The organism is Streptomyces sp. NPDC007872, from assembly GCF_042868165.1.
Lineage (GTDB): Bacteria > Actinomycetota > Actinomycetes > Streptomycetales > Streptomycetaceae > Streptomyces.
This window is the reverse complement of sequence record NZ_JBIAEA010000001.1, coordinates 1-53,950: the sequence shown is the minus strand read 5'-3', so window position 1 is coordinate 53,950 and position 53,950 is coordinate 1. Positions and strand designations below refer to the sequence as shown.

Annotated in this window: 60 protein-coding genes (1 of these 60 cut by a window edge); 38 read left to right on the top strand and 22 right to left on the bottom strand. The window is 74.6% G+C overall.

Features of this window, described 5'->3' with window-relative positions; genetic code table 11:
- Positions 1-92 carry the end of an amino acid adenylation domain-containing protein gene (locus tag ACFYNX_RS00300; RefSeq protein ID WP_388655945.1) on the top strand. Its footprint begins 7,456 nt before the window's first position, so 92 of the gene's 7,548 nt are visible here — the last part of the coding sequence; the start codon falls outside the window, past its left edge; it ends in the stop codon at positions 90-92.
- Here ACFYNX_RS00300 and ACFYNX_RS00295 read toward each other — a convergent pair.
- A complete protein-coding gene (locus ACFYNX_RS00295) occupies positions 89-631 on the bottom strand; it encodes a 2'-5' RNA ligase family protein (RefSeq protein WP_388655942.1) in 543 nt (180 codons plus the stop codon). The two genes, ACFYNX_RS00300 and ACFYNX_RS00295, sit on opposite strands and share 4 nt — an antisense overlap.
- Before the next feature lie 135 nt (positions 632-766).
- Between ACFYNX_RS00295 and ACFYNX_RS00290 the strand changes: the two genes are divergently transcribed.
- Genes ACFYNX_RS00290 through ACFYNX_RS00280 form a run of 3 tightly spaced genes read left to right on the top strand, consistent with a single transcriptional unit; the run spans position 767 to position 2,679 of the window.
- Complete coding sequence (locus ACFYNX_RS00290) at positions 767-1,021, top strand: DNA-binding protein (RefSeq protein ID WP_365550775.1); 255 nt, start codon at positions 767-769, stop codon at positions 1,019-1,021.
- A gap of 15 nt (positions 1,022-1,036) precedes the next feature.
- Entirely contained in the window at positions 1,037-1,447 is a 411-nt protein-coding gene (locus ACFYNX_RS00285; protein WP_365550772.1) for an SRPBCC family protein, read from the top strand.
- 14 nt (positions 1,448-1,461) lie between these two features.
- Positions 1,462-2,679: an ABC transporter permease gene (locus ACFYNX_RS00280; protein ID WP_388655938.1), complete on the top strand. Its 1,218-nt coding sequence runs from the start codon at positions 1,462-1,464 to the stop codon at positions 2,677-2,679.
- A gap of 116 nt (positions 2,680-2,795) precedes the next feature.
- Here ACFYNX_RS00280 and ACFYNX_RS00275 read toward each other — a convergent pair whose 3' ends face one another.
- From ACFYNX_RS00275 to ACFYNX_RS00265, 3 genes are all read right to left on the bottom strand, one after another.
- A complete protein-coding gene (locus ACFYNX_RS00275) occupies positions 2,796-3,566 on the bottom strand; it encodes a hypothetical protein (RefSeq protein ID WP_388655935.1) in 771 nt (256 codons plus the stop codon).
- Positions 3,567-3,582: 16 nt separating this feature from the next.
- Positions 3,583-4,140, bottom strand: coding sequence for a hypothetical protein (locus ACFYNX_RS00270; RefSeq protein WP_365550364.1), 558 nt, complete (start codon positions 4,138-4,140; stop codon positions 3,583-3,585).
- Positions 4,141-4,216: 76 nt separating this feature from the next.
- Entirely contained in the window at positions 4,217-5,272 is a 1,056-nt protein-coding gene (locus ACFYNX_RS00265; protein ID WP_388655932.1) for a GlxA family transcriptional regulator, read from the bottom strand.
- A gap of 125 nt (positions 5,273-5,397) precedes the next feature.
- Between ACFYNX_RS00265 and ACFYNX_RS00260 the strand changes: the two genes are divergently transcribed.
- The 3 genes from ACFYNX_RS00260 to ACFYNX_RS00250 all read left to right on the top strand — a co-directional run bounded on the left by ACFYNX_RS00260 (position 5,398) and on the right by ACFYNX_RS00250 (position 8,361).
- Positions 5,398-6,321 (top strand): NADP-dependent oxidoreductase, encoded by a 924-nt coding sequence (locus tag ACFYNX_RS00260; protein WP_388655929.1) that lies wholly within the window; start codon positions 5,398-5,400, stop codon positions 6,319-6,321.
- 200 nt (positions 6,322-6,521) lie between these two features.
- Complete coding sequence (locus ACFYNX_RS00255) at positions 6,522-7,289, top strand: SDR family NAD(P)-dependent oxidoreductase (RefSeq protein WP_388655926.1); 768 nt, start codon at positions 6,522-6,524, stop codon at positions 7,287-7,289.
- Positions 7,290-7,464: 175 nt separating this feature from the next.
- Positions 7,465-8,361, top strand: a complete 897-nt coding sequence (locus ACFYNX_RS00250; RefSeq protein ID WP_388655923.1) for a DMT family transporter — start codon at positions 7,465-7,467, stop codon at positions 8,359-8,361.
- Between the two features lie 15 nt (positions 8,362-8,376).
- On the opposite strand, the gene ACFYNX_RS00245 is transcribed toward ACFYNX_RS00250, so the two are convergent.
- Complete coding sequence (locus ACFYNX_RS00245) at positions 8,377-9,762, bottom strand: STM4012 family radical SAM protein (RefSeq protein ID WP_388657766.1); 1,386 nt, start codon at positions 9,760-9,762, stop codon at positions 8,377-8,379.
- Positions 9,763-10,026: 264 nt separating this feature from the next.
- On the opposite strand from ACFYNX_RS00245, the gene ACFYNX_RS00240 reads away from it, so the two are divergent.
- The 4 genes from ACFYNX_RS00240 (at position 10,027) to ACFYNX_RS00225 (ending at position 12,967) form a co-directional block, all read left to right on the top strand.
- Complete coding sequence (locus ACFYNX_RS00240; RefSeq protein ID WP_388655920.1) at positions 10,027-11,124, top strand: DUF1152 domain-containing protein; 1,098 nt, start codon at positions 10,027-10,029, stop codon at positions 11,122-11,124.
- Positions 11,125-11,207: 83 nt separating this feature from the next.
- The gene (locus ACFYNX_RS00235) at positions 11,208-12,056 is read left to right on the top strand and encodes an alpha/beta fold hydrolase (RefSeq protein WP_388655917.1); all 849 of its coding nucleotides are present in this window, start codon (positions 11,208-11,210) and stop codon (positions 12,054-12,056) included.
- Entirely contained in the window at positions 12,053-12,562 is a 510-nt protein-coding gene (locus ACFYNX_RS00230) for a hypothetical protein (RefSeq protein ID WP_388655914.1), read from the top strand. Before ACFYNX_RS00235 ends, ACFYNX_RS00230 begins: the two co-directional genes overlap by 4 nt.
- A gap of 168 nt (positions 12,563-12,730) precedes the next feature.
- Positions 12,731-12,967 carry a hypothetical protein gene (locus tag ACFYNX_RS00225; protein WP_388655911.1) on the top strand — a complete coding sequence of 79 codons (237 nt, stop codon included), beginning with the start codon at positions 12,731-12,733 and terminating at the stop codon, positions 12,965-12,967.
- A gap of 15 nt (positions 12,968-12,982) precedes the next feature.
- On the opposite strand, the gene ACFYNX_RS00220 is transcribed toward ACFYNX_RS00225, so the two are convergent.
- The 5 genes from ACFYNX_RS00220 to ACFYNX_RS00200 form a co-directional block, all read right to left on the bottom strand.
- Entirely contained in the window at positions 12,983-13,786 is an 804-nt protein-coding gene (locus ACFYNX_RS00220) for a phosphatase PAP2 family protein (RefSeq protein ID WP_388655908.1), read from the bottom strand.
- Positions 13,787-13,836: 50 nt separating this feature from the next.
- Positions 13,837-14,814, bottom strand: coding sequence for a YihY/virulence factor BrkB family protein (locus ACFYNX_RS00215; protein WP_388655905.1), 978 nt, complete (start codon positions 14,812-14,814; stop codon positions 13,837-13,839).
- A complete protein-coding gene (locus tag ACFYNX_RS00210) occupies positions 14,780-16,546 on the bottom strand; it encodes a phosphatase PAP2 family protein (protein WP_388655901.1) in 1,767 nt (588 codons plus the stop codon). Before ACFYNX_RS00210 ends, ACFYNX_RS00215 begins: the two co-directional genes overlap by 35 nt.
- Before the next feature lie 116 nt (positions 16,547-16,662).
- Positions 16,663-17,415, bottom strand: a complete 753-nt coding sequence (locus ACFYNX_RS00205) for a D-Ala-D-Ala carboxypeptidase family metallohydrolase (RefSeq protein WP_388655898.1) — start codon at positions 17,413-17,415, stop codon at positions 16,663-16,665.
- A gap of 201 nt (positions 17,416-17,616) precedes the next feature.
- Positions 17,617-18,720, bottom strand: coding sequence for an AI-2E family transporter (locus tag ACFYNX_RS00200; RefSeq protein ID WP_388655895.1), 1,104 nt, complete (start codon positions 18,718-18,720; stop codon positions 17,617-17,619).
- A gap of 167 nt (positions 18,721-18,887) precedes the next feature.
- Between ACFYNX_RS00200 and ACFYNX_RS00195 the strand changes: the two genes are divergently transcribed.
- The 4 genes from ACFYNX_RS00195 to ACFYNX_RS00180 all read left to right on the top strand — a co-directional run bounded on the left by ACFYNX_RS00195 (position 18,888) and on the right by ACFYNX_RS00180 (position 22,179).
- A complete protein-coding gene (locus ACFYNX_RS00195; protein WP_365550330.1) occupies positions 18,888-19,742 on the top strand; it encodes a DMT family transporter in 855 nt (284 codons plus the stop codon).
- Positions 19,743-19,839: 97 nt separating this feature from the next.
- Entirely contained in the window at positions 19,840-20,835 is a 996-nt protein-coding gene (ppk2, locus tag ACFYNX_RS00190; RefSeq protein ID WP_365550328.1) for a polyphosphate kinase 2, read from the top strand.
- A 250-nt stretch (positions 20,836-21,085) separates the two neighbouring features.
- Positions 21,086-21,499 carry an STAS domain-containing protein gene (locus ACFYNX_RS00185; RefSeq protein WP_388655891.1) on the top strand — a complete coding sequence of 138 codons (414 nt, stop codon included), beginning with the start codon at positions 21,086-21,088 and terminating at the stop codon, positions 21,497-21,499.
- Between the two features lie 212 nt (positions 21,500-21,711).
- Positions 21,712-22,179: an ATP-binding protein gene (locus tag ACFYNX_RS00180; protein ID WP_388655888.1), complete on the top strand. Its 468-nt coding sequence runs from the start codon at positions 21,712-21,714 to the stop codon at positions 22,177-22,179.
- 69 nt (positions 22,180-22,248) lie between these two features.
- Here ACFYNX_RS00180 and ACFYNX_RS00175 read toward each other — a convergent pair whose 3' ends face one another.
- Together ACFYNX_RS00175 and ACFYNX_RS00170 are read right to left on the bottom strand one after the other, a co-directional pair.
- The gene (locus tag ACFYNX_RS00175; protein ID WP_388655886.1) at positions 22,249-23,436 is read right to left on the bottom strand and encodes a phosphatidylserine/phosphatidylglycerophosphate/cardiolipin synthase family protein; all 1,188 of its coding nucleotides are present in this window, start codon (positions 23,434-23,436) and stop codon (positions 22,249-22,251) included.
- 195 nt (positions 23,437-23,631) lie between these two features.
- Positions 23,632-23,943: a hypothetical protein gene (locus tag ACFYNX_RS00170; RefSeq protein WP_388655883.1), complete on the bottom strand. Its 312-nt coding sequence runs from the start codon at positions 23,941-23,943 to the stop codon at positions 23,632-23,634.
- Between the two features lie 202 nt (positions 23,944-24,145).
- Here ACFYNX_RS00170 and ACFYNX_RS00165 point away from each other — a divergent pair, with 202 nt between their 5' ends.
- A complete protein-coding gene (locus ACFYNX_RS00165) occupies positions 24,146-24,439 on the top strand; it encodes a hypothetical protein (protein WP_388655880.1) in 294 nt (97 codons plus the stop codon).
- 118 nt (positions 24,440-24,557) lie between these two features.
- Positions 24,558-24,866, top strand: a complete 309-nt coding sequence (locus ACFYNX_RS00160) for a hypothetical protein (protein ID WP_125657364.1) — start codon at positions 24,558-24,560, stop codon at positions 24,864-24,866.
- Between the two features lie 59 nt (positions 24,867-24,925).
- On the opposite strand, the gene ACFYNX_RS00155 is transcribed toward ACFYNX_RS00160, so the two are convergent.
- Positions 24,926-25,150: an EF-hand domain-containing protein gene (locus tag ACFYNX_RS00155; RefSeq protein WP_365550314.1), complete on the bottom strand. Its 225-nt coding sequence runs from the start codon at positions 25,148-25,150 to the stop codon at positions 24,926-24,928.
- Between the two features lie 291 nt (positions 25,151-25,441).
- Here ACFYNX_RS00155 and ACFYNX_RS00150 point away from each other — a divergent pair, with 291 nt between their 5' ends.
- Positions 25,442-26,266, top strand: coding sequence for a class I SAM-dependent methyltransferase (locus ACFYNX_RS00150; RefSeq protein ID WP_388657764.1), 825 nt, complete (start codon positions 25,442-25,444; stop codon positions 26,264-26,266).
- Here the strand turns inward: ACFYNX_RS00150 and ACFYNX_RS00145 are convergent.
- The gene (locus tag ACFYNX_RS00145) at positions 26,226-26,819 is read right to left on the bottom strand and encodes a TspO/MBR family protein (RefSeq protein ID WP_388655876.1); all 594 of its coding nucleotides are present in this window, start codon (positions 26,817-26,819) and stop codon (positions 26,226-26,228) included. The genes ACFYNX_RS00150 and ACFYNX_RS00145 overlap by 41 nt on opposite strands.
- 191 nt (positions 26,820-27,010) lie before the next feature.
- Here ACFYNX_RS00145 and ACFYNX_RS00140 point away from each other — a divergent pair, with 191 nt between their 5' ends.
- From ACFYNX_RS00140 to ACFYNX_RS00110, 7 genes are all read left to right on the top strand, one after another.
- Positions 27,011-27,610 (top strand): lytic transglycosylase domain-containing protein, encoded by a 600-nt coding sequence (locus ACFYNX_RS00140; RefSeq protein WP_388655873.1) that lies wholly within the window; start codon positions 27,011-27,013, stop codon positions 27,608-27,610.
- Positions 27,611-27,739: 129 nt separating this feature from the next.
- Positions 27,740-28,192 (top strand): SRPBCC family protein, encoded by a 453-nt coding sequence (locus tag ACFYNX_RS00135; RefSeq protein WP_388655870.1) that lies wholly within the window; start codon positions 27,740-27,742, stop codon positions 28,190-28,192.
- Between the two features lie 214 nt (positions 28,193-28,406).
- Entirely contained in the window at positions 28,407-28,634 is a 228-nt protein-coding gene (locus ACFYNX_RS00130) for a DUF2945 domain-containing protein (protein ID WP_388655867.1), read from the top strand.
- Positions 28,634-28,975, top strand: coding sequence for a DUF3140 domain-containing protein (locus ACFYNX_RS00125; RefSeq protein WP_365550302.1), 342 nt, complete (start codon positions 28,634-28,636; stop codon positions 28,973-28,975). Before ACFYNX_RS00130 ends, ACFYNX_RS00125 begins: the two co-directional genes overlap by 1 nt.
- Positions 28,976-29,033: 58 nt before the next feature.
- Positions 29,034-29,432, top strand: coding sequence for a WhiB family transcriptional regulator (locus ACFYNX_RS00120; RefSeq protein WP_388655864.1), 399 nt, complete (start codon positions 29,034-29,036; stop codon positions 29,430-29,432).
- Between the two features lie 284 nt (positions 29,433-29,716).
- Positions 29,717-30,511 (top strand): response regulator transcription factor, encoded by a 795-nt coding sequence (locus ACFYNX_RS00115; protein WP_388655861.1) that lies wholly within the window; start codon positions 29,717-29,719, stop codon positions 30,509-30,511.
- Between the two features lie 238 nt (positions 30,512-30,749).
- Positions 30,750-32,618 (top strand): glycosyl hydrolase family 18 protein, encoded by a 1,869-nt coding sequence (locus tag ACFYNX_RS00110; protein WP_388655858.1) that lies wholly within the window; start codon positions 30,750-30,752, stop codon positions 32,616-32,618.
- Positions 32,619-32,724: 106 nt separating this feature from the next.
- Here the strand turns inward: ACFYNX_RS00110 and ACFYNX_RS00105 are convergent, their stop codons facing one another.
- A complete protein-coding gene (locus ACFYNX_RS00105) occupies positions 32,725-33,384 on the bottom strand; it encodes a DedA family protein (protein WP_388655855.1) in 660 nt (219 codons plus the stop codon).
- 379 nt (positions 33,385-33,763) lie between these two features.
- Here ACFYNX_RS00105 and ACFYNX_RS00100 point away from each other — a divergent pair, with 379 nt between their 5' ends.
- Positions 33,764-34,021 carry a DUF5133 domain-containing protein gene (locus tag ACFYNX_RS00100; protein ID WP_365550287.1) on the top strand — a complete coding sequence of 86 codons (258 nt, stop codon included), beginning with the start codon at positions 33,764-33,766 and terminating at the stop codon, positions 34,019-34,021.
- Positions 34,022-34,090: 69 nt separating this feature from the next.
- Here the strand turns inward: ACFYNX_RS00100 and ACFYNX_RS00095 are convergent, their stop codons facing one another.
- Together ACFYNX_RS00095 and ACFYNX_RS00090 are read right to left on the bottom strand one after the other, a co-directional pair.
- Positions 34,091-35,284, bottom strand: a complete 1,194-nt coding sequence (locus ACFYNX_RS00095; protein ID WP_388655851.1) for a PP2C family protein-serine/threonine phosphatase — start codon at positions 35,282-35,284, stop codon at positions 34,091-34,093.
- Between the two features lie 395 nt (positions 35,285-35,679).
- On the bottom strand, positions 35,680-36,108 hold the full coding sequence (locus tag ACFYNX_RS00090) for an SRPBCC family protein (RefSeq protein WP_365550282.1): 429 nt from the start codon (positions 36,106-36,108) through the stop codon (positions 35,680-35,682).
- Positions 36,109-36,339: 231 nt separating this feature from the next.
- On the opposite strand from ACFYNX_RS00090, the gene ACFYNX_RS00085 reads away from it, so the two are divergent.
- The 10 genes from ACFYNX_RS00085 to ACFYNX_RS00040 all read left to right on the top strand — a co-directional run bounded on the left by ACFYNX_RS00085 (position 36,340) and on the right by ACFYNX_RS00040 (position 45,988).
- Entirely contained in the window at positions 36,340-36,525 is a 186-nt protein-coding gene (locus ACFYNX_RS00085) for a hypothetical protein (RefSeq protein ID WP_030207610.1), read from the top strand.
- Positions 36,525-37,340, top strand: a complete 816-nt coding sequence (locus ACFYNX_RS00080) for a hypothetical protein (RefSeq protein ID WP_388655847.1) — start codon at positions 36,525-36,527, stop codon at positions 37,338-37,340. The genes ACFYNX_RS00085 and ACFYNX_RS00080 overlap by 1 nt, the downstream gene beginning before the upstream one ends.
- Positions 37,337-38,479 carry a DUF6895 family protein gene (locus ACFYNX_RS00075; RefSeq protein WP_388655844.1) on the top strand — a complete coding sequence of 381 codons (1,143 nt, stop codon included), beginning with the start codon at positions 37,337-37,339 and terminating at the stop codon, positions 38,477-38,479. The genes ACFYNX_RS00080 and ACFYNX_RS00075 overlap by 4 nt, the downstream gene beginning before the upstream one ends.
- Positions 38,480-38,574: 95 nt before the next feature.
- Positions 38,575-39,474, top strand: a complete 900-nt coding sequence (locus tag ACFYNX_RS00070) for a DUF6895 family protein (RefSeq protein ID WP_388657762.1) — start codon at positions 38,575-38,577, stop codon at positions 39,472-39,474.
- On the top strand, positions 39,471-40,610 hold the full coding sequence (locus tag ACFYNX_RS00065; protein WP_388655841.1) for a serine hydrolase domain-containing protein: 1,140 nt from the start codon (positions 39,471-39,473) through the stop codon (positions 40,608-40,610). The genes ACFYNX_RS00070 and ACFYNX_RS00065 overlap by 4 nt, the downstream gene beginning before the upstream one ends.
- Positions 40,611-41,351: 741 nt before the next feature.
- Complete coding sequence (locus ACFYNX_RS00060; protein WP_388655838.1) at positions 41,352-41,783, top strand: subtilase-type protease inhibitor; 432 nt, start codon at positions 41,352-41,354, stop codon at positions 41,781-41,783.
- A gap of 152 nt (positions 41,784-41,935) precedes the next feature.
- Positions 41,936-43,168, top strand: coding sequence for a serine hydrolase domain-containing protein (locus ACFYNX_RS00055; RefSeq protein ID WP_388655836.1), 1,233 nt, complete (start codon positions 41,936-41,938; stop codon positions 43,166-43,168).
- A 330-nt stretch (positions 43,169-43,498) separates the two neighbouring features.
- The gene (locus ACFYNX_RS00050; protein ID WP_388655833.1) at positions 43,499-44,311 is read left to right on the top strand and encodes a universal stress protein; all 813 of its coding nucleotides are present in this window, start codon (positions 43,499-43,501) and stop codon (positions 44,309-44,311) included.
- A gap of 202 nt (positions 44,312-44,513) precedes the next feature.
- Positions 44,514-45,158, top strand: a complete 645-nt coding sequence (locus tag ACFYNX_RS00045; protein ID WP_388655830.1) for a hypothetical protein — start codon at positions 44,514-44,516, stop codon at positions 45,156-45,158.
- Between the two features lie 68 nt (positions 45,159-45,226).
- Complete coding sequence (locus ACFYNX_RS00040) at positions 45,227-45,988, top strand: hypothetical protein (protein WP_388655828.1); 762 nt, start codon at positions 45,227-45,229, stop codon at positions 45,986-45,988.
- Positions 45,989-46,125: 137 nt separating this feature from the next.
- Here ACFYNX_RS00040 and ACFYNX_RS00035 read toward each other — a convergent pair whose 3' ends face one another.
- The 3 genes from ACFYNX_RS00035 to ACFYNX_RS00025 form a co-directional block, all read right to left on the bottom strand.
- Positions 46,126-47,331, bottom strand: a complete 1,206-nt coding sequence (locus tag ACFYNX_RS00035; RefSeq protein ID WP_388655825.1) for a VWA-like domain-containing protein — start codon at positions 47,329-47,331, stop codon at positions 46,126-46,128.
- A gap of 194 nt (positions 47,332-47,525) precedes the next feature.
- A complete protein-coding gene (locus ACFYNX_RS00030) occupies positions 47,526-48,761 on the bottom strand; it encodes an AAA family ATPase (RefSeq protein ID WP_388655822.1) in 1,236 nt (411 codons plus the stop codon).
- 224 nt (positions 48,762-48,985) lie between these two features.
- The gene (locus ACFYNX_RS00025; RefSeq protein ID WP_388655819.1) at positions 48,986-50,518 is read right to left on the bottom strand and encodes a hypothetical protein; all 1,533 of its coding nucleotides are present in this window, start codon (positions 50,516-50,518) and stop codon (positions 48,986-48,988) included.
- A 268-nt stretch (positions 50,519-50,786) separates the two neighbouring features.
- Here ACFYNX_RS00025 and ACFYNX_RS00020 point away from each other — a divergent pair, with 268 nt between their 5' ends.
- A complete protein-coding gene (locus ACFYNX_RS00020; RefSeq protein ID WP_365550250.1) occupies positions 50,787-51,332 on the top strand; it encodes an EF-hand domain-containing protein in 546 nt (181 codons plus the stop codon).
- 27 nt (positions 51,333-51,359) lie between these two features.
- On the opposite strand, the gene ACFYNX_RS00015 is transcribed toward ACFYNX_RS00020, so the two are convergent.
- On the bottom strand, positions 51,360-52,439 hold the full coding sequence (locus ACFYNX_RS00015; protein ID WP_388655816.1) for a MerR family transcriptional regulator: 1,080 nt from the start codon (positions 52,437-52,439) through the stop codon (positions 51,360-51,362).
- Positions 52,440-52,997: 558 nt separating this feature from the next.
- Between ACFYNX_RS00015 and ACFYNX_RS00010 the strand changes: the two genes are divergently transcribed.
- Positions 52,998-53,246, top strand: a complete 249-nt coding sequence (locus ACFYNX_RS00010) for a hypothetical protein (protein ID WP_365550244.1) — start codon at positions 52,998-53,000, stop codon at positions 53,244-53,246.
- A 93-nt stretch (positions 53,247-53,339) separates the two neighbouring features.
- Here the strand turns inward: ACFYNX_RS00010 and ACFYNX_RS00005 are convergent.
- Positions 53,340-53,950 (bottom strand): ferrochelatase (locus tag ACFYNX_RS00005; RefSeq protein ID WP_388655814.1); only part of this gene is annotated, 611 nt, incomplete at its 5' end.

The following is a 53,950-nucleotide window of genomic DNA, read 5'->3' as shown; positions in this document are numbered from 1 at the left end:
TACGGCCACCGGCCCTGACGGAGGAGGTCCTCGTGCGCTACCTGGCCTACTTCCGGGGCACGGGCTTCCTGCCGGCCCCGGACGCCCCCTAGGGGACGAGGCGTTCCACCGTACGGGTGACCGAGTCGTAGCTCCGGGCGGAGGTCCACGCCCCGGCCGGGACACCTGCCGACGGGCCGGCGGACGGGGAGAGCACCTCGTCCGCCGGCCCGTCCCAGGAGGCCTCGCGCCCGCGGCCGAGCGTGATGTGGGGGACCCAGCGGGCCGGATCGAGGAGGGGGTTCGCCCTCTCGCTCTCCGGCGCTTCGCGCAGGGTCCGCCACACCGCCTCGTGCAACCGGAGCAGGGCGTCGTCGGGCCGCACGGCCCACGCCAGGACGTGGACCCGGCCGGAGAACCGTACGAGCCCGTCGAGGCGCAGCGGGACGGGCAGCGCCTCCGCCAGCAGGCGGAGCAACCGGGCGCGCACCTCCGGCGGGAGGCCGTCGGCCGAGGCGAGGGTGAGGTGGGGCCGGTTCGTCGGATGGCGGTGCCCGGCCTGGCTGGGCAGGCCGGCGTCCGCCAGACGCCGCCACGCGTCCCGGACGGCCCGCTCGGTCGCCGGGTCGGGCAGCAGTTCCACGCTGTGCACACGGGCAGCCTACGGCCGCGCGCCGCGTGCGGGAGAGCGGCGGCGGTGTGACGATGGTGGCCCCGGACGGCGGCGACCGGCAGGTGAGGTGGCCGCCGCTCCACCGGTCTTCCCGTCGAGGAGTGGATGCGTCGCATGGACAGGTCCGGACTGATCGAGGCGGTCACGCGCAAGGTGGCGGACGGGGACGCCCCGTCCTCCGAGCAGATCGGACGGGTCGTCGACGCCGTGTTCGGCACGGTCGAGGACGCGGGGGCGATCGCCGAGGCGCTCAGGGAGGGCGCGACGGTCACCCTCCTGGGCTTCGGCAGTTTCCACGACGAGGACGGCGAGGTGGGCCTGCGGCCGGGCAAGGCCCTCGACGAGTTCGTCCACGGCCGGGTCGGCTGAGGGCCGGGCGGGCCGATGGCGGCCGTGACACTGCGGGCCGCCGGTCCGTCCCCCGCGGGGGACGCCTGGGAACGCTACGCCCTGCCCGCCCTCTGGCCGACGTGGTCGCCCCAGATCAGGGCGGTGCGGGTGGACGGCGGGCGGATCGCGCCCGGCATGCGCGGCGAGGTCGTCTCGTTCTTCGGTGTCCGCGCGCTGTTCGTCGTGGAGTCCGTCGACGAGGAACGGCGGCGGTGGACGTGGCGGGTCCGCCTCGGGCCGGTGCGCCTGCGGCTGCACCACGCGGTCCTCACCCGGCCGGCCGGATCGGCCACGACGCTGCGGATCGAGGGACCGGCCCTCGCCCTCGCGGCGTATGCCGGGCCGGCCCGTTGGGCCATGGGGCGGCTGGTGGGCGAATGGAGTCGGTCATCCGGTTCGTCATGATTAGTGTGGAGATCATGGCCGACACGCACGAGGACAGCCCGCCGCCCCACGACGACCCCACGGGAGACGGCACGGGACGGGAGGACGAGCGGACCGCGCCGCCGCACGGCGCCCACGGCCGGCCGCCGAGCCGCTCCGACCACTGGAAGACGTTCACCCGCTCGCCCTTCTTCCCCGCGACCGTGCTCGTCCTGATCCTGGCCGCGGCGGCCGCGCTGTTCGCCGGCTCCTACACGTACGCCATGGCGAACCCGACCCCCCGTCACATCCCGACGGCCGTCCTCGGGGCGGCGGACTCGCCGACCGGCAGGACGTTCACCGGGGGGATGGAGCGGGCGCTCGACTCCTCGCTCGAACTGCGGCCCTACCGGACGCGCGCCGGGGCGCTGAAGGCGGTGAACGAGCAGGAGGTCTTCGCCGTCGTGACCCTGCGGGACGGCCGCGTGGCCCTCGACGTCGCCGGCGCCTCGGGCGCCTCGGTGGCCCAGCTCCTCGCGGAGTCGGCGGTGGAGGTGGGGCGGGCGACCGGGGTGCCGGTCGCGGTCGCGGACGTCAAACCGCTCCAGAAGGGCGACCCGCGCGGCCTCGCGCTGTTCTACATCTCGCTCGCCGCCGTGATCATCGGCTTCGTCGGCGCCATCCAGCTCAGCGTGCACGCCAGGCCGCTGAACCCCGCCGAGCGGATCGCCTTCACCGTGCTCTACGCCCTGCTGGGCGGATTCGCCATCGCGGCGACGGTGGACTGGCTGCTCGGCGCGCTCGACCTGCCGTTCGTCGAGTCGTGGCTGATCCTCGCCCTGACCATGTTCGCCTCCGGCATGGTCTTCTCGATGTTCAACACCCTCATCGGGCGGTGGGCCATGCTCCCGACCTGGGGGCTGATGGTGCTCCTCGGAAACCCCTCGTCGGGCGGCGCGGTCTCCTGGCCGCTGCTGCCGTCGCCGCTCGGGCACATCGGCCAGTGGCTGCCGCCGGGCGCCTCGGTGAACGCGCAGCACACCGCGGTGTACTTCGGCGGCCACCAGCACCTCTTCCCCTTCGTGGTGCTCGCGGGATGGGCGCTGGTGTCCTCCGCCGTCTTCTGGGTCTGGCGGCACCGCCATCCGGGCGGACGGGAGCGGGGCGGGGGGGGCGCCCGGGGGGGGGGGGGGGGGGGGCCCCCCCCCCCGCCCCCCCGCGGGCGCGGCCCCCCCCCCCCCCCCCCCCCCCCGGGACAGCGGGTGGGGGGGTAGGGGGGGGGGGGGGGGGGGCCCCCCCGCGGCGGGGGGGGGGGGGGGGGGGGGGGGGCGGGCGGGGCCCCCCCCCCCCCCGCGGGGCCCCCCCCCCCCCCCCCGCTCCGGCGCCCCGCCTACTGGGGGGAGGCCGTGGTGGTCAGGAGCCGGTTGAAGAACGAGCGGTACTCGCGCAGCGCCACCCGGAGGTCCTCCGTGTCGGCGTCCCGGCCCTCGCTCCACTGCCCTTCGAGGGTGCGCTTGTGGTCGGCGAACGCCTCCGCCAGCGTCCGCATCACGTCGGCGACGAGCTCGTCGGCCGAGTGCACCGCCTCGCGCGGGTCGTCGACGAACCGGCCCTGGACCTCGCGCCAGCGCTCGCGGTACGCGTCGCCGTCCGCCTTGCCGAGCAGGTCCGGGAGGTGTTCGTCGTCCCCGCGCCCGGTGGCGCTCGCCAGCGGGGCGGGCCGGACGCCGGTCTGCCCGGGGAGGGCGGACCTCTCCGCGGTCGCCGTGCTCCGCTCCGCGGGGACGGGGGACTGCTCGCCGGTTCCGTGCTCCTCGCCGGTCCCGCGCTGCTCGTGGATCTCGCGCCGATCGCTCGTCACGTGCCGGTCGTCGGTCTCACCCGGGCCGGTCGTCCCGGGCCGGTCGCCCGTTTCGCGCTGCTCGTTCGTCTCGTGACGGTCCGTCGCCTCGTAACGGTCCGTTGCCTCGTAACGGCCCGTCGTACCGTGTCGGTCGCCCGTCCGGTATCGGTCGTCGGTTCCGGGCCGGTCGTTGGTTCCGGGCCGTTCCGTCATTCCGTGGCGGTCCGTCGTTTCGTTCCGGTCCTTCGGTCCGGACCGGTCCGTCGCCTCGTACGGGGCGGCCTGCGCCGCCCGTTCTGCCGTGTCGTGGTCGCGCATGTGTTCCGCCTCCGCGTCAGGACCGGCGGGAGCCGGTCGGTTCGCCGTCGGTGAGAAGGTCGCCGAAGAGGGCGCGGTAGTGCACCATCGCCTCCCGGAGCTGTTCGGTGCTGGCCGACCGCGAGGAGCTCAGCGCGTGCACCTCCTGGGCGGCCCGGTAGTGCTCCAGCGTGCGGCCGTGCCGCACGGACAGGTCGCGCATCCGCTGCTCGTACTCCTCGGTGGGGTAGCCGCGCTCGTGCATCAGGGCCGTCACCAGCCGGTCGGCCTCGTGCACCGCGCCCTCGGGCGCGTCGACGAACTCCTCCTGGAGCTCCTTCCACCGCTGCGCGTACTGCTCCCTCGTGCCGCTCGACAGCGGCTTGATGTCCAGTTCCTGGTAGCGCCGCTCGCGGGCGTCGAGGTCCTGTTCGGCGGCCCGCCTGCTGCCCGTCTCCTCGACGGCGCGGTCGTACTCGGGTCCGAACCGGTCGCGCAGACGCGCCCGTCGCCGGTGGTTCACCGCGGCGACGGTGACGAGCGCGACCACCACGACGGCGGCAACGACGATGGCCAGGACGATTCCGGTCGACATCGACTCGCACCTCTCGCTGTGTCTTGTCCGTAGCACCTCGGCTGCCCTGAGCCCGGTGCTCCAAACGGACGCGACGTCACATCCGGTGCCCGCCCCCGGCGGCCGGGACCGGGTCCGCGCCGGCGCCGAAGGCGCGGCGGTAGGCCGCGGGGGAGACGCCGAACGCCGTCCGCATGTGCGCCCGCAGGGAGTTCCCGGAGCCGAGCCCGGCGCGGTGGGCGACGAGGTCGATGGGGAGGTCGGTCGTCTCCAGGAGCTGCTTGGCGAGTTCCAGGCGCTGGGCCGTGAGCCACTGCACGGGGGTCAGGCCGACCTCGTCGCGGAACCGGCGGGTGAAGGTCCGCAGGCTCATCCGGGCGTGTTCGGCGAGCCGGGCGAGGGTGAGCGGTTCCGCGAGGTGCTCCAGGGCCCAGGCGCGGGTGGCGGTCGTGTCGGCCAGGGTGGGTTCCGGGACGGGCCGGGCGATGAACTGGGCCTGTCCGCCGTCCCGCCAGGGAGGCACGACGCAGACGCGGGCGGTGCGGTTGGCGGTCGCGGCGCCGTGGTCGCGGCGGATCATGTGCAGGCACAGGTCGACGCCCGCCGCCGCCCCCGCGGAGGTCAGGACGTCGCCGTCGTCCACGAAGAGCACGTCCTCGTCGACCCTGACCTTCGGATAGGCCCGGCGGAACTCCGGCGCCAGGTGCCAGTGGGTGGTGGCGGGCCGGCCGTCGAGGAGCCCGGCGGCGGCGAGCACGTACGACCCGGTGCAGATGGACACCAGGCGGGTGCCGGGCCGGATGGCGGCGACGGCCGCGGCGACCTCGGGCGGCAGCGGGCCGCCGAGCACCAGCTCGGGCATGGCGTGCGTGGGCGGGACGATCACGGTGTCGGCGCTCGCGAGGGCCTCCGCGCCGGCGGCGGGCTGCACGGTGAAACCGGCGTCGCTGGGCACGGGGGCGCCGTCGACCGTGCAGACCGTGACCTCGTAGAGGGGGCGGCCCTCGGGGTCCGTGGCGCTGCCGAAGACCCGGGAGGGGATGCCGAGCTCGAAGGGGGGCACGCCGGGGAGTGCGAGCACGGCGATCCGGTGCGGCGCCGCCCGGCCCTCTTCCCGCTCGTTCCGCACCGTCCGGCCACAGATCGCTCCCATGGCCGAATCCTGTCACATAGTGGCCGGACGGCCAACACCGCGGGAGGGCGCCGCACCGGATCGTGGACCCGTCGCCGCGGAAGGGCTCCGGGGCGCACCGATCGATACGGAAAGAGGCGGACGGCATGCGTGCGGTGGTCGTGGAGCGGTGGGGCGGTCCCGAGAACCTGGTCGAGCGGGACGTGGAGCGTCCCGGGCCCGGCCTGAACGAGGTCCTGGTGCGGGTCCACGCGGCCGGGGTGAACCCGGTGGACTGGAAGACCCGCGCGAGCGGGGCCCTGATCGGCTGGGGCTCCGTCCCGGCCGTCGGCTGGGACGTGTCGGGCACGGTGGAGGCCGTCGGGCCCGGCGTGGGGCACCTCCGCCCCGGGGACGAGGTCTTCGGCATGCCGCTCTTCCCCCGCCAGGCGGGCGCCTACGCCGAGTACGTGGTGGCCCCGGCCCGGCACCTCGCCCCCAAGCCCGCCTCCCTGACCCACGTGGAGGCCGCGGCGCTGCCGCTGGCCGGGCTCACCGCCTGGCAGGCCCTCGTGGACGCGGCGGACGTCCGCCCGGGGGAGCGCGTCCTCGTGCACGCGGCGGCCGGCGGCGTGGGGCACCTCGCCGTGCAGATCGCCAAGGCCCGCGGGGCGTACGTCATCGGCACGGCGAGCGCGGCCAAGCACGCCCTGGTGCGGGAGCTGGGCGCGGACGAGGTGGTCGACTACCGCGAGGTCCGCTTCGAGGACGTCCTGCGGGACGTGGACGTCGTCCTCGACGGCATCGGCGGGGAGACGGCCGAGCGCTCCCTGAAGGTGCTCCGCCCCGGGGGCAGGCTGATCACCCTGCCGGGCCCGGACGACGTCCCCGCCGCCCCGGACGGCGTGCGGGCGGTCTGGGTCCTGGTCGAACCCGACCACCTCGGCCTGCGCGAGCTCGCGGCCCTGGTGGAGCGCGGCGAGCTGAGGCCGGTGGCCGACACCGTCCTCCCGCTCGCCGAGGCGGCTGAGGCGCACGCGATCGGCGAGGAGGGCCGCACCACGGGCAAGATCGTCCTGACGGTCTCCTGACGGTCTCGTGACGGCCTTCTGGCGACCGCCCCGCACGGCCACTCGTCCGCCCGTCCGGCGACCGCCCCGCCCGGCCACTCGCCCGACCGTCCGACCGCCCGGCGAGCGGGAGCGGTGAAAGGCGCGAGGGGGAGGGCCGGGGACGGGCGGGACCGGCGTGCAGAATGCCGGACGGCACGTCCCCGACCGGAAGGCACCCCATGAACCTGCCCGCAACAGGCCGCCGCGTCCTCGTCAGCGGCGCCTCCCGGGGCCTCGGCAGGGAGGTCGCCCGGGCGTTCGCGGCCAACGGCGACCGGGTCGCCGTCCACTTCGCCTCGCGCGCCGAGGAGGCCCGGACGACCCTGGACTCCCTCGAAGGGACGGGCCACGTCCTCGTCGGGGGCGACCTCGCGGACCCGGGGACGGCCGCGACCGTGGTCGACACGGCGGCCGGGGCGCTCGGCGGGATCGACGTACTGGTCAACAACGCGGCGGTGAACCTCCGCCACCCCCTCCCCGAGACCCCCTACGAGGAGTGGGTGGAGGTCTGGCGGCGGCACGTCTCCGTCAACCTCCTCGCGACCGCGAACCTGAGCCACCTCGCCGCCCGGCGCATGATCGACCGGGGGACGGGCGGACGGATCGTCAACATCGGCTCCCGGGGCGCCTTCCGCGGCGAACCCGACCACCCGGCGTACGGGGCGACCAAGGCGGCCGTCCACGCGCTCGGCCAGTCGCTCGCCGTCTCCCTCGCCCCCCACGGGATCGCCGTCGCCTCGGTCGCGCCCGGCTTCTTCGCCACCGAGCGCGTCGCACCGCGCCTGGAGGGACCCGAGGGCGCCGCGATCCAGGCCCAGAGCCCCTTCGGACGGGTGGCCGCCCCCGCCGAGGTCGCGGCGGCCGTCCTCTGGCTCGCCTCCCCCGACGCGGAATGGGCGTCCGGTTCGATCCTCGACCTGAACGGCGCCTCCCACCTGCGGAGTTGAGCGCCCGCCTCCTCGCCGGAGCACCGATCCGGAGGAGCGGGAGGGAGGGGGAGTGGTGCGAAGACACGGGATCGGCGGCGCACGGGACGCGGATCTCATGGTTTTCACCAGGGGCCACAGCCCGGCGCGCCCGGATACGTTCGCGCCGTCCGTGCGGGGTGGGAGGGGAGTCGGCGTGAAGGCTGTGGCGTCCGTACTGGTGGCGGCGGTCCTGTGGGGCACCGTGGGCCCGGCGCAGATCTGGGCCGACACCGGGGCGCACCCGGTGTCGCTCGGTGCCGCCCGGATGCTCCTGGGAGGGCTCGTCCTCACGGCCCTCATGGCGCGCCCGGCCGGACTGCGCACCCTGCGACTGCCCGGGACGCGCCGGTGGCTGGTGGTGAGCGTGCTCGTCACGGCCTCCTTCCAGGTCTGCTTCCTCCAGGCGGTCGAGCGCTGCGGGGCGGCCCTGGCGACGGCGGTCGCCTTCGGGACCGTGCCCGCGGTCGGCGGGGCGTGCGGGCGCCTGCTCTCCGGCGAGCGGCCCTCGCCGCGCTGGGCCGTGGGCACGGTCTGCGCCGTCGCGGGCATCGGGCTGCTGCTCCTCCCGAGCGGCGGAGGACGCGCGGACGTGCTCGGCGTCGCGTACGGGGCGGCGGCCGGAGCGAGCTTCGGCGTCTACATCGCCGCCACCAAGGAACTGGACGCGCGCGGGGCCGACCTGGACGCGGCGGCCCCGGTCGGCGTCCTGTGCGCCGGGCTGCTCGTCTCCCCGTACCTCCTGATCGCCCCCGAGGGCCTGGCCACGGCGCACGGCGCCGCCCTGGTGGGCTGGCTGGGACTCGGCACGACCGCGCTCGGCTATCTGCTCTTCACCCGGGGGGTCGGCGGGCTCAGCGCCGCCACGGTGGGGACGCTGAGCCTGACCGAACCGCTGGTCGCCGCGGTGCTCGGCGTGGCGCTGCTCGGCGAGCGGCCGGGGCCCCTCGCCACCGCCGGCGCCGCGCTGCTCCTCGGCGGCCTCGTCACGGTCTCCGTGCCGGAGCGCCGCCGGACTCCGGAGGAACACCTGCCGGAGCCGGCCGGGCGCTGACCGCGGCGGGCGGTGTCACCGGTCCCGGTAGGCGCCCATGTTCTCCCGCACGGTCGCGGAGAAGAACATCGGGCCGATCCCGTCGGCCCTGGCCATCCCCTCCGGCGTCAGCCGGAGGACGCCGCCGCCGTCCCGCAGCCAGTGGCGTCCCAGGAGGGCGTCGAGCTGCGGGGCGAAGTCGTCCTCGAAGCGGCTGCCGAACCGCCACTCGTAGCGGGCGGTGTCCAGTCCCGACGATTCGAGCAGGTGCTGGAGGACGTACATCCTGCGCCGCTCGTCCCCGTCCATGCGGAACGCCCACTGCGCCCGCCGGAACCGGTCGCTCGGGGTCGCGATGTAGTCGTCGATGATGCGGCGCACCTCGGGGACCGCGACGGCGTAGTCGGTCGTGTAGTGCAGGTCGGTCGTGAAGGAGCGGGCGCCGACGCCGAGCCCGACCATGCCGGCCTGCTGGTTGTACTCGCTGATGCTGCTGCCGTCGGTGTCCTCGACGGCGGCGGTGCCGATCCGGCGGAAGACCCGCATCGAGGTCTGCTCGTAGCCGGCCGAGAGGAGGTGGTCGCGGCCGAAGCGGTACAGGCGCAGCCGCTGGTCGTCCCACGCGGCGGGGGTGGCCGCGTGACGGGTGCTCAGCCCGGTCAGCGGGCGCACGTACAGGGGGTAGAGGTAGATCTCCTCGGGCTCCCAGGCGAGGGCGGCGTCGAGCGAGACCTTGAAGGTGCGTTCGGTCTGGCCGTCGATGCCGTAGATGAGGTCGATGTTGAGCACGGGGAACCGCGCGTCCCTGAGGCGGGCCAGGGCGGCCTCGGCCTCCTCCCGCTTCTGCGGGCGGACGGCCGCGCGCGCCTCCTCGTCGAGGAAGCTCTGCACGCCGATGCTCAGCCGGGTGGCGCCCCGCTCCGCGAGGACGGCGAGGCGGTCGGCGGTCGCGGTGGCCGGCGAGGTCTCCACCGACCAGGACACCGCCCGCAGGTCGACGCCCATGACGTCCTCGGAGATGTCGCAGAGCCGGACGAGCTCGTCGGCCGTCAGGTAGGTCGGCGTGCCGCCGCCGAAGGCCGCGAGGGTGAACCGTAACGGCCGGCCCTGGGCGTCGAGGGCCTCCCTGGTGACCCGGGCCTGTCTCTCCAGGGTGTCCAGGAACGCCTGCGTCACCTCCTCGGGGGCGCCGGTGCGGGTGAAGAGGTTGCAGAAGCCGCACCGCATCTCGCAGAACGGTATGTGCGCGTAGAAGGAGAGGGCGTCGAGGCGTTCGCCCGCCCACAGGTCGCTCAGGAGCGGACCGTCGTCGAGAAGGCGGTAGGCCTTCTGGTGCGGGTAGGCGTACACGTACTGCTGGTAGGGGCTCTCCTCCTCGGAGACGGCGGGGAGGGAGGGCCGGGTCGACGGCGACGGAAGCATGACTGGCTTGCCCATGGCGCGATGTGACTCACTCTCGGACGACGGCGTCACGTGGTGTGACAGACCGGCACCCTAGGGCGACGGGCGCGTCGGCATCTGTAGTGCGAACGCCAAAAGATCGGTTTCGCCGCATGGAGCTTCGTATGCACTTTTCGCGGAGAAGGTCCTTTCCTTCCAAATGCCTTTGTTTGTACGGCGGTCGGGGCGGCGGAACCGGCCGCTCCGGGTGGCGGGGGAGGCGGCCCGTGGCGTTGGGTGTCCGCCATGAAGCGACTTCTCGTCGCCGCGGGCGGTGGCGGCGACGCCATCACGGCGGCCATGGTGCACGCGGCGCTGTACGGACCGGACACCCCGGCACTGGTGCTCACCTACGCCTGGGAGAGGCTGGTCGTCGACCCCGTTCCCGGCCCGCGCGGCGCCGCGGACTTCACCGGCGCCCCCGCGCCCGCGCCGGGCCTGACCCTCATCACCCCGCGGACCGCGCCGAAGGCACCGGCCGGCTCGCTGCTGCCCCGTCTGGCCGCGCAGTTGCGACCCGCCCTGGGACTGCTCGACCCCTACGGCGGCACGCTCGGCCTCGCCCGCCAGATCGACGCGGCGGCCCGCTGGTGCGGGGCCGACCGGATCGACCTCGTGGACGTGGGCGGGGACATCGTGGCGCGGGGGGACGAACCGACCCTGCGCAGCCCCCTCGGCGACGCGCTGGCCCTGGCGGCCTGCGCCGCGACGGGCATCCCCACGACCGTGTACGTCGCGGGGCCCGGCCTGGACAACGAAGTGCCCCTGCCGCTCCTGATGCCCCGGCTGGGCGAGCCGGCCCTCACCCTCGCCCCCGAGGACACCGAGGGCGTCCTCGCCGTCTTCGACTGGCACCCGTCCGAGGCCGGCGCCGTGCTCGTCGCGGCGGCCCGGGGCGTGCGCGGCGTCTGCGGCACCCGCGACGCCCCGCGCCCCCTGGTCCTCGACGACTCCGCGCGCTGGGTGCACCGGCTCACCTGTGAGGAGGCGCTCCGGCTCAATCCGCTGGCGGGGGCGCTCGACCGCTGCTCCGGCCTGGAGGCCGCCGAGGAGGTGTCGTACGAGGTCTGCGGCTTCTCCGAGATCGCGCGCGAACGGCGACGGGCCGAGGCGGCGCCCGCCGTGCCGTCCCCGCGCCCGCCGGAGGACCCCGGGGCCCTCCTGACCCGGTTCACCGCGTGGGAGCGGGCCCGGCTCGCCGAGGGCCTCGGTTACGTCACCACCCGCAGGATCACCGAGGAACTCGCCCTCACCCCTCCGGAGGCCGCCGCCCTCTACCGGACCCTGCGGGCGGGAACGCCACCGCGCCGCGTACCTCCCCTCTGGCGCCTCGCGGGTGCCTGAACCCCCACCCGGTCGACGCCGTTTCCCGGAACCCCCTTCGGGGCAGCCGCGCTCACGCGCCGTACGACCGAGAGGGAACCGACATGACCGAGCAGACCGCCCCCGACACCGCCCGGCCCGACGGGGCCGGGCGGAGGGAGGAGGAGGGGGTCCGCGCCGGTCTCTTCACCCGCTCCTTCGGCCCCCCGCCGGGGGCGGGCGGGACGACCGTGGTCCTGGTGCACGGACTCGGCCTCTCGGGACGGTACTTCGCTCCGCTGGCCCGGCGCCTCGCGGCGAACGGGGCCGGCGTGCTCGTGCCGGACCTGCCGGGCAACGCGCGGTCACGGGCCGCCGCCCGCCGGATGCCCGACGTGGAGCGGACCGCCGACGCCCTGGCCCGCTGGCACCGGCGGCTCTCCCCGGGGCCGAGCCTGCTGGTGGCCAACTCGGTCGGCTGCCAGGTGGCCGCGGCCCTCGCCGTCCGCCATCCGCGACTGGTCCGACGGCTCGTGCTGCTCGGTCCGGCGCTCGAACCGGACGTGTCGGGCCTCCGCCACTGCGGCCGGCTCCTCGCGGACGCGCCCCGGGAACCGCTCTCCCTGCTCGCGGTGGCCGCGGCGGACTACCTGCTCACCGGTCCCCTCCGCTTCGCCGCGTCCCTGCGGCACGCCCTGCGGGACGCGGCCGGGGCATTCGAGGGGCATCTGGCCCGGGTCGCCGCGCCGACGCTCGTGATCCGGGGCGCCGGTGACACCATCGCCTCCCACGCCTGGATCCGGCACGCGGCCCGACTGGTCCCCGACGGGCGCGCGGCCGACGTCCCGGGCGCCGCGCACGCGGCGCACTACAGCGCGCCGGAGGCCGTGGCCCGCCTGATCGAGACGTTCACGGCGGAAGGGACGAAAGAAACAGAAGCAGAAGAAGAGGGAAAGGCAGGAGAGAAGGCGTGACGCCCTCGCACATCCCCCGGTCACCCGACCGCCCGCCGTCCCCGCACACGGCCCACCGGTCACCGTGGCTGCGCCTCCTGCCCGGCATCTCCTCCGAGCGCCGCGGCTTCGTCCTGGCGTGGTGGGGCTTCGCCCTCGCCTTCGGCGGAATGCGCCTGCTCACCTGGCTGATCCACATCGACGTGGCCGGCATCGGCGACGTGCAGGCCGGCGGGGTGCACATCCACCACTACGTGTGGGGGATCCTGCTGCTCGCCGTGGTGGGCGCGGCGGGCCTCGTGGAACGCTCGGCACGCGCGCGTGCCTGGATGGGACTCGCCTACGGCGTCGGCATGGCCCTGATCGTCGACGAGGCGGCCCTGCTGATCAGCCTGGAGGACGTCTACTGGGACACCGAGGGCTGGGTGAGCATCGCCCTGGCCCTCGCGGTGATCGCCGTCGTGGGAGGGGTGCTGGCGTCGACGCGGGGACGGCGGTCCCCGACGCGGGACCGGGACGACGGCTGAAACGGTCCGACGCCCGAAACGGTTCGACGGCGCCGCGCGCCCCCCGCCCGGCCGGCGCGCCCTCCGCGTCCCGCCCGTCGGCCGGCGGGGCGTGAAGCGCACGACACCGGGTACCGGAACACGTACAAAAGAGGTCGTACGCCGACGAACCACGAGGAAGAGGGACGCATGTCGCAGCACCGCGCCACCGAGGGGAACGCCGACCACCCGAGGACCGCCGCCGAGGAGGTCCTGAAGGAGTTCGAGGAGGCCGAGACGGACGTACGGGACGACCCGCGCCCCGACGAGGACGGCGAGGCCGCCGAGGCCCTCACGCCCAGCCGGAGCGCGCAGGAGGACGCCCGGCGGCGCGCGGCGGGGGGCCGGGGGAGCGGGCGGGCCGACGGGTCGGACGACGACGCCTGACCCGTCCCCTCCGCGTCACTGGGACCCGGACCGGCCCGCCGGCTCCGGGTCCTCCGTCGTGATCTCGGGCTCCAGGCCCTCGGCGGGCGTGGTGCGGGGACGGCCGACGTCGCCGCGCCACGCCTCGAAGGCGAGCGCGGTCGCGGTGACCACGGCGACGCCGAGCAGCCAGCCCCCGACCACGTCGCTCACCCAGTGGACGCCGAGCGCGACGCGCGTGTAGCCCACGCCGAGCACCGCCACCGCGGCCAGGACCCACGGCACCGGCCGCCACGCGCGCGGGACGAGGGGCAGCAGGACGAGCAGCAGGACGGCGCAGGAGGTCACGGCCGTCATGGAGTGCCCGGAGGGGAAGGAGAACCCGGGCGCGTGGGAGACGGGATCCGGCAGGTGCGGCCGGGCGCGCTCCACCACGTTCTTCACCAGCAGGCCCATGAGCCCGCCGCCGATCGCCGTGACGGCCGCCCAGGCGGCCAGCCGGTAGGCCCGCCGCCACAGCAGCCACACCACCACCCCGGCCACCAGGATCCGCATGGTCGCGGGGCCCCACGCGACGTGCGTGAGGAAGTCGAGCACCCGCACCCAGCCCGGATGGTCGAGGGCGGAGCGGTGCAGCCGCTCGGCCACGCTCTGGTCGAGCCGGTGCAGCGGGGTCCAGTGCGACTCCACCAGGACCAGCGCGAGGGAGAACGGGACGGCCGCCAGGGCGGTCAGGGCCGTGCCCGCCACCAGCCGCGCGCCGAACCGCGCGTCGGGCCCGCCGTGCCCGGTCGTGAACCGCCCGAGGAGGCGCCGGATGCGGGGGGAACGGTCTGTCATGGTGGGTACGGTTCCTTTCCTTGGTGCGGGGAGGAGGCGGGGCGAGCGGCTCAGACCCCCGGGTCCTCGCTGATCGGGGTGTCCACCCCCGCCCGCACGGCCTCCAGTTGGGCCGCGAAGGACAGGCCCAGGAAGAGCGAGAGCGACGTGAGGTACGACCACAGCAGCAGCGCCACGAAGGCGCTCAGCGGGCCGTAGACGGTGGTGAAGGAGCCGCCGGAGCCGACGTACAGGCTCAGGCCCCACGTCGCGCCCAGCCACAGCAGCAGGTGGACGGTGGCGCCGAAGGCCAGCCAGGTGTGGCCCGGCTGGGGCCGCCGGGGCGAGCGCCGGAAGACGAAGCTGGTGGCGAGCACGGCCAGCAGGATCCCGACGGGCCAGCGCAGCAGGTCCCACGCGAGGCGGGTGCCCGGGGCGAGGTGGTAGACCTCGATCAGGGCGTGGCTCAGGTCGGACCCCAGGACGGTGACGCAGAAGCTCAGCCCGAGGGGCAGGCCGGCCAGCACCGACATCACGAGCCCGCGGGCGTACTTGTGGAGGAACGGGCGGTCGCGCTCGACGCCGTAGATGCGGTTCGCGCCCCGCTCCACCTGGCACATGCCGGTGGTGACGTTGGAGATCGAGAACAGCAGGCCGAACCAGAGGGCCAGCGCGCCGCCGTCCCCGGCGTGCCGCCGGCTCGCCCGCAGGGCGTCGTCCACGACGTCCTGGCTGGGGCCACTGATGCGGCGTATCAACAACTCGGCGATCCGTCCGACGTCCTCGGTGTGCAGGACGCCGGACAGTCCTATGACCGCGATGCCGAAGGGGAGGATCGCCAGGACGGTCTGCAGGGCGAGGGCCCGGGAGTGGCTGAAGCCGTCGGCGTAGCGGAACCGCACGAAGGAGTCCCGTACGAGCGCCCAGCCCCCGTAGCGGCGGAGCGTCGCCCAGGCGTCCTCCCCGGACAGGGTCTCGCCCTGGAGGCGCAGTTCGGCCTCGACGGCCCGGACCTCACTGAGCCGCGGTACGCGCGTCGCGGTGCCCATGCTCCTCCACCTCCCCTCCGGTCCGGCCCTGCGCGCCGATCCGCGCCGGCGCGGGCAGGCACACCCGCAGCGCCCCCGGCTCGACCTCCGCCGTCAGGCGGGTGCCCGCCGGGAGGACGTCGCCGTCGAGCTCGCGCGGCTGGGGACGGGCGAAGCGGAGGTCGACGCGGGCCGCGCCGAAGTACTCCAGCGCGCCGTGCGCGGCGGTCCGCTCCCGGGTGCCGGAGGCGGACGGGGCCCGTCCGCCCGGTCCGCGGGAGACGAGGTACCCGGCGGCGGCGAGCCAGCCGGTCACCCCGCGCGGGTCGAGCAGGACGACCTCGAGCCGGCCGCTGTCGGGCCGGGCCTCCGGCAGCAGCGGCAGCCCGCCCTGGAGGGAGCCGACGTTGCCGATGACGACCATGCGGGCCCGCCGTTCCAGCGGGGCGCCCCCGTCGAGCCGGATCGACAGGCGCATCCGGGGGTCCCGCAGGTGCCGCGCGGCCGAGAGGACGTACGCGGCCCAGCCCAGGCGCTCCTTGAGCCGGGGCGAGGCGTCCCGGACCATGGCGGCGTCGAACCCGGCGCCCGCCATGACGGCGAACCGGGTCGGGGCGAGCCCGTCGCCCTGGATCCGGCCCACGTCGAGCCCGGTGGCACGCCCGGACAGGGCCTCGCGCAGCGCGGCCACCGGCTCGGTCGGCAGACCCAGGTTGCGGGCGAGGAGGTTCCCGGTGCCGCAGGGGACGATCGCGAGGGGGATCCCGGTCCCGGCCACCAGGTCGGCGCAGGCGCGCACGGTGCCGTCCCCGCCGCAGACGACGACCAGGTCGACCGGTGCGAACGGTCCGGCCGGATCCGCCGGTCCGACGAGTCCGGCCGGTTCCGCGCCCGTCCCGTTCAGGTACGGGGCGAGGCCGCCGGACGGGTCCTCGGGCGTCGTGTCCGTCCACCGCTGCTCCGCGTACCCGTGCCGGAGGAGTACGGCCCGCACTTCGGCGGTGGTCTCGTCGCCGCACGCCTGCGGGTGGCGCACCACGACGGCCCGCCGCGTGCCGCGGACGGCCGGCTCCGGCTCCGGGGCCGCCTCGTCCTTCCGGGCGTTGGTCAGGAGCGCGGACCCCACGAGCAGCAGCGTGCAGGCGCCGTTCAGGAGCCCCACCGCCACGTCGGAGGGGTGGTGCATGCCCCGGTACAGCCGGGAGAAGGCCACCGCCAGGGGGAACAGCAGGAGGAGCCCCACCACGAGGTTCCGCCGGAGGCCCCGCAGGTGCCGGGCCGCGAGCACGGCGAGGCCCCCGTAGAGCGCCACGGAGGCCCCGACGTGGCCGGAGGGGAAGCTGGAGGTCGGCGGCGCCCCGTCCAGGTGGGGGACGTCGGGACGGTCACGGTTCACGACGAGGGTGACGAGCAGGAAGACCGCGGACTGCGCGGCCACCGACACGGCCAGGAACCCCGCCTCCCACCACCGGGGCGCCCGGGGCACGAGGAGCAGGCCCAGCACGCAGAGCAGCGTCAGGCCGATCACGGTCTGCGTGTCGGCCACCAGGGACAGCCAGTCGGTGAGGGCGGTCGCGAAGGGGGCGCGGTGGGCGGCCAGGGCGCGGTTGACGCCGTCCTCCGCCGAGAGCGGCCAGTACGCCGCCAGGGGGCCGGTGACCAGCAGCCCCAGCACGGCCATCACGGCCGTCTGCACGGGCAGCAGCAGAAGGGCGGGGCCCGGTCTGGCTCCCACGTCGTGTGCGTTCGTCATTGCCGCCGTGTTACCCGCCGGGAGCGGGTCATGCGCGGGCCGCCCGCGCCGCTCCCGCCGGGGCGTTCACGGACGCCGCGGCCCGCGCTCCCGGGGGAACGCGGGCCGGACGCGCGTCAGATGCCGCAGGTGGAGGCGGACCAGAAGCGGCTGGGCCGGTGGTCGACGTGGGCGTGGTCGCCGTGTCCCGGGTAGCCGGGCCCGAGGATGCCGTTGAAGCCGTGGTTGCGGGCCTGCTGGGCGAGCCGGCACAGCGAATGGGGTCCGGCGCCGAGATCGGCCGCGTCGCCGTACAGGTGGCGGCTGGAGGAGGCCCCGCCGACCGCGCTGTTGCAGGCCTGGCTCCGGAAGCCGCTGGTGACGCGGATGGACTGGTCGCCGAGGGCGTGCCGCAGGGCCTCCAGCTTCCACATGGTGCGCAGGGCGTTGGACTTGGCGGTGGCCGCGCTCACCGCGCCCCCGGCCCAGGTGCTGTTGCAGGTGTTCAGCTCCGCGTACGAGAAGTGGACCGGGGTGCAGTCGTCGTCCTGGAGCGCGTAGATCCTGCTGAACGTCGCGGGGCCCGCGACGCCGTCGGCGGCCAGTCCGTAGGCGGCCTGGAAGCGTGTGACGGCGGCGGCGGTCGCCGGTCCGTAGGAGCCGTCGATGCCGAGCACCGCGCCGTGACCGGGGTAGCCGGCCACGCGGATCTGGAGCGCCGTGACGTCGGCGCCGGTCGCCCCCTGGGAGAGGGTGCGCGACCAGGTGTAGCAGCCGTCGGCCCGCGCGGTGCCGGCGGTGGCCACCACCCCGGCCGAGGAGGCGAACATGAGCATGACAATAGAGAGGAGAAAGCGCAGCGGGAGGGAACGTGCGGTGCGTCCGGCCATCGGGCCTCCAGTGCCTCGTGCGTCGGATGTGGTCCGGGGGTGCGAGCGCTCAGGGGTGCGGTCCCCGCGGTGCGAGTGCTCGACGGGGTGATCCCCGCGGTGCGGGCACTCCGAGACTGGCGGGCCGGGTGACGCGCGTCAACCCGCTCCGGCCGCCGCCATTCGTCGGCCCAATGACGGCAGCGGACCGACGCCCTCCGTTCACCCCTCCGCCGCCTCCGGACCGGGATCGCCCCCATCCGTGGGACGTTCCGCCGCACGCGCCCCCCGCAGCGCCGTGACTACCGACCACACCACCGACACCAGCGGCACCGCCACCACCGCGCCCACGATGCCGGCCGCGATCGAGCCCGCGACGACCGAGATCGCCACCACCAGCGGATGCAGTCGCACGGCCCAGCTCATCACCAGCGGATGCAGCAGGTGCCCCTCGATCTGGCCGATCACCACGATCAGGGCGATCACGGCCGCCGCGACGAACGGGCCCTTCGCCGCCAGGGCGACGACCGCGGCGACCGCCAGGGCGACCGGCGAACCGATCAGCGGGACGAACGCGGCCGCGAACTCCAGGAGCGCCAGCGGGAGCGCGAGCGGCACCCCGAGCAGCCACAGCGCGATCCCCACGAGCACCGCGTTGGTCGCGGCCACGAGGACGATCCCGTGCGTGTAACCGGTGAACGTGCGCCACGCGGCCCGCCCGCCGGTCTCCGCCCGCCCCCGCAGGGACGCCGGCAACTGCTCCCGGAACCACGCCCACTGGCGGTCGCCCGAGTGGAGGAAGAACACCGAGGAGAACAGCGCGAGCGCCAGCGTGGTCAGCACCGCCACCAGATGGTGCGCCCCGCTCACCGCGTCGCTGACCAGCGTCGAACGGTGGTCGGAGAGGAACCGGCCGATCCGCTCCTGCACGTCCGACAGCGCGTCGGGGTCCAGCCGGAACGGCGGCCGCTCCAGCCAGCGCTCGATCCGCCCGACGCCGTCCCGGAACTCCCGCACCAGCGTCGTCCGCTGCCCCGCCACCGCCTCGCCGACCAGCGTGAGCACCCCCAGGACCAGCGCGATGCCGCCCAGCAGGGTGAGGGCGACCGCCGCCGACCGGGGCAGCCCCCGGGCGACCAGGTCCACGACCGGCCGCAGCAGCGCGGTGACGACCAGACCGAGGAAGACCGCCACCCCGATCTCGTGGAACCGCCCGAGCAGGGCGAACAGGGCGTAGACGAGGGTGCCGACGACGAGCAGCCGCCACGCGTACGCGGCGGCCGTGCGGAGGAACGGGGCCACCTGCGGTGGGGAGCCTGGCTGCATGACCGACGACGTACCACCGCGACGGCACCGGGCCACGCCGGAGGGTCCCACATTCGCCCGACCAGGACCCGGCATTGGCCCGACCGGGTCCCCGGCCGGTTCCCCCGTACGGGCGCCCGGCCGGTGTCGCCGCCCCCGTACGGCCGCCGTCCGGTCAGGATCGGTGCATGGGCGTCGTCCTGCCGGTCCTCTTCTCCCTCTTCGCCGCGTTCAGCAACGCGCTGGCCACGGTGCTCCAGCGGCGTGCCGCGCTCACCGTCCCGCGGTCCGACTCCTTCCGGCCCGGACTGGTCCTCGACCTGCTGCGCCGCCCGCTCTGGCTGGCCGGCATCCTCGCGGTCATCGCCGCCGGCGTCGGACAGGCCGCGGCCCTCGCGACCGGACCGCTCGCCCTCGTCCAGCCCCTGTTCGTCCTCGAACTGCCCCTCGCCCTCCTCATCGCCTCCCTCGTGGCCCGCGAACGGCTGCCCGCCCGCCTCTGGGCGGCCGTGGCGGCGGTCGTGGCCGGACTCGGGACGGCCCTCGTCGCCGCCTCGCCCGCCGGCAACCGCACCCACGTGGCCCTGGACCGCTGGCTGCCGGTCCTGCTGGCCTGCGCCGTCGCCGTGGTGGCGCTCGCCGCCACCGGACTGCGCAGACCGCCCGGCCGCGCCAGGGCGGCCTGCCTCGGCGCCGCCACGGCGATCTGCTACGCCCTCACCGCCGCCCTCATGAAGACGTCCATGCACGTCCTCGACGACGGCGGGATCGGCGCCTTCCTGACGGCCTGGCAGACCTACGCCTTCTGCGCGGCGGGGATCGCGGCCCTCCTGCTGCTCGAACACGCCATGCAGGGCGGCCCGCTCGTGGCCTCGCAGCCCGCCCTGACCCTCGGCGACGCCACGGTGAGCCTGAGCCTGGGCGTCCTGCTGTACGAGGAGCACGTCCGTACGGGCTGGTGGCTGCTGCCCCAGGCGGCCGGCGTCGCGCTGATCGTCCTCGGGGTGTTCGCCCTGGCCCGTGGCGGGGTCAGCACGTCCTGACCCCGGACGCGGCGGCCGTGGCGGCCGACCGGGTGAGACCGGCGGCAGCGGGTACAGGCAGGTTCCGAAAGCACTTGCGAAGGGAACGGGGTACCCGATGACCGGCGTGAACGGCACCGGTGACGAGCGGGCCGAGGAGGGCCGGGACACCGGACCGGACCTCCTCGCAGGGCTCAGCGTGGACACCAGCCGGCCCGAGCAGCCCCTCCTGCTCGGCCCCGGGGGCGAGCCCATCCGCACCTGGCGGGAGAACTACCCGTACGCCCGCAAGGTGCGGCGCGCCGCGTACGAGCGGCAGAAGCGGATCCTGCAGATCGAACTGCTCAAGCTGCAGCGCTGGGCCAAGGAGACCGGCGCCCGGATCACGGTGCTGTGCGAGGGACGGGACGCGGCGGGCAAGGGCGGCACCATCCAGCGGTTCACCGAACGGCTCAACCCGCGCGGCGCCCGGATCGTCGCCCTCGACAAGCCGACCGAGCGCGAAGCCGGGCAGTGGTACTTCCAGCGCTACGTGGCCCACCTCCCGGGCCCGGGCGAGATCGTCTTCTTCGACCGCTCCTGGTACAACCGGGCCGGCGTCGAGCGGGTGATGGGCTTCTGCACCGAGGCCGAGTACGAGCTGTTCCTCCACCAGGCCCCGCTGTTCGAACGCATGCTGGTCGAGGACGGCGTCCACCTCGTGAAGTTCTGGTTCTCCGTCTCCCGCTCCGAACAGCGCACCCGCTTCGCCATCCGCCAGGTCGACCCGGTGCGGCAGTGGAAGCTCTCGCCCACGGACCTCTCCTCCCTCGACCGCTGGGACGACTACACCACCGCGAAGGTCGCCATGTTCCGGGCGACCGACACCGACCACGCCCCCTGGACCGTGGTCAAGAACAACGACAAGCGCCGGGGCCGCCTCGAAGCCATGCGCAGCCTCCTGTCCCGCATCGACTACGAGAACAAGGACCCGGACGCGGTCGGCAGGCCCGACCCGCTCATCGTCGGAGCGGCGGACACCCTCCTCGAACCGGGGGAGGAGACGACCGACCTCTCTCCCACGCCCCTGGCCCCCGCCCGGCAGGGCCCGGGAGCCCACCCTCCGGCCCGCTGACCCCGGACCCGCCCGCGCCGTCCGCGGCGCGGTCCTGTTCCGGGGCGTCGTCGTCCGTGGGACGCTGCGGCTCCCGCCTCCTCCGGGCGCGGTCGGTCTCGTCCTGGACGAACGTCCGGCCGCCGTGTGATGCGGGCACTCCCGGCACGCGTGGCATCGTATGACCGTCATTGCCGGACACCACATACGTGACATACTTTTCGCGTCACAGATGACGTGATCCCGTGAAGGTCACAGGAAGGGTCCGCAGATGTCCTGGAACGAGGTCGTCACGACGGGGCACGCGGTCGGTGCCGACAGGAGCGGGGGAGGGGCGACCGGACCGCTCGAAGCGCCGCGCGTCCCGGACCCGCCCGCGGTGACGCGGTACGAGGCGCACGGCGCCCGGGTCGTCGTCGCGAACGGCGACTACGACATGCAGACGATCGCGCCCCTGGCGGCGGCCCTGCGCGCCGCGGCCGAGGAGCATCCGAGCGTGGTCCTGGACGTCTCCGGCGTCACCTTCGCGGACTCCGCCTTCCTGAACCTGCTGATCCTCACCCACCGGACGACCGACCTGCGCCTGGCCGGACCCACCACCCCGGTGCGGCGGATCCTGGAGCTCACCGGTGTCGACACCGTCCTCAAGGTGCGGGAGACGGTGGAGGACGCCGCCGCCTGCTAGGGCCTGTCCGGCGGATCACGGCCGGGGCCGCGACGTCTGGTGCGGTGCCACGGGGATCCGTGACGGTGGCCGTGCCCGGTGCCCCTTCCGGCGCGACCGCGTACTCTGTTCGGCGGCACTCGGAGTGGTCCACGGTGTGTGCGTTCGGCGCCGGGGTATGCGCAAGAGCACGCAAGCACCGAAGAGCGACGGACACGACGAAAGATTCCCACATGGTCATCCCGCCCGGAAAGCAGGTGGCGGACGAGCCGTCCACGGACGGCCACGCCACGCTGCGGCACGAAGTGGTCTGGGAGGACGGTGCGGCCCGCGCCGCGGAGGCACGGCAGGCCTTGCGGGCCCTCTTCGACGGGGCCCTGCGGGCCGGGCGCGCCGCGGTACCCGGCCCTCTCCGCCTGGACGCGGAGCTCGCCGTCAGCGAACTCGTCACCAACGCCGCCCGGCACGCCCCGGGCCCCTGCGGACTCGTCCTGCGGCTGTCCGGCGAAGAACTCACGATCGCCGTGTGGGACACCTCCACGGAGACGCCGACGGTGAGGGAGGCCGACCCGGCGCGGGTGGGGGGCCACGGACTGCGCATGGTCCACACGATCAGCGACCGGGTCGTGGTCGCGCCGCACGGCGGGGGAAAGCGGATCGTCGCCCACTTCCCGCTCCAGCGGGACCTCGGCGTCGGTTAGTCCCGAGGGGCCGTCCTCCCCGCCCCGTCCCCGGCGTGCCGGGCCCCGGAGGGACCCGGCGGGCGGGTCCTAGAGGAACCGGCGGATGGGCAGGACGGAGGCCTCCAGCATCCGCTGGAAGGCGGCGCGACGCCGCCAGCGAGCGGGGTCGACGGGGGTGCTGCGCCGCAGGTCGTCCTCGAAGTCCCGGTCCAGACCGGCGGTGAACTCCTCGTCGAGGACGGCCAGCATCACCTCCTCGTCGTGGCTCATGGAGCGCCGGTTGAAGTTGGTCGAGCCGATCAGCGAGGCCACGCCGTCGACCGTCATGACCTTGGCGTGCATCATCGTCGGCTGGAACTGGTGGATGGTCACCCCCGCCTCGAGCAGCCGTTCGTAGTGGTACTGGCCCGCCAGCCGGCAGGCCCGCTGGTCGGTGTAGGGGCCGGGCAACAGGATCTCCACGGCCACACCGCGCCGTGCGGTCGCGCACAGCAGGTCCACGAAGTAGTTGTCCGGCGCGAAGTAGGCGGTGGCCAGCCGGAAGCGCTGTTCGGCGCTCGTGAGCATGACCCGGATGAGGGTCTGCATGTCCTGCCAGCCGATGCTCGCCGAGCCGCGGATCACCTGTACGACGCAGTCCCCGGACTGCTCGTGCTCGGTGAACCGGTCCCGGTCGTCGTACAGCTCGTCGTGGCACTCGGCCCAGTTCTGCGAGAAGGCCGCGGCGATGCCGTCCACCGCCGGACCGCGGACCTTGACGTGGGTGTCGCGCCACTCGCCGGGGTTCCGGGCGTCGCCGCACCACTCCTCGGCGATGCCCACGCCGCCCGTGAACGCCGTGTGCTCGTCGACGATCAACGCCTTGCGGTGGCAGCGGTGGTTCTGCTTGAGCGGCGAGAGCCACAGCGGCTTGCGGAACCAGGCGACCCGCACGCCGGTCTCCTCCATCCGGTCGAGGAGGTCCTGCTCGATCCGCATGGCGCCGAAGCCGTCGAGGAGCAGGCGCACCCGCACGCCGGCGGCGGCCCGTTCGGCGAGGGCCTCGGCGAAGTCCCGGGCGATCTGGCCGCGCCAGTAGACGAAGGTCATCATGTCGATGGTGTGCTCGGCCGTTCTGATCGCGTCCAGCATGGCCGGGAAGATCTGATCGCCGTTGCGCAGCGCCACCAGCTCGTTCCCCTCGGTGGCGGCGACGCCCATCAGCCGTTCCAGCCGTCGACGCAGGTGACGGATGCGGGCCTCGGCGGGTCTGGGACGCTGTTCCACGGACGTCATTCCTACTCCCCTTCGAACCGTTCGGAAAGCCTCCGAGGCGCCCCCCGCCCCTGTCGGCAGGCTTCGCGACCGCTCCGCGGCGCGGTGTTCCTTCGTCTCCCCGGCCGAACTGGCTTTCGTTTCCATGGTGACCGCATGCCCGGCCGCCGGGACCGTATCCGGTGGTGCGAGCAAGATCTCGCCCACCGGTCGGAGTCATCCTTCCAGGGCTTCCAGCCCGCGGGTCCAACGGGCCCTCCGCTCCGCCGGGCTCTGCTCCCACCACGGCTCCCCGCGCTCCCCGAGGGCCACTTTCGCCGTGTGCACGCGCGCCCGCGCGGCGCGCTCGGCCCGTGCGTCGTTCTCCCGCCGCGCCGCCCCCACGGCACGACGGGCCGCCATCAGGAGGGAGCGCAGCTTCGCGGCCGCCTCCGGCGGGATGTCCGGGTCGGTGGCGCGCCACCGACGGCCGCCGATCACGACGTACCGCCCGTCGGGCGTGTGCTCAGGACGAGACCCTGACGTCATCGTCACCGGCTCCCTTCGGTTCCGCCTTCCGGGGCGCGCCCGGAACGAACTCGCCGACGAGCGCCCACCGCGGTGGGTCGGGTTACGGCGCGGCCCTCCCGGCCATCCTGTGGCAAGAGGCGCGCCCCCGTTTCCCCTCCGGGTTCGAAAAGGGCCGTGCGGACCTGTGGTGAATCGCACTCCACGGGGTACACGGGGCGGCATGGCAGCGAAGACCGATCACCTCACCCCCGTGCGGACCACGCGCCAGTTGCGCCGGATCCGCACCTTCTACGCGACCGCCGCCCTGTTGTGGGCCGTCGCGGCGGCCTGGACGGCATGGACCCACCCGGGGTCCCGGCAGATGTGGGTCTCCGTGGGCCTGCTGGCGGTCTTCGTCGCCCTGCTGGGCACCGTCGCCGTGTGGCTGCGGGGTCTCAGGACCGCCGCCGGACGCCGCCCGGCGCACCACGCCGCACCGCGGCGGGCGTCCGCCCCCCGCCACGCGAGCGCCTGAGGCCGGCCCGCGCGGAACCGTTCCCCGGTGCGTCGCGGGAACCTTCCGGCACGACTTCGTCAGGAGAATCGAAGGGGCCCGGCCCGACCGTCGGGCCGGGCCCCGTTGAGGAGCAGCCATGACCACGTTCGTCATCACCGTCCCCGGCACGTTCACCTCGGGCATCACCGACTCCGCACGTTCGGCCCTCGAAAGGGAGCTGTCCCCCCAGCACACCGAGGTGAGCGAGAACGAGGGGCTGGACCTCCTCACGCTCAACGAGGGGGGCACCTTCTCTGTCCGCCTCGAAGTGGAGGCCCCGGACCGGTACGAGGCCGAGCTGGACGCCGTCCGGATCGTCTCGGAGGCGCTGGGGAAGGCGGGCGTCGCGGAGGCCGACGCCCCTCTCGGAACGCCGACCGTCACCGGCATCGACAGCGACCTCTGATCCTCGCCGCCCCGCCCTCCCGGGGTCCATACACCGGTCGGCCCGCCCTCCCCGACGGATCACAGCTCCTTCAGGGATCCCTCGAACTCGGGGAGGGAGACCAGACCGTCGCCGTCGACGTCCGCCCTGCGGAAGAGGTGCCGCAGCGCGTCGTCGTCGAGCGCCCGTCCCGTCAGCCGTCGCACGGCGCCGCCGAACTCGTGGACGTTCAGCAGCCAGTCGTCGTCGGTGTCGAACTCCCCGAACACCGCCCTGGTGCCCTCCGGCGCGTCCGCCTCGATCATGGGAAACCCCCTCGTCGTTCCCGGGCCCTGCGCCGCGGGTGATGTCCGGTTGCCCCTCCTGAGGAGCCACAAACGGTGCCGGTCCGCTCACGCCGGGGCCTCTCGCGGCGTCCGGCCCGGTCCGGGCGCGGCGCGCCTCGGCCGACCGGACGGGCGCCCGTGGAGGATGGGCGGGGCGGCGGCCCCGGGACGGGCCGGCGTCTTCCCGACGCCCGAGGAGGACCCCTCATGGACCGGCCCGACCGTCCGGAACCCGGCCCGCACGGCACCGCCCCCGGCACGGAGGGCCGCGTGAGCGCCGCGCCGGACGGTGACGCGGACGGCGGCCGCTACGGCGAGGCCGTCTTCCGCCCCGACCGGACCGGCGAGGGCGCGCGCATCGACCACGGCGCGCTCGCCTACGACGACATCACCGTGCACCGGCTGCGGGCCCTGGGGGCGGGGCCGGGGTGGCGCTGCCTCGACGTGGGCGCCGGCACGGGCACGGTCGCCCGTCGGCTCCTCGACGAGGCCGGAGTGGCGAGCGTGCTCGCCGTCGACCGCGACCTGCGCTTCCTCGCCGAACGCCCCACGGCCGGACTCGACCTCCTGGAGGCCGACGTCACCGCCCCGGACTTCGCCCCCGGCCGGTTCCACCTCGTCCACGCGCGCTTCGTCCTGATGCACCTGCCCGAGCACGAGCGCCTGGTCACGGCGCTGGCCGAGCTGCTCGAACCCGGGGGAGTGCTGGTGCTCGGCGACGCGGTGGACCTGACGGGCGACCGGACGCCCGCCACGCCGTACACCACGGCCATGCGGGCGATGTGGCAGGGGCTGCGGGCCACCATCGGGACCGACGTCTCCTGGGTGCCGTCGTACCCGCACCTGCTGCGCGGGGCCGGCCTGGAGGCCGTCGCGGCCGAGATCCACGTCCCGCCGCTGCTGCCCGGCAGCCCCCTCGGCCGCTTCTGGGCCGACACCTGGGAACGGAGCAGGGCGGCCATGACCGCCACCGGCCTGGTCGACGACGAGGCCGTCGACCGCGCGATCCGGTACCTGGACTCCGACGAGTGCGCCGACCTGTCGGCCGGCCTGCTCACCGCCTGGGGAAGGCGTCCTCCGGAGACACCGCGCTGACGGGTCCCGGCCCGTCGGCGGGCGCCCCCGGGCCCCGGCGCCCGCCCCGCGCGGAGGGGTTGCGCCGCGCCAGGGACAGGTTCAGGGCGGTGGCGAACAGGCACCAGGCCGCGTACGGGAGGAGGGCGCGCCCGGCGGTGCGGTCCACGGCGGACGTGCTCCGGACGAGCCGGACGTTGGCGACGTCCAGCAACGCGGTGCCGACCACACCCGCCCACGGGCTGCGCCGCCGGAAGAACAGGTGGTTCCAGGCCGCGTTCAGCACCAGGTCCGCCCCCAGGGAGGCGGCCAGCGCGGTACGCCGCGGGCCGCGCGCCCGGGCCAGCCCCCGTCCGCCGGCCCAGGCCAGCGACACGTACAGGGGGGTCCAGATGGCCCCGAACGCCCAGGAGGGCGGCTGCCACGGCGGCTTGTCGAGCGACTCGTACCAGGGACTGTCCGCGTCCACCGCCCGGGCCCCGGCCACGGCGGTCGCGGCCACCGCCACGGCCGAGGCCGCGTAGGGCTTCCATCCGCCGACGACGGGCTTCGTGTGCTCACCGGTGATCCTCATGCCGTCGCGTGTGCCCGCGTTCTCCTCCGCCGACCCCCCTTTCGGGTCGCTTCCCGCCGGTCGGCCCGTCCGGCGCGTCGTACGTGCGGGAATGGGCGCGGATCCCGAGGGCACGTGAACCCCGTGACGGCACGCGCCCGGTCCGCCGGGCGCGGCCGCGTACGGAGAACAGGGAACGAGGGAGCGTGCACATGACCGGACGGACCGTGCCGGGACCGGAGCGACGGCTGCGACTGGTGGATCGCGGTGACGTCCCGACACCGCCCCTGAGGCCCGGCGGTTACGACCCGGCCGACTACGCCCCGTGCGTCCTGCGCAGCGCGGAGGAGACCGGCGTCTCCCCCCTGCTGGTGATGACCGTGCTCCACAACGAGGCGTACAAGCCGCACCACCCCCTCCTGGAGCGGCTCTGGCAGTGGTGGAAGCCCGGGGCGTCCTTCGGCCTCGCCAACATGCACCGCGCGGCCTTCGAACAGGTCCGCCGGACGCACGGCCTGACGGAGCGGTGGCAGGACCTCCGCGACGACCCCGCCTTCGCCGTCCACGCGGCCGCCCTGCACCTGAAGGACCTCGACAGGAGCCTTCCGGAGCGCCACGCGCGCCGCTACACCCGCGACGAACTGCTCGCCCTCGGCTACAACACGGGCGCGCGCAACATGCGCCTCTTCGCCCGGGGCGTGCCGCCCGGCCCCATGGCGCGCTCGTACCTGCGCCGCTTCCGCGACCACCGGAGCAGGGCGGCCGAGATCCTGGCGGACCACCGCGAGCCGTACGACAGGGCCGCCGGCTGACCCCGGAGCGGTGACGGCCCCGCTCGGCCGCATGAACCGCCTCAAGAGAGGCATACGAGACCGAAAGCCGTTCATCGGACCCATCGCCGCACGGCGGCCCACCGGGCCCCGGCGGAAGAGGAGGACAGCATGTCGCAGGTCGAGGAGTCCGTCGAGGTCGCCGTCCCGGTCACCACCGCCTACAACCAGTGGACCCAGTTCGAGGAGTTCCCCGAGTTCATGGAGGGCGTCGAGCGGATCGAACAGCGCACCGACACCCTCACCCACTGGGTGACCAGGATCGACGGGGTCCGGCGGGAGTTCGACGCGAAGATCACCGAGCAGATCCCCGACGAGCGCGTCGCCTGGACCACCGTGGGCGGCGAGGTCAGGCAGGCGGGCGTGGTGACGTTCCACCGCATCGACGACCGCACCACCAAGGTCATGCTCCAGCTCGACCACGACCCCGAGGGGCTGGCCGAGACCGTCGGCGACAAGCTCGGGGTCGTCAAGCGGCAGGCCGTCGGCGACCTGAAGCGGTTCAAGAAGTTCATCGAGTCCCGTGGCGGGGCGGAGACCGGCGGCTGGCGCGGCGAGGTCTGACGGCGTCCGCCCCCGCGGCACCCCGGCCCGCGAACCGGACACCCGTCCGCCGGCCCCGGAGCCCGGCCGTCACCCGACGGCCGGGCTCCGCCGTGCTCCGGACCGCGCACCGCCGCGGGCCCGCACATCTGCCCGTCTCCCCGTGCGGACGAGGGCACGGCGGAGGACCCTGGTTCCGGGGACACGACGAACCGGGGGCCGTGAGGAGAGAACGATGGCGAAGAAGGACGAGCCGGCCACGGGCGACGACGTCTCGTGGAAGAGCCACGGCAAGACCGTCGAGGGAAAGGTCAAGAAGAAGATCACCGGCCGTACCCGGGCGGCGGGCCGGACCGTCGACGCCTCGAAGGAGGAGCCGCAGTACGAAGTGGAGAGCGAGAAGACCGGCCGCTCCGCCGTGCACAAGCCCGGAGCCCTGCGCAAGAAGGGCGGGAACTCCTGATGGCCGCCGAACGACATGACTCCGACCGGGACGAGACCGTCTCCGCGTTCGGTGAGGCGGTCAACATGACCGCCGCGCAGATGGAGAAGTGGCTGGACACGGAGGAGTCGAAGAGCGCCGGACAGAGCGACGGGGGCGAGAGCGTCGGCCACGCGTCCGGCAGGCGCATCGTGGCGCTCCTGCGCACCCGGAAGGCCGACCTCGACGACGACGACCTGGCGCACATGCGCAAGGTGACCGGCTACGTCCACCGCCACGTCGCACAGCGCCCGAAGGGCGACGTCACCGACAGCAGATGGCGCCACTCCCTGATGAACTGGGGCCACGACCCCGAGAAATGACCCGTCGGCCCGTCCGGGCCGAACCCCTCCGCCCCAGGGGCGCCACCCGTCCGCATCGATGTCCGGACGCCGGGCATACGGACGGGGCCGGAAGGCGAGGCGTGCCGTACAGGGAGAGGGCGAGGACGGGGTGGACCGACACGACCGGGAGAGCTGGAGCGAGCGGGCGGGGTGCCGGACCGCGGACCCCGACGAACTCTTCGCCGACGCCGCCGCCCAGAACCAGGCCAAAGCGCTCTGCGTGACCTGCCCCGTGCGCACCGAATGCCTGGCCCACGCCCTCGACCTGCGCATCGAGCACGGCGTGTGGGGCGGCATGACCGACAGGGAACGGCGCGCCCTGCTGCGCCGGCGTCCCGCCGTGACGTCCTGGCGGCGCCTGCTGGACGCGGCGCGCACGGAGCACGAACGGCGGGTGCGCGGCACGGCCGTCCCGCGCCGGTACGCGGCCCGCTGACCGGCGGCGCCCGCCCGGCGCGGCCGCCCGCGTCCTGCCCGGCGGAGCAGGCGCGCGAGCGGACCGTCGACCTCTGCCCACCGTGCTCAACCCCGTTCAGCACGGTGGTGCGGCGCGGCGCGCCACCGGACGGCCCGGAGCGGCTCCGAGACGGTGGCGGCGCGTGCGCCGGTGTCCGATCATGGCGTGGACCGAACGGCCGTGCCATGGGGAGAAGTGCGTATGGACGGCGGTCGGTTACCGTGGAACGGCACGGTCCACCAGGTCTTCCGGGAGAAGCGGTCATGCGGGAACGGCATGCGCGGATGCTGGACCTGGCGGTCGAGGTGATGAGCGCCGAGGACCCGGACCGCGTCTGGCCCCTGCTCGCCGAGGAGTTGCTCACCGCGCTCGACGCGGCGCTGGTCGTCGTCAAGGAAGAGCCCTGGACGCGGGAGCGGGGCAGCGTGGCGTTCTGGTCGGGCCGGCCGGAGCCGGAGGAGCACCACCACGACGAGTCGGTCCGGCGCCGCATCCGGGAGGGCTATCCCTTCGCCGACCACTACGGGGCCGGCGAGGACCGGGCCCCGCGGAGTGCCGCGGGCATCACGGGGGCACGGGTCTGGCGGCACAGCGCGACCGCCGACGCCCTCCACCGGGCGTTCGGGACGCGGCACGTGCTCGGCATACCGTTCCCCGGTACGGGCCCGCACGTCAACGGATTCATGGTGCACCGCCCGGGCGGCGACTTCTCCCCGCACGATGTGCGGTACGCCGCCCGCGTCCAGCCGCTGCTCAAGGCGGCGACGAACCACCGGTCCCTCCTGAACGCGGTGCGGGAGGCGGCGGGCGCCGACCGGAGGCAGGAGGCCAACCACTCCCTGGCGGCGCCGCTGACCCCCCGCGAACTCAACGTCCTGCACCTGCTCGCCACCGGCCTGTCGGCCGACTCCATGGCACGCCGTCTCGGGATCTCGCCGCGCACCGTGCACAAGCACCTGCACGCGCTCTACCGGAAGCTGGGAGCGGCGGACCGGCTCGGCGCGGTGCTGCGCGCCCAGCGCGCCGGCCTGCTCGCCGGGGACGCGGGAGCCTCGTAACCCGGACGCCGCGTGACCCGGGCCCCGGAACCCAAACGGCGGTGCCGGAAGAGGACTTGGTCGTTCCCCTCGTACGAGCCTAGCGGTCCAGACCTCTTGACGATTGGTCCAGACCTTCTTAGTGTCACCGCAACGCACTGCGGTGAGCGCAGGGCAGGGCACCACGTACTCAAGGCCAGGCAGGGCGTGCGGGGCACGGAACACCCCCTGCGCGCCGGATCCCCTCCGAGGAGCATCGTTGAGCACCGAAACACCCCGTCGCCGACTCCGGTCGCCGCGGAGCGTCACCCGGTCCGGTCGGGCCAAGGCCGTCGCGGGCGTCACCGCGCTGTTCCTTCCCCTGGCCGCCATGGTCGGGCTCGCGGCCCCCGCCGAGGCAGCCGCCTCCGCCACCGCGACGTACACCAAGAAGTCCGACTGGGGCTCCGGCTTCGAGGGCCAGTGGACGGTGAAGAACACCGGCACCACCACGCTCTCCTCCTGGACCGTCGAGTGGGACTTCCCCACCGGCACCAAGGCCACCTCCGCGTGGGACGCCACCGTCACCAACTCCGCGAACCACTGGACCGCCAAGAACCTGGGCTGGAACGGTACCCTCGCCCCCGGCGCCTCCGTCTCCTTCGGGTTCAACGGCAGCGGCACCGGCGCCCCCAGCGGCTGCAAGCTCAACGGCGCCTCCTGCGACGGCGGCACCACCAACCCCGGCGACAACGCGCCCTCCGCGCCCGGCAAGCCCACCGCGAGCGACGTCACCAACACCTCGGTGAAGCTCACCTGGGCGGCCGCCACCGACGACAAGGGCGTCAAGAACTACGACGTCAAGCGCGACGGCGCCACCGTCGCGACCGTCACCGGCACCACCTACACGAACACCGGCCTGACCGCCGGCACCGACTACAGCTACACCGTGGTCGCCCGCGACACCGCCGACCAGACCGGCCCGGCCTCCGCCGCCACGGCGGTCCGCACCACCGGCGGCGGTGGCGGCGGCGAGAACCCCGGCGGCAACGGGAAGATCAACCTGGGCTACTTCACCAACTGGGGCCCCTACACGGTGAAGAACCTGGTGACCTCCGGCTCCGCGGCGAAGATCACGCACATCAACTACGCCTTCGGCAACGTGCAGAACGGCAAGTGCACCGTCGGCGACTCCTACGCCGACTACGAGAAGTCCTTCACCGCCGACCAGTCGGTGGACGGCAAGGCCGACGTGTGGGACCAGCCGCTGCGCGGCCACTTCAACCAGCTCCGCAAGCTGAAGGCGCAGTACCCGCACATCAAGGTCCTGTGGTCCTTCGGCGGCTGGACCTGGTCCGGCGGCTTCGGCCAGGCCGTGCAGAACCCGGCCGCCTTCGCCCAGTCCTGCTACGACCTGGTCGAGGACCCGCGCTGGGCCGACGTCTTCGACGGCATCGACCTGGACTGGGAGTACCCCAACGCCTGCGGTCTGACCTGTGACACCAGCGGCCCGGCCTCGATCAAGAACATGATGCAGGCCATGCGCGCCAAGTTCGGCCCGAACAACCTGATCACCGCGGCCATCACCGCCGACGGCTCCACCGGCGGCAAGCTCGACGCCGCCGACTACGGCGGCGCCGCCCAGTACATCAACTGGTACGACGTGATGACGTACGACTACTTCGGCACCTGGGCCGCACAGGGCCCGACCGCCCCGCACTCCCCGCTGACCTCGTACCCCGGCATCCCCGCCCAGGGCTTCAACTCGGCGGACGCGATCGCCAAGCTGAAGGCCAAGGGCGTCCCCGCCTCCAAGCTGCTGCTCGGCATCGGCTTCTACGGACGCGGCTGGACCGGCGTCACCCAGTCCGCCCCCGGCGGCACGGCCACCGGCCCGGCGGCCGGCGTCGAGCCGGGCAACCAGTACTACAAGGTCCTCAAGACCACCTGCCCGGCCACCGGCACCATCGCCGGCACGGCGTACGCCCACTGCGGCACCGACTGGTGGAGCTACGACACCCCGGCCACGGTCACGTCCAAGATGTCCTGGGCCAAGGGACAGGGCCTGGGCGGCGCGTTCTTCTGGGAGTTCAACGGCGACACCGTCGACGGCGAACTGGTGAACGCGATCAGCAACGGCCTGAAGTAGGACCCGGCGGCCGCCCGCGCGCCGCACCGCATCACCTGAACGTCCCGCCCGCCCCCCGACCGGGGCGGGCGGGACGTTTCCGCGTCGGGCCCGGCGCGCCGCCCGGTCAGGAGGCGCGGCGCCCGCCGTCCCGGTCGCGGCCGCGCAGCCGCACGGCCACGTAGACCACGAGGGCGAGGACGCCCAGGACCAGGACGGCCCTGGAGACGACGCCGACGTACCTCCCCACCACGTCCCACTGGTCCCCCAGCCAGTAACCGGCCAGGATCAGGGCGGCGTTCCAGATCGAGCTGCCGAGCGCGGTCAACGCGACGAACACGGGCAGCGGCATGCGCTCCACCCCGGCCGGAGCGGAGACGAGGCTGCGGACGACGGGCACCATGCGGCCGAGGAAGACCGCCTTGGTGCCGTGCCGGGCGAACCACTCCTCCGCGCGCTCCAGGTCGGAGGCCTTCACCAGCGGCAGCCTGGCCCAGAGGGCGTGCACGCGCTCCCGGCCGAGCAGCATCCCCGTCCAGTAGAGGACCAGGGCCCCCACGACCGAGCCGAGCGTGGTCCAGAACAGCGCCGAGAACAGCGTGAGCACGCCCTGCCCGGCCGCGAACCCGGTCAGCGGCAGGATCACCTCGCTCGGCAGGGGCGGGAAGAGGTTCTCCAGCGCGACCGCCAGGCCGGCCCCGGGGCCGCCCAGGGTCTCGACGAGGCCGGTCGCCCAGCCCGCGATGCCGTCCGAGGGCTGTCGTGCCGACGCGTACGTGAGGTGCATGGTGGTCTCTCCAAGCCGCCGGGCCGATCGGTCGCCCGGAGCCGCGCCCCTGCCGACGCTTCGGCAGGCCTCGCACGGGACCGGTGACGGTCCGCAGCCCGGGAGTGCCTTCCCTGCTACCCGCTCCGCCGCGATCCCCACGCGTGGATCCGACATCGATGACGATCCGCGGCGCACTGCGGCTGCCGGCGCACCGCCGGGGGAGCGGTGCCCAGCGCGGCCGGCATCACCTCGTGGCCCGCCCGTACGAGGCCGGCGCCCAGACCTGCCGGTACGCCCCGCCCGGGGGCCCGCCCCGGGTTCCTCGTCGCGGGGCGCGCATGTTCCGACGGATGCGGGGCACACGGACACCACTTGTTGGACCGTGAAAGGCCGGCCTGTGTTGATTCCCGATCCCCGCACCCTCCGTTCCCTGCTCACCCGTTACGCGGACCTGCGCATCGCCGAGGCGCGTGGCGAGAGGAGGGAGGGGCAGCCGCTGGAAGACGTCTCCTACACCCTGTGCGTGGCCACCGGCACGACCCGCATCGAGGACGCCCTGGCGGCCGCCGACGTCCTGCTGGCCGCCTCGCGCGCGGGGGGCGCCCGTCCGGCGCCGTCCGGGGCCGCATCGACGGCACCGGAGTTGGCGGCCTGAGGGGTCGTCGGCCCCGCTTCCTCCCGGTGGACCGTCCCGGGCGGGGAGCGGGGCCCCTTCGCGTCCGGGTCAGCCGTACGGCTTCGAGCGGGGACCCGCGGGGTGTGGGCCGTGCCAGTCGAGGCACAGGACGGTGGCGTCGTCCTGCGGTCGTCCGCCGCTGGCGTCGGTGACCGCGGTGACCAGGGTGCGTACGACCTCGCGCGGGTGCTCGGTCGCGGTCTTGCGGAGGAGTCCCGGGAGGTCGACGGCTTCCGCCTGCCGTTCCTGCATGCCGTCGGTGTGCAGGAGGAGGCGGTCACCGGGGCGGAGGTCCAGTTCCTGCACCCGGTAGGGTCCCTGGCCCGGGACGCCGAAGGGCAGGTCCACGGCGAGTTCGACCCGGTCGACCGCGCCGTCGCGCAGCCTCAGGGGCCAGGGGTGGCCCGCGTTGACGAGTTGCGCACTGCTGCCGTCCAGGGCGATGCGCAGGAACTGGCCGGTGGCGAAGGTGCGTCTGCCGTGGTCGAGGAGCGCCCGGTGGGCCTGGCGTGCCTGTTCGGCCAGTTCCGTTCCGGCGCGGCGGGCGCCCCGTGAGGCGTTGACCAGGAGGGTGGCCATGAGCGAGGCGTCGACGTTGTGGCCCATGGCATCGGTCACGGACAGGTGCAGGGTGTCGCGGTCGAGGCTGTAGTCGTACGTGTCGCCCGCGATCTCGGAGGCCGGCACCAGGGCGCCCGCCAGGGTGAACTCGGGTGCCTCGCACGAAGGGGCCGAGGGCAGGAGCTGTCGTTGGATCTCCGCGGCCAGGCTGACCGAAGTGGTGCGGTTGCCCCAGTGGTAGAGGTCGGTGAACCGGCGGTCCGTGACGATGATGTACGCCAGCGCGTGTGCCGTCTCCTCCACCTGTTCCAGGACGTCCCGCTCGACCGGGGGCAGGAACAGCTCCAGGACGCCGATGGCGTCGCCGCGGTTGGTGACGGGGGCGAGCACCCGGTGCTCGCCGCCCTCCGGGAGCAGCACCGGTCTCTGCGTGCGCAGGACCTCGTCGTAGGTCCCGCTGTGGGCCAGGGGGACCTGCTCGGCCGGGTGTTCCTGCTGTGCGTCCCCGTCCTCGGCGACCCGCAGCAGGCGTCGTCCGACGACGTCGACGAAGAGGAAGGACACGGACCGCGCGCCGAACCTGGCGCGCAGGTTGCGCGCCACGACGTCCAGGGAGGACACGGGCGAGGCCTCCTCCGCCGCTCCCAGTACCTCGGCCAGTCCGATGCGGTCGTTCGTCATGGTGTCCTCCTCGAGCACACCGTTCTCGTTTCCCCGTGACGCGGCGGCATGCGCGGTTCCGTGCCCACTCCGACGGAACGGGTGAACGGCGCGGGGTGGTGGGGCCGGGAGCCGTCTCCGCGGCCCGCGTGCTTCCGCCGGCGACCGGTGGGGCGGTTCCTCCGCTGCCCCGCAAGGCGCGGGACCGGTGGGCACGGCACGGTCGGCGCCGTCACGAAGTGGTTCGACGTCGAGGAGGGCTTCGGCCGTACCGCCCAGGGGCCGGGCCGGTCCCGCTCCGTGCGGAGGACGATGCAGGAGGGGCCCGGTGTCGCCGGGCCCCTCCTGCGTTCCGCCGGTTCCCGCGGTGCTGCTCGGGGGCGGTGTCCGGTGCTGCCGCGTGCCGGGCGATGCCCTCAGCGGTGGCCGGCCTCGTGCTCGGCCATCTTCTGGAACTCGCCCAGGTCGTAGTTGGCCAGGGTCGCGTCGAGGTTCGTCAGGGCGCCCAAGTGCTCGACGAAGCCCTTCGGTTCGTACTCGACCTGGAGCGTCACCCGGCTCTCGGTGTCGCTGAGCCGGTGGAAGGTGACCACCCCCGCGTGGTGGACCCCCTCCGTCGTCCGCCAGGCGATCCGCTCCTCCGGTACCACTTCGGTCAGTTCGGCCACGAACTCCTTGTCGGCGCCCGGCAGGGAGAGCTGCCACGCGAACGTCGTGGCGTCGATGGGGTCGACGCGCTTGACGTGGCTGAGAAAGGTGGGCCAGCGCTCGACGTCGGCCCAGAGGGACCAGCTCACGGCCACCGGTGCCTTGATGTCGAGCGCTTCCAGCAACGAGGACGCCACGGACCTCTCCTCCTCCTGTGTGAAACGACGGGTCCCACCGTCCGTACCCCCGAAGGCGCGTTTCACCGTCCGTGCTCCCGGCTCTCCCCGGTCGTCGGTCCGATGACGGGTGTCGAGCTTCGGTGACGGCCGTCGGGTTGCATCTATACGGGGATGGCGTTCTACTGGAAGGGAAATTCCACCCAAAAAGTCCCGTTTTTTCGGGTTAAGTTTGTGGAAAGGGATGGTGGCATGGCTTCCACCGAGCGAATCGTCCACGACACCACGTGGAACGACATCGACATCGAAGAGGCCCTGAACCCGTGCGAGCCGGGCGGCACGGCCCGTGACACCAGGGAATGCGCGGCGCTGGCGCTCGCCGGCGGCCAGTACGGCCTCCTGCTGTCGCCGCCGACGCCCCGCCCCAAGAAGGGCTGATGGAACGGTCAGAGGCGGCTGCCCGTGTGGCGGAAGCGGTCCATGACCTCGCCTCGGACGTGGTCTCCGCCCTCAAGGGCGGGGACCACTCCTCTGCCCGGAGCGGGACGGCCGGCCCGGAGGGCGACGGCCCGTGGCTCGCGGCCGTGCGCATGCTCGGACCGGACCTCCTGCTCCCCGCCCTCGTGCACGGCAGGCCGCCGCACCCGCAGGACGTCGCCGCGTGCCGGCGCGCCGCCGACACCTTCCCGCCCCGGGCCGACTCCTCCCCGGTGACCGTCTGGAGCCACTGGGCCCTGACGCGGATGTCGGACCACCCCGACGCGCGGTCCGCCGCCTTCGCTGCGCCCACCGGCTCCCCGGCGGAGCACGGCCCCGACCACGGCGCCGGGTCCGACGGGGCGCGGGACGCGTGGCCTGCCGCCGTGCCCTGGCAGCAGCTCACCCACCAGCTCGCGCTCCTCGCCCCGCTCGCCGTCCCCGGCGACACGGCGGCGGCCGCCGCCTGCGGGCACGCGGTGCTCGCGGACTCCGCCGTCGCGCGGGCCGCCCGGCAGCGGCCCGTCGACCTCGCGCGCGGTTTCGTCCGGGCGGTGCGCCGACGGGACTGGCTCCAGGCCGCCGCCGCGGGCCGCTGGCTGGCGGTGGTCGACGGCGTGCCGAAGACCCTGGGCCTGGACGCCGGTCTGGACTTCGTCCTGCTGATGGGCGGCTCCGACCCCCGGGTGGACCTGCACGTGCACGCCGCGCAGCACTTCCGCGCGATCCGGCCGGCGGACGCCGGACGGCAGGACGACACGGGGGTGCGCGCATGACGGCGGCCGTGCCGGACCGGGAGCTCGGCGCGCAGACGGCCGTACCGGCCGGTGCGCAGTCCGCCGAACCGCTCGGCTCGCAGACCGTCGAGCCGGCCGCCGAGAGTCCCCGGCCGCCCGCCGGCGACACCGCACGGCCCCTCGTCGACGGCGTCCCGCGCCCCTCCGCCGCCCCGCAGGTCGTGGAGGTGGCCCGCACCGCCCTGGACTGGGTGTACGACCACCTGCCGTGCTTCGCGCTGCCCGAGGACGTGCTGGCGCCCGACGTACTCGTCGACCGCACCTGGAAACCGCTCGGCGAACTCGCCCAGCTCGGCGACGGCATCCGCCGCCACACCACCTCCGGCCCGGCCCGCCGACGCGCCGCCGAACTCCTGGAGTTCGCCTGGGAGCAGACGCGCCGGGGCTCCCTGCTCCTCGAACAGCTCCGCGCGGAACCGATGTCCACCTACCCGCTGGAGATCTACGCCGCCTTCCGCTCGGCGGGCTTCCGGCACCCCGCCTTCGAGGAACTGGCCCGCGCGCTGGCCCGTACCCGGAGCTGGGCGCACACGGAGCAGGACCCGACCCGCCGCCTGGGCATCCTCAACGCCGAGCACCGCACCGGGCTGCCCCTGCACGCCCCGCCGCTCACCGCCCTGCACCGCACCTGGCTGGGCAGCCTGCCCGAACCGTGGATGTTCGAACGCTCCGCCGGCTATGCCCTCACCCACGTCGTCTTCCACCTCACCGACTGGGGCAACGCGCCGCACCGCATGCCGCCCCGGCTCGCGCGCTACCTCCACCACTGGCTGCCCGCCTGGCTGGACTCGTGCCTGGAAGAGGAGCTCTGGGACCTCGCCGGGGAACTGCTGGCCGTGGCGGCCTGCCTCCCCGTCCCCGTCCCGGCGCGGACAGTGGAACCCGCGTGGGCACGGCTCGCGGCCGCGCAGGACGCCGCGGGCGGACTGTGCGAGGTCGGCCCGAGCCGCCGCGACGGCGCCGCCGAGCCGGGCTTCGTCCACTGCTACCACTCGACGCTGGTGGCCGCCTACGCGGCGACCCTCACCGCCGCCCGTCTGTACGGGGCTTCCCCCGTGTCCCTCACCACCACGGTCCTCCCGGGCCCCGAGACCGCGCCGCCGGGTGATGCCCCATGACCCTCCACCAGCCGCCCGCGCCTTCCGGCCCCTCCGCGCAGGACGGACCGGACGCCGTGGACACCGCGCTCTTCCACCGCATCGGCCTGCGGGCCATGGAGTGGCTGTACGAGCACCGGGAGGGGTTCCGCCTGGAGCCGGACGCCGACCCCGAGACGGGCTTCCTCGACCGCTTCAAACCCGTCGGCGAAGTCGCCATGATCTGCAAGGTCCTCTTCCGCGAGGGCGTCGCCGGCTCCCACCAGGTCGACCTGGCCCGCCGGCTCCTGGACCACCTGTGGCGCGACGTCCTCGACGGCGGCCGGATGCTGGAGGAGGGCCAGCGCCGCGAGCCGATCTCCCCCGTCCCCTTCGACGTCTACCTGCCGTTCTGGGAGATGGGCTACCGCCGGCCGTACGTCGACCGCGCGGTCCGGCTCAACCAGCGCCTCGGCAGTTGGGCGGCGATGGAGATGAGACCGGTGCGGCGCCTGGGCCTGAGCGCCTTCGAGCACCGCTTCGGGCTGACCCCGCGCATCCCGGTGGAGGAGGCCGCGGCACGCACCTGGCTGGCCCGCGCGCCGGAACCGTGGACGGTCGAGGGATACGCCGCCTACGACGTCACCCACACCGTCTTCCACCTCACGGACTGGGGCGCCCGCCCCGCCGGCCTGCCGCCCGCCACCGCCGACTACCTCGCCACCTGGCTCCCCGTGTGGCTGGACGACTGGCTGGACCTGCGGCGCTGGGACCTGCTCGGCGAACTCCTCGTCGTCGACGCCTGCCTGGAGCGCCCCGCGCTGGACGCCCGCGCCTGGCGGGGCTTCGCCGCCGCGCAACAGCCCGACGGCGCCATGCCGGCCGTACGGGACATGCCGGAGGAGACCGACGCGGACGTGCTGTTCGACATGGTGTACCACCCCACCGTCGTCGCCGCCTTCGCCGCCACCCTGGCCACCTCCCGCGCCTTCTCCCGCCTCGCGGGCGCGCCGGCCTCCCCGGGAGCGACGGCGTGAAGCCGTACACGGACGGACCGGGTCCCGCGGACGGCGGGGGCGAGACGCCGGCACGGGCCGCCGCCGATCCGCCCGGAGCGGGGACGACCGCGCCCCTGGCCGACCGACTGGCCGCCGCCGTCGCCTCCGTCGAGGCCCCCGACGTCGTCTTCGCCGCTTCCGTACGGGGCCGCAGGACACTGCGGGACGGCGGCAGTTCCGACGCGACGGCCGCCGGCCGTCAGGAGCTGCGCGGCGGTGGCAAGTCCGACGCGGCCGCCGGCCGTCAGGAGCTGCGCTACGAGATCGGCTCGGCGTCCAAGACCTTCGCCGGCCTGCTCCTGGCGCACCTCGCCGCCTCCGGACGCGTCCCCCTCGGCTACCCGGTGGACGCCGCGCTGTTCCCGGACCGGCCCCCCGGCCGCGATCCCGTCACCCTCCACCACCTGATCACGCACACCTCCGGCCTGCCCGGCCTGCCCCGCGACTTCTACCCGCGGGCGCTGCCGCGCTGGAACACCAACCCCTACGCCGGATACGACGCCCGGCGCGTCGTCGAGGCCTTCGCCCGCGCCCGCCCCCGCCGCCCCGGCACCCGCTGGCGCTACTCGAACTTCGGCGCGGCCGTCCTGGGCCACGCCCTCGCGGCCCGCACCGCGACGCCCTGGGACGACCTGCTGCGCGAGCACGTCCTGGACCCGCTCGGCCTGTCCGGCGCCACCCTGCGGCCCGGCGCCGGGGGCGGCCGGGACGCGACCGGCCACGCCAAGGACGGCACCACGCCCCTGCCGCCCCTGGACATCGCGGGGTTCGCCGCGGCGGGAGCCGTGCGCGCCACCCCGCACGACCTGCTCGCCTTCCTGGAGGCCCACCTGGAGCCGGCCGGGCCCCTGGCCGACGCCCTGCGCGAGGTGCGCCGACCGGTGGTGAGCCACGGTCGCGGGGAACACCGCCAGACCCACACGCTGACCTGGTTCCAGCAGCCGACCCCGCGCGGACCGGCCTTCTTCCACTGCGGGGCCACTTCCGGCCAGCAGGCGTTCCTCGGTTTCTGCCCGGCCACGGGCTTCGCCCTGGCCGCGGTCGCCACCCGCCGGTACCGCCCCGCCGACCCCTTCTCCACCGAGGCCCTCACCCTCCTGTGCGAGGGCCCGTGACCACCGCCGCCGGTCCGACCGCGGACGCGCCGGGCCGGGTGGTCACGGACGTGGTCGGGACGTGGACCGGGAGCACGTCCGCGGAGTTCCGCACCCGTGACGACGACTTGGTCATCTCGGTCATCCGGCCGGGAGCGGTACGGCCGGCCCCGCGCCCGTCATAGGGGGGCGGATCAGGGGGCGCCGACCGGTCCGTCCACGATGACCCGCGTGAACACGGAAACATGCGGCCCCGCCGAGTCGACCGCCCTCCTACGGTCTGCTGCCCCTCGACCGGCGTCCCCGGGTTCGCGGGCGAGGAGACCAGGGCGCGCGCCGTTCATCGAGTTCGGGCCCCGGGCTCTCGTCGTACGAGCGAGAGCCGTTCGACGCCGTCGAGCCGACGTGGGCGTCACACCCGACCGCATCCAGATGCCGCTGTACGACGCGCGCACCGGGACGCCGGGGCGTCGTTAACCGGCCGTACTGAATGACCGTTCGGTAAAGCGCACGTGCATTCGGGCAGGTCGATGGCCGGTGGGGGAGGGGAGGGGGGCGGCGCGGGGCCGTGTCGGGAGCCCCCCGTACCGCTCCTGAGCAGCCTCGACGCGCCGCGCGCACCGATAGATGCGCCTCCGTGTCCGAATAACGGTCGTGAAGGTGCGGTAGCTCAGCGTGTCAGACACACTCCGAAGCGCAAGGCGGGCGGAAATCGCAGGAGAAACGCCGCCCGCTCCCGTCGATTCGAAAGAGAATCTTCTCGTGCTTCGTCGTTCTGCCGCAATTTCCGCAGCCACCCTTCTCTGTCTCGCCGGTGCCGCCGGTACCGCGGAAGCCGGATCCACCAGCCTGTACGCCCCCTCCGCCGTCGTCCTCTCGGTCGGCAAGGGCACCGACTCCGGCGCGTTCACCGTCCTCCGCGCCGCCACGCTCAGTTGCATGCCCGGCCCCTCCGGGACGCACCCCGCCCCGGAGGCCGCCTGCGCCGAACTCAAGGCCGGGTTCGCGGGCGGCGGGTTCGAGGGGCTCCTCGCCTCGCCGAACCCCGACCGGGCGTGCCCCCAGCACTTCGACCCCGTCACCGTCACCCTGGACGGCGTCTGGGAGGGGACCCGTACGTCCTGGCAGTACACCTTCTCCAACGCCTGCGTCATGGGGGTCACCCTGAACGGCGGGGAAGCCTTCGCGTTCTGATCGGCGCGCCGGCACGTGACGAGGGGGCGGCGCCGGGGATCTCGGCCGGATGGAGCAGCGGGAAGGCGAGGGGCGGCGGGGCGCCCGATGCTGGGGCCGATCCCACCCGCCGGACGCGCGTCCGCCCGGCGCCCCACCGAGAAGGAGCTCCCGTGTCGGCACGCCCCGGAGTCCGTTTCCGCTCGCGCGCACGCCTGCGCCTGTCCGCCGCCGCCCTCGTCGGCGCCCTCTCCGGTGCCTTGGCGCCGGGCGCCGCCGGCCTTCCGGCCCGAGCGGCCGGAACGCCCCCGCCGCCGTCCTCGTCACCGTCCACCTCCTCGCCTTCGGACAAGGCCCTCCAGAGGCAGTTGGACGACCTCGTCAGGACGGCCGGCGGGCCGCCCGGCGCGATCGCCCTGATGCAGGTGGGCGACCGGACGACGGTCCACCGCGCCGGCGTGGCCGACACGAGGACCGGCAGACCGCCCCGGGCCGACGAGTACATGCGCCTCGCCAGCGTCTCCAAGGCGTACAGCGGGGCGGTCGCCCTGCGCCTGGTCGACCGGCACCGCCTCGACCTGGACGACACGATCGGCAAGCGCCTCCCCGCCCTGCCCGAGGCCTGGCACGGGGTGACGCTCCGGCAGTTGCTCAGCCACACCAGCGGACTGCCCGACTTCTCGACCGCCCCGTCGTTCCTGGAGATCCTGATCGCGGACCCGCGGCACCACTTCGACTCGCGCGAGCTGCTCGACTTCGTCGCCGACCGGGGACTGGAGTTCCCGCCGGGATCGCGGTACGCGTACTCCAACTCCGACAACATCGCCGTCGCGCTGATGGCGGAGGCGGTGACCGGCCGGCCGTACGAGCGGCTGCTCGAACAGCTCGTGTACCGGCCCCTGGACCTGCGCCGGACCCTCCTCCCGCAGGGCTACCGGATGCCGAGGCCGTACCTGCACGGCTACGACGTCACGCCGCCCGCCCCGCCCGAGGACATCAGCGAGGCCCTCAGCGCCTCGGGCGTGTGGGCCTCCGGCGGCATCGTGGCCACGCCCGAAGACCTGAACTCGTTCGTCCGGGCCTGGGCGGGAGGACGCGACTTCCTGTCCCGGGAGGTCCGCGACCAGCAGCGGCGCTTCATCCCCGGCGCCGCCTCGGAGCCCGCCGGACCCGGGGCCAACGCGGGCGGCCTCGCGATCTTCCGGTACACGACCCGGTGCGGCACGGTCTACGGCCACACCGGCAACTTCCCCGGCTACACCCAGCTCGCCGCCGCGACGGCGGACGGCAAGCGGTCCCTGACGTTCTCCATCAACACCCAGACCAGCAAGTCCCTCAAGCCGGAGCTCCTGGCCAAGGTCCGCGCCGTCCAGGAGGACTTCGTCTGCGCCCTCCTGCGGCGCTGAGACCCGCTTCTCCCGACCAGGTCCCTCACTCTCCGGCCCCGCGAGAAGGCCGCCGCCCGGCGCGGAGCAGCGGTACGCGGACCGGGCCGAGGAGACGACCCGTACGGAGGAACTCCTCGGAGTCGTGACGAGGCGGCCCCCACCACCGGCCGCGACCCGAAGCAGGGCTTCGGCGACCACCACCGGTCCAACGGCGCGAAGCCCGGCGGGCGACCTGTCGACGGGCCGGCGGCCGGAACCGCGCGCCGGCCGCGGGAGCGCGCAGGAATTGCAGCGGCATGCCGACCGGGCGAGGCTGGGAACCCGCAGTTTGAAGTGGAGCAGTCAGCTATGAGCAATCTGGTCGTGGTCGGGGTGGACGGCTCGGAGATGAGCCTCACCGCCGTGGAAGCAGCCGCCGCGGTGGCGGCACGGCGTGGTGCGAAGCTGCGGGTGGTGCACGTCGAGGTCCCGATCAAGCCCCGGTACGTGGTGCCGGACCCGGCCTCCGCGACGCTGGTCCGCGAAGCGGCGGCCCGCGCCCTCGACGCGGAGCCCGGACTCGCGGTGACCAGCGCCGTGGTGACGGGCGACGTGGTGCACGTCCTGGAGGCCGAGTCGCAGGCCGCGGACCTGATCGTCGTCGGCTCCAGGGGGCTGGGGGGCATCACGGGCCTGCTGCTGGGTTCGACACCGGTGTCCTTGGCCGCCCGCAGCCACTGCCCCGTGATGACGGTCCGCGAAGAACACGGGGCGGCCGCCGACGCGGGGCCCGTGGTCCTGGGGGTCGACGGCTCCCCGGACAGCGACGAGGCCGTCGACGTGGCCTTCGCCGAGGCCGCGCGGCGCCGGGCCGAACTCGTGGTGGTGCACGCGTGGCAGCCGGACGGGACCGACTCCGGTACGACCCCCGAGTCCGCGGCGCAGTCCCTGGCCCAGGCGGTCGCCGGCCGCACGGACACCCATCCGGACGTCACCGTCCGGCGCGAGGTGGTGGAAGGCAAGGCCCGCGAGGTCCTGATCGAGGCGAGCCGTACGGCCCGGCTTCTGGTCGTCGGCGCCCGCGGCCGCAGCGGCATCGCCGGACTCCTCCTGGGCTCGGTCAGCCAGGCCGTGATGACGCACGCGCACTGCCCCGTCGTCACCGTGCGCAGAACGGCCTGAGCGGCCCGCCCGCACACCGGACGGTTCCTCCACCCCGGTGAAAGACCCCGTCCCCGGTATCTCTTCCGGACACGCGGTCCGTGACCTGCCCCGTCCATGATCGTTACCCGCTGTGTCGTCACCCCTCGCGGAGACGGCGTTCCCGCCCCTCCGGACGACGGCGGGGCGTACGCGAACAGGACGTAGCGGGAAAGGACTGCCGGTGGGCGGTTGGATCAGTGTCGGTCTGGGGGCTGCGGCGGCCCTGTGCCCGCTGCCCCAGCACGGCGGCGCCCTGGTGGTCATGGACCACACCCCGACCACCGACCGTCTGGTGGTGTGCGCCCCGGACGTGTGGATCGACATGGGCCACGGCCACGCGGAACTCCCGCCGGAGACACCGTGCCCCACGCCCACGCCTCCACTCCCGTCCACACCGCGGCCCCCGGCACCGTCCCCGCCCCCGCCCGCGCCGCGCCCCTCGGAGACGCCTCCGTCCGCGTCGGCGCCCGAACCGTCCGCGACACCCCCGTCGGCCACCCCTCGCGCGGTCTCCCGCACCACCGCGCCGAAGCCCGCCGAGCCGTCGGGGGAGTTCGCGCCGCCGGCCGACCCGGCACCCGACGCCGTCCCGGCCCCGAACCCGCCCCCGGCCCCGGCCCCGAACCCGGTTCCGGCCTCCGTTCCGGTGCCGCCGAAGGTGCGCCAGGCCTTCCGGTGGGTACCGCGCCCGTACTACACCGGCGGCCCCACGCGCCCGGCCCCGGCCGGAATGTCGACGACCATGACCACGGTCGTCGTCACCCTTCCGGGCGTCCTGGCCGCGGCCGCCCTGCGGCCCGGCTCCCGTCGCCGCAGGCGCGGCTGACGACCCGCCCGCCTTCCCCCTTCTCTCCTTCCTTCCCCTTCTCGCTTCGTTCGTCCTGGAGTTGCGCTGTGCCGGAATGGCTCGTCTACACCCTCGCCTCGGTCCTGGTCTGCTTGCTCGTCATCGTGACCACCGTCATGCGGCACCGCCGGGTGGACGCGGACGAGGACACCACCGAGACCCCGGACGTGCTGGAGTACATGGTCATGATGGTCGGCGTCGTCTACGCCATCGTGCTCGGCCTGGCGATCGCCGGCGTGTGGGAGGCCCGCGGCACGGCCGAGGACACCGTCCAGCGCGAGGCCCAGGCCCTGTACGAGATCGACCAGCGGCTCGACGTCTACCCGGTCGCCTTCCGCACCCAGGTCAAGGAACACATCGACGCCTACGCCCGGCACGCCGTCACCGCCGAGTGGCCCGCCATGGAGGACGACGCGCCCGTCGACGCCACCGGTGCCGGCCTGCTCGGCCGCATCCGCAGCGACATCGCCCACCACACCCCGGCCGACGAACTGCAGGCCCAGGCCTACCAGCCCCTCCTCGACCAGGTCGCCGCCGCGGACAACGCCCGTCACCAGCGCCTGGACAGCGCCGGCACCACCCTGCCCGGCGCGGTCTGGTTCGGCCTCGTCGCCGGCGCCGTGGTCACCCTCGGCCTGCTCTACACCCTGCAGATCCGCCGCTCGGCCCGCGAACTGCTGCTCGCCACCACCTTCAGCGCCCTGGTGGTCTTCCTGCTCTTCCTCGTCTGGAGCTTCGACGCCCCCTTCGGCCACTCCGGCACCGACTCCGCCCAGCCCCTGAGCGACCTGATCACCCCGACCGCCTGACCCAGGGCGACGCGGACGGTCGCCCCCGCCGAGGCCGACCCGGGCGGGGCCCGGAGGCAGCCCGTCCGGGCGCCGGCCACCCCGGGCGTCACGGGTTCGCGCTCACCCGGGAACCCGCGGCGCCCTCCGGCGCTCCTTCAGGCGAGGGTGACGACGCGCGCCCAGGCGGGCGGCGCGTCGGGGACGTGGTCGGGGTCCTCCTCGTTCACGGCGCGGGAGGGGCGGGGGAAGAGACCGACGACGGTGCGGCAGGGCGGCTGCGCGGAGGGCCAGGGCGTCTGGCCGTCCGTCAGGGCGACGACGACGTCCGGGCGCGGCCGGGCACGGAGGGCCCGGGCGAAACCGGAGCGCAGGTCCGTTCCGCCGCCCCCGACCAGTTCGATGTTCTCCGCGCGGCAGATCGGCACGGCGACACCGGCCGCCGCGTCGCAGGAGATCACCGAGACCAGGTCGCGCCGCCCGCCCACCGCCCGTGAGATCGCCGCCACCTCCAGGAGCGCGCTGCCCAGCTCGGCGTCGCTCACCGACCCGGAGGTGTCGATGACCACGCAGACCCTGGGCGGCGTGCGGCGCAGGGCCGGCAGCACCACCCCCGGAACACCGGCCGAACGCCGGGACGGACGCCGGTAGCTGTGGTCCTCGCCCGCCCCCGACGCCCCCACCGCCGAACGGACCGCGGCTCCCAGCAGGCGCCACCACGGCTGCGGCGGGTGGAACGCCTCCTCCGCCCACCGGCGCCACCCCTCCGGCGCGTCACCGGGACGGCCCTTGATGCCCTCCGCGACCCGGAAACGGACCGCGTCCCGCTCCTGTCCGCTCAGCCCGTGCGCACCGTCGGGACCCAGCTCCCACGGCCGCTCGTGGCCGTCGGCTCCACTGCCGCAGTCCAGCCAGGCCAGGCCGGCGGCGAGCCCGGACATCGACGCCGCCCGCAGGTACTCCTCCATCAACTGCCCCTCGGGCAGCCGCAGCAACGAGGGCAGCACCGCCCCGGCGGGCCGGGGCAGACCCTCGCCGTAGATGTCGTCGTTGATCTCGAAGTCGGCGGCGATGTTGCGCCGCAGCCGCTCGCCCGGCCCGTGCTCGCCGTGCTCCTTCGCGTACCGCTCGCCCCGCCCGTGGTGGTCCCTGAGCAGGTGGGAGACCTCGTGCACCCAGACCCCCGCCAGCTCCTCCACCGGGGTGGCCGCCACGAAACGGGGGGAGACGTAGCAGCGCCAGTACGCGTCCACCGCCATCGTCGGCACCGACGGGTCCTCCACCACGTGCAGGGCGAAGAGCGCCCCCGCCAGATAGGGGCGCACCTTGACCGCGTGCAGCCGGGCGGCCAGCAACTTGTCCATGTCCAGGGGGAGTCCGGGCGCACCGGCCGGCCCGCCGGAAGCAGCCGCCCTGCCGGGGCCGGTCGACCCGCCGGAACCGGTCGCCGGCGCCGGGAGGGCGATCCGCACCGGGCGCGGCGCCGGGGGAGGGGCCATCGGCCGGGGCAGCGGGGGCGGGGACTTCCGGTGCGGCGTCCGGGGCCGCGCGACCCCCGTCACCGGCGCGCCTCCGCCGCACGCTTCGCGTCCGCCGCGGCGGCGCGTCCCACCGACCGGTCCGCGCGCCGGGCCAGCCCGATCACCCCGGCCAGCCGCTCCACCGACCCGGGGACCTCCCAGTCGTCGCGGCGCAGCGCGGCCAGCACCGTCGCCGGGGCGACGAGCAGGTCCGGGGCGCCGGTCTCCAGGGCCCGGACCAGCACGGCCCAGGCCGCCTCCCACCGTTCCCGCTCCGGGCGCGCCCCGACGGCGGCCACCACCGCGTCGAGGGCCGCCTGACGCAGGTCGCCGCGCTCCGGCAGTTCGGCGGAGGCCGGATCGGCCAGCAGCGACTCGGGATCCGGCAGGTCCATCCGGTCCAGGTGGGCGAGGAGTTCGAGCCCCGGGCCGTCGCCCACCGCTCCTCGCACCAGGAGCGCCAGCACCTCCCGCGAGACGGAGGCCGCCGTCCCGAAGGCGAGCAGGGTCAGCGCGGCCTCCCAGCTCCGGGGCGAGGGCCAGGCGCCCCCGCGCCGCGTCTCGGTGGTCGGCAGCCGGTGGATCATCGTCGGCCGGACCTTCAGGAAGCCGCAGACCGCGCGACGGGCCAGGGCCACCGCCTCCGGAAGCCGCTCCGGGGCCAGGCGGGGCAGCTCAGCCCGGGGCCAGACCCCGCCGAGCCCGCGCACCACCACCTCCTGGTCGTGCACCCAGTACAGGTGCACGAACCGGTTGGCCAGCGGAGGGCTCAGTTCCCAGCCGTCCGCCGCCGAGGCCCGGGGGTTGGCGGCGGCCACGATCCGTACGCCCGGCGGCAGTCGCAGCGCGCCGACCCGCCGCTCCAGGACGACCCGGAGCAGCGCGGCCTGTACGGCGGGGGTGGCGGTGGAGAGCTCGTCCAGGAAGAGCAGGCCCCGCCCGGCGCGCACGAGTTCCACGGCCCACTGCGGGGGCGCCATCGGCACTCCCCGTACCGCGGGGTCGTCGCCCACGATCGGCAGCCCGGAGAAGTCGGACGGCTCGTGGACGCTGGCTATGACGGTCGTCAGGGGCAGGTCGAGGGAGGCGGCGAGCTGGGTCAGGGCCGCGGTCTTGCCGATGCCCGGCTCGCCCCAGAGCAGTACGGGCAGGTCGGCGACGACGGCCAGGGTGAGCGCTTCGAGCTGTTCGTCGGGGCGCGGCTCGGTGGTCGTCGTCCGCAGCAGCCCGAGGAGGTCGTCGGCCAAGGCGAGGCGGGCACCGGTACCGGACATGCCTGCCGAAGGAGCAGGAGCAGGAGCAGCGGCGGGAGTGGGAGTGGGCACAAGGGTGCTGGACGTCATGGGCATCACCTGGGGGAAGTGGGGGACGGGGCGACCCGTCCCGGATGTCGTGTGGCCGCTCGACACGCGGTACGAGCGGGGAGGCGCGGGAACTCAGGAGCCGGGAAGGGCCCGGGAACCCGGAGGGAGGTCCGGGGACCGGAACAACGGGCCGCTCAGCGGTACGAGCCGGTCCGGGGCCGGTGCAGGCCGTTCCGCTTGTGGCGCATCGCGAAAGGACTGTGCCGGTCGAGCCGGGGACGGTGGCCCGCTTCCGCGGACCTCGCGTCCGAATCGTCCCCGCCGCCCGCCGCGCCGGTACGGACACCGGCGGCGGGGTGCTCGGCGACCAGCCCCGCACGGAAGAGGCCGTGGTCGACGCGGCGGGCCGCGGCGGACATCAGCTCCTCCCGGAGCGGACCGTCCCGCAGGACCGCGTCGGGACCGAGGAGCCCCGTCACGACGGCCAGCGCCCCGGAGACGTCCCCGTGCACGAGCCGTTCCCGGACCGCGGGCAGGGCCTCCGGGGTGCGGTGCGCCGTGTCGATCGCCCGCAGGCAGGGCAGCGCCGGCCCGCCGAGGGCCACCATCAGCTCCTCCCGGCGCAGCGTGTCCCGGTCGTGGTCGACCGCCGACAGCACTCCGTCCTCCAAGGCGAGCCGGTGGACCTCGCCCCGGCACTCCACCCGGTACGGATCGCCGAGCGGGTGGACGGGACCGGACGCAGCCGCGGAGGCGACGGGGACGGACGCGGCCAGGGCCCCGGCGACGAGGGGGTGCAGCCGCTCCGCCGCGAACAGCCCCGCGCGCAGCAGCTCCAGGTCGGGAAGGGTCCGGGCCGCCGCTTCCGGCAGCACCGGAAGCGCCGCCACCTCCTGCGGGGACAACGGTTCCCGCACCGGCCCGAGGACCGGGGCGTGACCGTCGTCGGGAGCGACGAGCGCGAACACGGCCCGTCGTCCCGCACCGAGCCGTACGGTGAAGGCCCCCCGAGGAGGGAGCCCCTCGGCCCGCAGCAGCGCCTCCGCCTCGGCCGCCCACCTCCCGACCGCCCACGGGGAGTCGGGGAAGGAGGGCAGGCCGGGCAGGCCGGGCGGCGACGTGGAGGACAGGCCGGGCAGACCGGGCGGCGACGCGGACGGCGGCTCGTCGGCTCCGCACCGCCGTGCCAGGTCACCGGCCCGTCCCGCGTCCCAGAGGTGCCGGTGCAGGTCGAACCGGAAACGCCGTCCGGGACGCGGGTGGGGATGCGGAGGGGCGTACGAAGGACGGCCGGGACCGTCGGTCCCCGACCCCTCCCACACGGCGAGCGACATCCGCTGCCCGGCGTCCGCCCAGGCCGGCGGTGTCCGCACCACCAGACTCGGCGGCGCGGCGCCGGGACTTCCGTACCGGGCCAGGGTCAGGGTGAGGCCGGGCCGGAGCCGCCCGTCGGGGGCGATGCGGGGCATGTGCCAGCGGAGCAGGTCCGGTGCCAGACGGCGCAGGTCGGCACGGAGCCGGGTGGTGAGGTCGGTGCCGTGGCGATCGGCCACGGCGCGCAGATCGAGATCGACGTCGATCCGGGCGGCGGCGCAGGCCCCCGCCCAGTCGCCGGCCGCACGCCGTGCGGTCGCGGTCTCGATCATGGACGGTGGCACGGCGTACTCGCGCACGCGCTGCCACATCAGCAGGTGGGTCGGAATCCCGTTCACGGGGTGAAGTGCCATCAGCACTCACCTTGCGCGAACGAGTCCCCCAATCGGTACGAGGTGAAGTTCGTCATCGTCGGCATCGTAGCCCACGGCTGTTCGATTCCCCAGGGGGTTTCGCCGGGAGGGGCGTCACCCCCGCGAGTGGCCCCCGGTGGTCAAACGGGGCGCACGGAGCATCGGACGGACGGGCGGGCGCGGGCGCGCCCCTCCGCGCCACCGGGCGCCGTTGGGCCACGGCCGCTCGCGGGCAGGATCGCCGCAGAGACCGGCAGAAAGGCCCACCGTGGCAAGTGAGTTCCAGCGCGACAAGCTCGTCGGCATGTTCCGCGCGTTCGATGCCGACGACAACGGCTACCTCGACCGGCGCGACTTCCAGGCCCTCGCGGAACGCTGGAAGAGCCTGCCCCGGGTGCGGCCGGGGTCCGAACTGGCCGCACGCGTGGAGGCGGTCATGCTGGGCTGGTGGGACCACCTCGCGGCCCACGTGGACACGGACGGGGACGGCAGGGTCGACCTGGACGGGCTCCTCGCCATGGTGGACCTGCTCCCCACGATGCGCGAGGTCGTCGCCGCGACCGCCGAGACCGTCTTCGACGCCGTCGACGAGAACGGCGACGGCCGCATCTCGCCCGCCGAGCACCGGCGCCTCGTCGACACGTGGCACGGCGGGAGCGTCGACGTCGCCGACGTCTTCGACCGCCTCGACCAGGACGGGGACGGTTACCTCGGCCGCCCCGAATTCACCGGACTGTGGATCCAGTTCTGGACCAGCGACGACCCGGCCGAGCCGGGCAACCACCTGTGCGGCCCCGTGCCGACCCGGAGCTGACGTCCGCGCCCGGTCCTCGGCCGGCCGTCACCCGGCTCGATCGCTTCGGCGAGGCGTCGCGAACCACGGCCCGCCGGGGCCCCGTGCCCGGTCCGGCACCGCGAGACGCAACCGCTCGTACCGTTGCGAGACCGCGTCGAGCGCTTCTCCCAGCCCGCCGGGCCGCAGCACGCCGGCTTCCCGGGGTCCGCCCGCCCAGCCCGGCCCCGCCAGCAGGACCATCGGTGCGGTCCGCGCTCCTCGCGGCCCGAAGGCGGTGCCCGCCACCTGCGCGGCCAGGGGGCGGTCGGCCGTGGCGCGGGCCTGGGACCACAGGGCCACGACCGCGGGGCCACACCGCCGCACCGCGGCGTCGAGCGCCTCGGCCGGGACCGCGCCGCCCAGTACGAGGACCGGCAGGGCCCGTTCGGCGAGCCCCGCGGCCAGCGCCTCCAGCGGAAGGGTGTGGGCCTCGGTGGGCGTGCACGCCAGGACGACGGGCGGTGCCGTCGAAGGTGCCGCGGGTCCTGTCACGATCATCCGGCGCAGGGCCGTCGAGACGTGCCACGACAGCAGGTGTTCGACCTCGACGTAGCGCTCCCGGGTCGATTCCCACTCCTTGCCGACCGCGTGGAGAGCGGGTGCGACGACCTCCTCCCAGGCGACGACCAGCCCGTGCTCCCGGACGGCCTGCTCCAGCAGGTCGTCCATCGCCGGACCGTCCAGTCGCACCGCGGCGCGCGCCAGGCCCCGGCATCCCGCGCGCACCGTGCCCAGAGGCGGGTCGTGGCGCGAACCGGGCTGACGGGCGCCTCCCGGAACGGCCGCCCCTTCGCTCCCGGTGGAGGGGTCCGGCGGCCGGGCGCGGCGAGGGGCGCCGCCGGTGGCCGTGTCGCGGTTCGCCAGGACCGCGCGCGCGGCTTCGGCGGGGGAGACCCCGGAGGCCGTCAGCCGGCACAGCTCTTCGAGCATCGACACGTCCTCGGCCGTCCAGCGCCGGTGCCTTCCCTCCTCGCGGACCGCCGGACGCAGGCCGTACCGCTGTTCCCAGGTGCGCACGGTGGTCGGTGACACCCCGAGGTGCCGGGCGACGGCCCCGGTGGTCATTCCGTATCGGTTTCCGGCCATGCCTTCCCTTCTCGTCGTGGAGCCCGTGGAGGACGACGGCACGTCCTCCTCTTTCCGGGGCGTGGTGCGCGTACGGGTCTTCGTGCCCGGGGCACACCGGGTCGCTGCCCTGGTTTCCCGATGGGGAGAGCGCGTGGATGCGCCCGGGTGCGAGACGGACGAAGACACCGGGTCCGCCGGGCGCGTGGGCGGGGCGCGGCGAGAAGAACCGGCCGGACCGCATCCGCACGGCGAACTTCGGAGAAGTATGTCCCGAATGACCCTTCAGGCGGCTTTCGGAAGGCGAGGAGAAGGAATGTCCCGAGCCGAGCTGTTCCATCCCGGTGGGTGCACTCCGGGCGCAGGCACGTTCGTGTGCGACTGCGCCGAGGAGCATGTGTGGCGGATCGACCTGGCCGGTCACATCTTCCCGCCCCTCCCGCCCGGGTGCTCCGGAAGTTCGTGGCGGTCGACCGGGGGACACCGCTCGCCGCCGGGTCCGGAGTCGCGGATCCCCGCCTGAACGGACAGGGAAACGGCTTCCGGAGCCGGAGGCCCTCATGACGCAGGAGGAAGAAGATGATCGTCAAGAAGCTGCACGAGTCGGGTGTGCGCAGTGAGCACGCGTACCTGGCCGCCGTGGGGTCGATCGGGCTGTCGTTGGTCTCGTGGCTGACGTCCAACCGGCAGGAGAACCTGGAACGGGCCGACCGCTGGGGCATCTTCGTGGGGGAGTGGGCCCCGACCTTCTTCGCGCTCGGCCTCGCACTCGCGAACTACGAACGCGACGAGATCGTGCGACCCGCCGGTTTCGGGGTGGACGCCTGAGGGGCGCTCGTCGACCCGGCGTCATGAAGCACCCGCGACCTCCGGCGGCCCGGTGAGAACGAGGGGCCCTCTTCTCACCGGGCCTCCTGGGTCCTATGCGTAGGGGCTGTCGGCGCCGGCGGCTGCGGGGCGTTCGGTTCTGGCGGGGCAGCAGCCGATGGGGCACAGGTCGTGGGAGGGTCCGAGCGCGCCCAGGGCGCACCGTTCGGTCCGGGTTCCGCGTTCGGTGGCGGCCCGTTCCAGGAGGAGGTCGCGGACGGCGGCGGCGAAGCGGGGGTCGGAGCCGACGGTGGCCGAGCGGCGGAGGGGCAGGCCGAGTTCGGCGGCCTTGGCGGTGGCTTCGGTGTCGAGGTCGTAGAGGACCTCCATGTGGTCGGAGACGAAGCCGATGGGGACCATGACGGCCGCGGGGGCCCCGGCGGTGTGCAGGTCTTGCAGGTGGTCGCAGATGTCGGGTTCGAGCCAGGGGATGTGGGGGGCGCCGCTGCGGGACTGGTAGACGAGTTGCCAGGGGTGGTCGGTGCCGGTGTGTTCGCGGACGGCGTCGGCGATGGTGCGGGCCGCGTCGAGGTGCTGGCGGACGTAGGCCCCGCCCCGGCCGTGTCCGGGGGCCGGTCCGGAGGTGTCGGCGGCGGAGTCGGGGATGGAGTGGGTGGTGAAGGCGAGGTGGGCGCCTTCGCGCAGGTCCGGGTCGAGGTCGGCGA

Coding starts and splice junctions, on each gene's coding strand:
- ACFYNX_RS00015 (WP_388655816.1), bottom strand. CDS start 52,439: ATGGCCGGAAACCGATACGGAATGACCACCGGGGCCGTCGCCCGGCAC.
- ACFYNX_RS00210 (WP_388655901.1), bottom strand. CDS start 16,546: ATGACGAACGCACACGACGTGGGAGCCAGACCGGGCCCCGCCCTTCTG.
- ACFYNX_RS00185 (WP_388655891.1), top strand. CDS start 21,086: ATGTCCTGGAACGAGGTCGTCACGACGGGGCACGCGGTCGGTGCCGAC.
- ACFYNX_RS00280 (WP_388655938.1), top strand. CDS start 1,462: ATGGCCGACACGCACGAGGACAGCCCGCCGCCCCACGACGACCCCACG.
- ACFYNX_RS00105 (WP_388655855.1), bottom strand. CDS start 33,384: ATGCACCTCACGTACGCGTCGGCACGACAGCCCTCGGACGGCATCGCG.
- ACFYNX_RS00095 (WP_388655851.1), bottom strand. CDS start 35,284: ATGACGAACGACCGCATCGGACTGGCCGAGGTACTGGGAGCGGCGGAG.
- ACFYNX_RS00025 (WP_388655819.1), bottom strand. CDS start 50,518: ATGGCACTTCACCCCGTGAACGGGATTCCGACCCACCTGCTGATGTGG.
- ACFYNX_RS00235 (WP_388655917.1), top strand. CDS start 11,208: ATGACCGAGCAGACCGCCCCCGACACCGCCCGGCCCGACGGGGCCGGG.
- ACFYNX_RS00260 (WP_388655929.1), top strand. CDS start 5,398: ATGCGTGCGGTGGTCGTGGAGCGGTGGGGCGGTCCCGAGAACCTGGTC.
- ACFYNX_RS00220 (WP_388655908.1), bottom strand. CDS start 13,786: ATGACAGACCGTTCCCCCCGCATCCGGCGCCTCCTCGGGCGGTTCACG.
- ACFYNX_RS00255 (WP_388655926.1), top strand. CDS start 6,522: ATGAACCTGCCCGCAACAGGCCGCCGCGTCCTCGTCAGCGGCGCCTCC.
- ACFYNX_RS00030 (WP_388655822.1), bottom strand. CDS start 48,761: ATGTCCGGTACCGGTGCCCGCCTCGCCTTGGCCGACGACCTCCTCGGG.
- ACFYNX_RS00265 (WP_388655932.1), bottom strand. CDS start 5,272: ATGGGAGCGATCTGTGGCCGGACGGTGCGGAACGAGCGGGAAGAGGGC.
- ACFYNX_RS00225 (WP_388655911.1), top strand. CDS start 12,731: ATGTCGCAGCACCGCGCCACCGAGGGGAACGCCGACCACCCGAGGACC.
- ACFYNX_RS00130 (WP_388655867.1), top strand. CDS start 28,407: ATGGCGAAGAAGGACGAGCCGGCCACGGGCGACGACGTCTCGTGGAAG.
- ACFYNX_RS00270 (WP_365550364.1), bottom strand. CDS start 4,140: ATGTCGACCGGAATCGTCCTGGCCATCGTCGTTGCCGCCGTCGTGGTG.
- ACFYNX_RS00035 (WP_388655825.1), bottom strand. CDS start 47,331: ATGGACAAGTTGCTGGCCGCCCGGCTGCACGCGGTCAAGGTGCGCCCC.
- ACFYNX_RS00240 (WP_388655920.1), top strand. CDS start 10,027: ATGAAGCGACTTCTCGTCGCCGCGGGCGGTGGCGGCGACGCCATCACG.
- ACFYNX_RS00275 (WP_388655935.1), bottom strand. CDS start 3,566: ATGCGCGACCACGACACGGCAGAACGGGCGGCGCAGGCCGCCCCGTAC.
- ACFYNX_RS00070 (WP_388657762.1), top strand. CDS start 38,575: ATGGAGTGGCTGTACGAGCACCGGGAGGGGTTCCGCCTGGAGCCGGAC.
- ACFYNX_RS00135 (WP_388655870.1), top strand. CDS start 27,740: ATGTCGCAGGTCGAGGAGTCCGTCGAGGTCGCCGTCCCGGTCACCACC.
- ppk2 (WP_365550328.1), top strand. CDS start 19,840: ATGACCGGCGTGAACGGCACCGGTGACGAGCGGGCCGAGGAGGGCCGG.
- ACFYNX_RS00200 (WP_388655895.1), bottom strand. CDS start 18,720: ATGCAGCCAGGCTCCCCACCGCAGGTGGCCCCGTTCCTCCGCACGGCC.
- ACFYNX_RS00125 (WP_365550302.1), top strand. CDS start 28,634: ATGGCCGCCGAACGACATGACTCCGACCGGGACGAGACCGTCTCCGCG.
- ACFYNX_RS00115 (WP_388655861.1), top strand. CDS start 29,717: ATGCGGGAACGGCATGCGCGGATGCTGGACCTGGCGGTCGAGGTGATG.
- ACFYNX_RS00245 (WP_388657766.1), bottom strand. CDS start 9,762: ATGCTTCCGTCGCCGTCGACCCGGCCCTCCCTCCCCGCCGTCTCCGAG.
- ACFYNX_RS00010 (WP_365550244.1), top strand. CDS start 52,998: ATGATCGTCAAGAAGCTGCACGAGTCGGGTGTGCGCAGTGAGCACGCG.
- ACFYNX_RS00290 (WP_365550775.1), top strand. CDS start 767: ATGGACAGGTCCGGACTGATCGAGGCGGTCACGCGCAAGGTGGCGGAC.
- ACFYNX_RS00080 (WP_388655847.1), top strand. CDS start 36,525: ATGGAACGGTCAGAGGCGGCTGCCCGTGTGGCGGAAGCGGTCCATGAC.
- ACFYNX_RS00145 (WP_388655876.1), bottom strand. CDS start 26,819: ATGAGGATCACCGGTGAGCACACGAAGCCCGTCGTCGGCGGATGGAAG.
- ACFYNX_RS00165 (WP_388655880.1), top strand. CDS start 24,146: ATGGCAGCGAAGACCGATCACCTCACCCCCGTGCGGACCACGCGCCAG.
- ACFYNX_RS00050 (WP_388655833.1), top strand. CDS start 43,499: ATGAGCAATCTGGTCGTGGTCGGGGTGGACGGCTCGGAGATGAGCCTC.
- ACFYNX_RS00085 (WP_030207610.1), top strand. CDS start 36,340: ATGGCTTCCACCGAGCGAATCGTCCACGACACCACGTGGAACGACATC.
- ACFYNX_RS00155 (WP_365550314.1), bottom strand. CDS start 25,150: ATGATCGAGGCGGACGCGCCGGAGGGCACCAGGGCGGTGTTCGGGGAG.
- ACFYNX_RS00140 (WP_388655873.1), top strand. CDS start 27,011: ATGACCGGACGGACCGTGCCGGGACCGGAGCGACGGCTGCGACTGGTG.
- ACFYNX_RS00120 (WP_388655864.1), top strand. CDS start 29,034: ATGTCCGGACGCCGGGCATACGGACGGGGCCGGAAGGCGAGGCGTGCC.
- ACFYNX_RS00180 (WP_388655888.1), top strand. CDS start 21,712: ATGGTCATCCCGCCCGGAAAGCAGGTGGCGGACGAGCCGTCCACGGAC.
- ACFYNX_RS00205 (WP_388655898.1), bottom strand. CDS start 17,415: ATGGCCGGACGCACCGCACGTTCCCTCCCGCTGCGCTTTCTCCTCTCT.
- ACFYNX_RS00170 (WP_388655883.1), bottom strand. CDS start 23,943: ATGACGTCAGGGTCTCGTCCTGAGCACACGCCCGACGGGCGGTACGTC.
- ACFYNX_RS00215 (WP_388655905.1), bottom strand. CDS start 14,814: ATGGGCACCGCGACGCGCGTACCGCGGCTCAGTGAGGTCCGGGCCGTC.
- ACFYNX_RS00285 (WP_365550772.1), top strand. CDS start 1,037: ATGGCGGCCGTGACACTGCGGGCCGCCGGTCCGTCCCCCGCGGGGGAC.
- ACFYNX_RS00160 (WP_125657364.1), top strand. CDS start 24,558: ATGACCACGTTCGTCATCACCGTCCCCGGCACGTTCACCTCGGGCATC.
- ACFYNX_RS00195 (WP_365550330.1), top strand. CDS start 18,888: ATGGGCGTCGTCCTGCCGGTCCTCTTCTCCCTCTTCGCCGCGTTCAGC.
- ACFYNX_RS00075 (WP_388655844.1), top strand. CDS start 37,337: ATGACGGCGGCCGTGCCGGACCGGGAGCTCGGCGCGCAGACGGCCGTA.
- ACFYNX_RS00175 (WP_388655886.1), bottom strand. CDS start 23,436: ATGACGTCCGTGGAACAGCGTCCCAGACCCGCCGAGGCCCGCATCCGT.